The following is a 57,671-nucleotide window of genomic DNA, read 5'->3' on the forward strand; positions in this document are numbered from 1 at the left end:
TGGCAATTTTCTCTGCGATAATTCTGGTGGTTGCAACGAGCGTCTATTTATTTATCCAGACAGATCAAGGTCGACAATTTGCTGTCCGACAAATTGAGTCCCTGGTTCATGATCCAGCTGGTATATCCGTATCGCTTGGCGACCTTAGCGGAAATCTATTTTCTGATTTTGACATATCTTCAATTTCTTTTTCGGATTCAAAAGGTAATTGGGCAGCTGCAGAAAATCTAAAAATATCCTGGTCGCCATTGGGTTTATTGACAGGCAAGTTGGAAATACAAGATGTGTCACTGCAATCGTTTAAAGTAAATCGCCGACCGGCCTCTGGAACCGATGCACCTGAACAGGATACTTTCTCTTCTTTCTCCTTGCCTGTTTCAATCGAGCTTGATCAATTAAACATAGAAAAAATAACACTAGAAGAACCGGTTCTCGGGCGCGCAGCGCAACTAAATCTATCTCTAGAACTTAATACGCAAGTGAATGACGCTATTTATAGCGAAATAAAAATCTCACGTCTTGATGGCAACACAGGATCTGTGGAAGGGCTCTTTTCATACCACCCTGAATTTCGGACATTGGCTATCGATGTGCAAATGCGGGAACCACAAGGCGGATTGATTGCCCGTACATTGGATTTACCAGGGTATCCAGAATTGACGGCTTCGTTATTTGGCGATGGCGCGCTCAATGCTTGGCGCGGCCAATTTCGTATGAATGCCGATAAGGTGTTTGAAAGTGATCTGGCAATTAGTACGCGTGGTGAAACGCGAATAGAAATCGATGTGCAAGGGGGCGGCATTCTTGCGGAAGATATGACAACTTCCTTACCCATGGTAGATGGTTCTTACATTGGCGTAGAAGCTGCTATTGCCTGGGATACAACAGCAGACAAGATCCTGATTAATTCCTCTCGAATAGAAAACACTAACTTGTCTATTGCGGTTAATGGTGAGGTAGATTTTGCAAATGATACGCTCAAAGGAGACCTTAAATCCACGTTGAGAGATCCATCCGCGCTCAACAAGATCATCGCACCTGCATCTATGGAAAGCGCTGTTGTTGATTTGAAGATTGATGGTACTTTTAGGGAAGTAACACTGGATGCTATTGTTCAGGTTGGTAACGCGGCCTATAATGATGAAATAGCCGCGAATGAAGCAACGGGTACCTTTTCCTCTAATTTTAACATACTAGAATTGGAGGAAATTCCTGTAAGTGGATCTGCGGCTATTGCCGGGATTTCAATGCTGCCCCCTGAGATTGAAGCGCTTTTTGGGAATGCCGTGGATATTGATTTTTCTGGCGTTTTTGAGCGTACGAATCAAAAAGTTGATATGGCGGATTTAAAAATAGCCGGAGAAAATATTTCGGCTGCTGGACGTGGGCATTATTTTATGACCAACGGGACAGCTGACGCGACGGCAGATATTAAAATCCAAGACCTTTCCAAACTATTGCCTGTAACCGGTAATCTAGCGGCAACAATCGATCTCAAAGGGATGGTTCCGGAGCAGCGGTTTGCAGCAAAAGTCGGCCTACAGGCAACAGAACTAGATTTGCAGGATCAAACGCTGAATGATCTGATCGGTTCTTCGGCTTCCGCGACAGCGAAGATTGGGCTTAAAAATGATATCCTTAACGTCTCTGATATTGAGGCGCAGTTACCGGTTGGCGTAATTGCCGGAGAAGCCGAATTTCCCGTCACTTTTGAAACTGTTTTGGCAAAACTGGTGGTATCCGTGCCAGAGCTGTCCCGCCTTGATCCTCTTACAAACGCACACCTGTTGGGAGCCGGAACAATTACCGCCGATTTCAAGGGTGAAATAGATAACCCGAGGGTCACCGGAAACCTTGAAATTAAGAACCTTCAGGCCGAAGAAGTCGTGATAGGGGATACCAAGGCAAATTATACATTCAAGGACATTCTTTCAGCTCCTACAGGGGATATTGCAGGGGTGATTGATCCGGAAAACCTCAATATCAATTTCTCAAGCAATGTGCGTGTTACAAACTTTGAACACTTAAGCTTCGATCAAATTTCGATCGCTGATAACGACAATAAGATGTCGGGTGTCCTGAATATCCCCTTGAATGGCTCACCGCTCACCGGTCAACTTGAGATTTTACTTCCCGAATTGGCCACCGTTGCGGCCCTGATAGATGAAGAGATATCTGGTAGTCTGAAAATAGAGGCAGTACTGGAAAACCTAAATGGAGAGCAAGGCCTCGCATTTGATGCCACCTCGTCGACTTTGACTCTACCGCATTATTCCGTTTCAATTGACGGGGCACAGCTGAAAGGGAAGACTTCCGGAAATTTCGCCGATCCAGCTGTGAAAGCAACGTTGGAGATAAATCGTCTCTCTGTTGATAAATCTGAATTGGAAAACGCTGTTGTATCCATCGACGGTAAAGTCTCAGATATGATCTATGATTTTAAATTGGAAAACCGAATAGAGCCAAAATTGGAGTTGGAGGGCGGCGGGGCTTTCTCCCGTAAAAATAATATCGCTGAGTTTTCGCTAGCTCGTTTAGACGGCGAATTTGGCGATAAAAAAATTGCGCTTGTCGATCCTTTGCTGCTTAAACAGGACAAGTACAATATCGACATCGAAAGATTTGCCGTAGCAATAGGCGAGGGAACGCTAAATGGCGCCGCCGTCATCACGGACAGTTCGGCGACAGGCAAATTGAGTGTCGTCGCATTACCTTTAGATATACTAGAGCTGTTGAATCCGGAGGTGCAAATTGCAGGCCGTCTGGACGGCGACGCCCAGGTTTCCATTCAGGAAAAAGGTAGTACGGGCACATTTTCTTTTGCCGCAACAGAAATTCAAGTAGGAGCTGAGGAATATCCAGACACTCCTGTCTTTTCCAGCCATTTAAAAGGCACGATTGCGGAAGGTAAGATTGAATTTGTGAGCGATATTACAGGATTGGAAAAGACGGCGTTTGAAATATCTGGAATTCTTCCCATTACGGCAACATTTACGCCCTTTAAAACACACATAAATTACGATAAACCAGTTAATATTAAAATAACGGCAGACAGCAATATCAAAGCGTTATGGCCAATTCTTTCATTAGATACTCAACGTGCCACAGGAATATTTACCGCAGAAGCGGATTTGCGAGGTACGCTTTCAGACCCTGTATTGAACGGGGTCGCCACTTTGAAGAATGGCAGTTATGAGCATACGGAATACGGGACTGTTTTGAGCAATATAGTTCTCGAATTAGACGTGAAGGATACAAATACCATCGCCGTAGACCTGAAAGCTACGGATGGGCGAAAAGGAACGGTGGCGTCGACTGGGAGCATCAATATCTCTGCCGTTGATAATCCTGAGCTCGATTTGTCGCTTTTAGTAACTGATCTAAAAGCATTGAATTTGGAAGAACTTCAAGTGACGACTGATGCTGATATCGAAATAAAGGGCACATTGGCCGCTCTAAATGTGGTTGGAAAGATGACCACAAGCAATGTGGAGATTGATATCGGGGGCGAAGTTGCACCGACCGTCGTAAATTTAAAAGTGACCGAGGTAAACCGTAAGGGTGTTGCTGAGGAGTCCCTTTTGGACAAGACGGATTTAGACAGAAACATTCTACTCGCCATTGATTTGGATATGCCGCGGCGGGTTTTTATTCGGGGGCGCGGACTGGATTCTGAATGGGAAGGAAAATTCAAAATTACCGGAACGGCGGAAAAACCGGTGATAGAAGGTTATATCAGCCCCATCCGCGGTCAGTTTGTTTTCGCTGGAAAGAGCTTTGTTTTACAAGAAGGTGAAATCGCGCTCTTGGGAGGCAACAATCTCGATCCGGAGCTGTCGCTGTCTGGCAAATACGAGAACCCGAATATTACGGCAACGGTGACAATTGAAGGACCCGCATCGGATCCTGAAATTAGCTTTTCCTCAGATGAAGGGCTGCCAGAGGACGAAGTAATTTCTCAGATATTGTTTGGGAAAGCATCTGGCGGGCTTACGGCCCTTGAAGCGGTCCAACTTGCGGAGACTTTGGCGACACTTTCGGGTAGCTTCGGCTCTGGCGGTGGAATCACAGGATTTGTACGTAATACTTTGGGTGTAGATGTTCTCAGTGCTGGTACGAATGCTGATACAGGTGCTGCCGAAGTCAGCGTCGGAAAATACGTCAATGACAACGTGTATGTTGGTGTGGATCAAGGGGCAGAGGCCGGAAGCACTCGGGCAAAAGTTCAAATCGATCTCACTCCCAATCTGTCCCTCGAAACGGAGATGGGACAAACATCAGATAGTCGTGTGGGCATTTTCTGGAAATGGGATTACTGATCTTTCGACTGCAAGTCGCCTGAGTTTAGACTTAATTCATTACTAGTCTCGGATATGGCTAAGTAAATTTTGGGGGTTTTATGTATTGGTTTTTATGGGCGCGCAGATCTTTTTTAAACTCGAAAACGTATGTTCTCGCAGGTGTGGCAATGATGTATATGTTTGTCGGAATTGCACCTGCATTTGCCGATCCTCCGCCTTGGGCGCCAGCTTGGGGGTATCACGGAAAGCAAAAAGGCAAGAATAAACAAAAGCACAAAGGAAAGAAAACGCACTATGCCGTACCTCCCGCGGTGCCGTTTGGTATCGGCAGGGGAGATTGCAATAGGGAACTCCTTGGAAGCGTACTTGGTGCAACTATTGGCGGCGTCGCCGGTTCCCAAGTAGGTAAGGGGAGCGGTCAGCTGGTCGGCGTTGCTGGCGGTGCCATAATCGGTTATTTGATCGGCGGCAGTATCGGCCGATCCATGGATGAAATCGACCAAAACTGTATTGGCCAAGTGCTTGAGCACGGGGAAGATGGCCAGGATATCGTCTGGAATAATCCGCGAAATGGTGCAATATATGAGGTAAGCCCGAGTAAAACCTACCAGGAAGATAACGGTGAGTATTGCCGGGAATACACAGCTCAATCTGACGTTAATGGTCAGATACAAACCACATACGGTAGAGCTTGCCGTCAGGAAGACGGCACCTGGAAAATCAAAAACTGAGGGACTAAATAGAAATTCTTTAGTGCCTTTGTGCATTTGAGAATTATACTGGTCGAGGTCAAAAAATACATATGCAACGCATATGACAAAAAGGGGACCTTCGATGAGTTATGAGTTTATTTCCGTTTCGACAGCTGAGCATGTGACCCGGATCACCCTCGATCGGCCAGAGGTTATGAATGCCATCAACAAACCGATGCATGCTGAAATGCAAGCGGCGTTGGATGACTTTGCCGCGGACACAGATCAATATATATGCGTTATAACCGGCCGAGGTGATCGCGCTTTCTGCGCGGGCAGTGATTTGAAAGCAATCGCGGAAAGTGATGGGCTTAAACGGCATGTTTACCCGAAAAACGGTTATGCCGGATTGATCGAACGCTATGACCTCGACAAGCCGGTCATTGCTGCGGTCAATGGTGTCGCCCTCGGTGGTGGTTTTGAGATTGCCTTGGCATGTGACATTATAATTGCCACGGAAAATGCACGATTTGGTTTGCCCGAACCTTTAGTCGGTGCGGTTGCTATAGGCGGTGGTATGCATCGATTAGCCCGGCAAATTGGCCTTAAGCAGGCAATGGGTTTGATTCTCAGTGCAGATAGTGTTGACGCGGTAAAAGGTGAAAGCCTGGGGTTCGTAAATGAAGTCGTTGCCCAGGAAAATCTGGAAGATGCGATAGAGCGTTGGTGTAAGTCCATCCTTCGATCTGCCCCTTTAGCTATCCGGGCGTCGAAAGAAACTGTCATGCGAGGCTTGGACGAAACAAGTCTGGAAGCTGCGATGGCCGGACAAGCGAACTATCCTGCATTCAGTACCTGGCGTAATGCAGAGGACACGTTGGAAGGACCTAAAGCCTTTGCTGAAAAACGCAAGCCCAACTGGAAAGGAAGATAGTCAGCGTTCAGCTGGTGACCCGCCGCCAGAGCAGATGATGTTCGTAAATATTTCCGGACTTTGTCGTCTCCGGCTTGGTTTTAAGCAATAGGTCTTTCCCTTGCTTCTCCATAGTTCTGACCAGTGGATGACCAATCCAATGAGCAATTGTTGAGACAATAACGTCATGGCTGACGCGATCTCCTTCCAAATGGTAGGTGCCACCATAAGCAAGGCTGGTGTCTGCGGTTGCGGATGCGCCATGGGGCGCGCTCTCAAAATCCGCCCTCATAAGGAATCCGGACATGCGGCCATCTGCCGAGTAAATGATCTGGCCTTTGGCGTTCTCGCCCATGGGATACCCGTCAGGCTTGCCATTTTTGACTGAAGTCCAGGTTACTAAGGTCCAACTGCCTATTAACTCATCAACGGTCATCATGGTCGCATATACCCCTGTATTGTTTTTCATATTCTATCAGGTGTCGCGGAGCGGTGAAACCCGTTTGTATTGACGATCACTTGTTGTTCATTCCACGACCTAGTAGTCTTTTTTAGGCGAACCATTATTGGTCAAATATCATGATGAACTTGAAGGCTATGTGAACAAATGAAACGAATATGTTTTGTCGGCGCTTCAACAACCGAAGGACAGGGGGACGAAACAGGGCAAGGTTGGCCGGGCCGCCTGAGTGCACCTCTTCGGGATAAAATTGCTCCGTATAATTTGGGTGTAAGCGGACAATTGCTTGGCGAAATCCGTCGGCGCGCGGCTGCCGAGTGCGCGGCACGTATCTTGGATTCGGATCAGGGCGGTATCGTTTTTTGCAGCGGGATGAATGATATTGCGCGCCATCAAGGTCTCTCCCGGACTCCGATCCGTCGTGTTATTCAAACTTTTGAGACGTTATTAAATGATTTAGAAGCGATCGCGCCCCTAATTGTTATCGGACCCTTTCCAGTCTATACGCCAAAAATGCCTTACCATTCAGAAGTGTCCGGGCTTGAATTGGATTTTCGAAATGAAGATATAGAAGAAACGAATACAATTTACCAAGGCCTCTGTGAAATGCATTCGGTACCCTACTTATCGATTTTCCCCGACCTCATGGAAAGTGACCTCTATGGCCACTCTTTGAAGGAAGGGGACGGGCTGCATCCGGGCGGTGACGGATATCAATTGGTGGCCGAAAAAATTGCAGATTGGCCGGCTTGGAAAACACTTATCACTTAGAGTCAGAGACAAGGAAGAGGGCAATGTTTGCAATAAAACACCTAGACCATCTGGTATTGCGGGTCACCGATATTCAGCAAATGATGGATTTCTATATTGAGATACTTGGATGTAAGCTGGAAAAAACCAACGAACAGGCGGGACTGTATCAACTAAGAGCGGGCGGTAGCCTCATTGACCTTGTGCCAATCGACGGAAACATAGGACGTATGGGCGGGGCGGCACCCGGCAAAGAAGGCCGTAATCTGGATCATTTTTGCCTGTCTATCGAGCCTTTTGATGCGGAAGAGTTGAAATCTTTCCTGCGGGGGAAAGGCGTTGACCCCGGAGAAGTTCAACAAAGATACGGCGCGGAAGGAAACGGGCCGTCCCTTTACCTGACGGACCCGGAAGGAAATGTCGTCGAACTGAAAGGGCCATCGTCCGGAAATTAGCGCGTTTTCGTTTCGCCCAGACAATAGCAATAGAGGAAGATCAAGATGAACCGGCTTATAGGCGCGTTGATTGTGGGTGTTGGGATGGGAATAGCCGCGATGGCCGCCGCTGAGACCGCCGAACAAAAAGTCATGGAGCAAGCGCGTAAAGATTGCAGCAGCTTTGAAAATGGCGTGATGGCGATGACACGCAAGGCTATCCCAAGGATCGACTTAACAGGGGACGGCGTCCCAGACACAATCATTGACGCGCATGAATTTCGCTGTTCTACGGCCGCCTCAATGTATTGCGGAACGGGAGGCTGCAGTCTTTGGGTCATTGTTGGGGATAAAAGCTATGCTTATCTGGCAAAAGGCTGGAAGGTCGTAGAATGGGCCAATTTTAAGGTATTATTGTTGGACGTACATGGTTCCGAATGCGGCGGCACAAATCTTCGGAAATGCGTGCGCGCCGAAGTCTGGACTGAAGACGGATTTTACAGTGTTGACGCCCAGTGATTAATTGACAAATTCATCGCGGAAGGAAATTAATGGCCTGCCGATTTTTGGTAATCACGTTTGCGATCCTGTATGCCGTTGCGCTCGGCTTGTTTTTGATTGGTACCTATGGTTGGTTCGGACAGGATACGGGTCCGTTGGCAGGAATATTCCTCATACCTCTTGGTCTGCCATGGTCTTTAATTGAAGTTCCTGACGCGATGCTCTTGCCTGTGGCAGTAGGCTCCCCGTTCTTAAATCTGATTATTTTGTGGGTTATTTGCCGGCTAATCCGCAAAAGGCTCACATGAAACAACTAAGGATAAAGAGGGTTTCGTGTATCGGTAAGGAGTTTCCCTCCAATTCCGATAAAACAGATTCCGGCGGCGCGCTCAATCCAATGGCTGGTTTTTGCGAAGCGTTCGACAACAGGCTTCGACGACATGAACAAACTGACAATGGCATACCAACATAGCGCGGACGTAAATACCAATCCAATGATCAGCATCAATAACCAGACAGGTGTTTCCGATGTAACGGCCGTCGCGAAAACGCTGCTAAATATAACAATCGCTTTGGGGTTGGTGAGCGTAACGAGAAATCCAAAGAAAAAGGGGTTTGAAGCCGGTTTCTTCTCCGGCTCCGAAATATCAATCTGAACTGGTTTTGCAAATAACAGCCGCAAACCCAAATAGATCAGGTAGCTTGCGCCGAGAATACGAATGGACCAGGCGAGCCATTCATACTGCACCAGGATAGCTGACAATCCAAGCAGGCTTAATCCAGCGTAGGCCAACAGTCCCAAAGACACGCCTAACGTTGTCATCAGCCCGGCGCGCGTGCCGCCCTTAATCGACGAACGAACAACCGCAACGAAATCCGGACCGGGGAGCATCAAAGCCGGGAGGAAAATCCCGAAGATACTTAATAAGACAACGAAGGGATCCATAGACTATCCCCGTTTGTAAGTTATTTTACGAACCAGCTTGCCGTTTTCGAAATGTAAAAGATCAAGGCCCATCATGGTTTTTTCCTTGTCGGCCCCCTCGCCGTGAAACATATGTAAGGTCCAGCTGTCCATAACCTTTCCAGTTTCTTCATCGATAAACCGGTCGTCACCGGCAAAGAGGATTTTGCCGATACTGCCGTCAAGGACGGGTTCAAAAGCTTTGGAAATCGCTGTTTTCCCCTCATGGGATTTTCCGTAGGCATCTTTGTAAACAGCATGATCGGAAAAAAAACTCATGACGTCCGCCATGCTTTGCCGGTTAAACGCGTCGACAAAACGGTCTGCTAGATCTGAAAGTTCCGCACGGCTCTGTAAAGTTGTAGTGCTCATGGTTTTCTCCTCTGGTTGCTGTAGGCTACAATCCCATTTGGCGCAGAATTGCCAGGACCAGCGGGTCGTCTGGATCATGTAGCCTGTTTGTTATGTCAAAATGGTTATCCGTGCGCAGCGCCATATACTCACAAGAGAGCTCGGCCTTTCTGCATTTTTCCGTGAAATCCTGCGACTGGCGCAAAAAAGAGCCCGATTCCCCGCCGCCGACCGCGCAAATAACCGGACAGGCGCAGTGCAGTTCCAGGTTTTGCGGGCTGTTGGCCAATGCCTCTTCTTTCGTTAAATGAATATCGTCCTGCAAATCAGTATATCTGTGCGGCATAATATCGAACAGGCCACTTAACGGAGAGGCACCCTTTAATAAATTGGCGGGCATTCCGTACTGTTCCGCCCAGTCCGTTGCCATCATCATGCCGGTCAAATGGCCGCCAGCGGAGTGGCCGGACAGAAACAGTAAGTCAGGATCTCCGTTATAGTCGGAAATATTCTCGTAGATCCATTTCAGTGCCTGCCGCATCTGGTCGACAATATCCGGTATCGTGACGGCGGGACATAAGTCATAATTTGGTAGAACAACCGTCGCGCCGGCGTTGTTAAATACGGGCGCAATCTCACTGTACAATGCCTTGTCCCAGCCGCGCCAATAACCACCATGGATAAAAATGAAAACCGGGGCCCCGGTGGCTGCGGCTGGAAAAATGTCGACAGTTTGCAGACTTGAGGATCCATAGACGACATCAATATGGCCGAGGCCTTCCTCGCGTGCCCGCGCACTCCGGATACCGGCATTCTCCTTATAATCTGCCATGTTGGAAACCGTACGGCTCGGTAGGTACTGCACGTTTAGGGCTTCTATTTCGTCCTTATTGAGATTATCATATCCCATTATATTCTCTTTATTGGTTTGAGGATTAATTATAGTATTGCATATTTATTGGAGCGGAGGCAATTTCGCAAATCTACCATTTTGACATTATTTTCAGGATTTAAATCTTGTTGTTTACGCTACGTTTTATTGTCGGCGATTAAGGCCTCATTAACTCAAACCCACTATCTTTGGTTGCGAATAAGAGATCACCTGAAAAATCAAAGGCAGTTCGGACTTCAGAGCTCGTCAAAGTTGGGAAAGTAATATGCGTTCAAAATCAGTCATCGGTGCGGGAATTTTTCTTGCAGTAACGTTTATGATGACAGGAGCTTTGGCTGTTGAAAGCAATATCTTTCGAATTGGAACAGGCGGGATCAGTGGGACATATTATCCAGTCGGTCAGGCGATAGCGACGATGATTTCAAATCCTCTCGACAAAAAAGAATGTGGCGATATACCCTGTGGTGTCTCTGGTTTACTGGCTGTAGGGCAGGCCTCTAATGGATCTGTTGCAAATATCGCAGGTATCCAATCAGGCCAAATCGAAAGTGGTTTTTCGCAATCAGATATAGCTCATTGGGCACGGACTGGAACCGGTTTCTATAACGGAGAAGTGCCAAACACAAACATTATGGCTTTTGCCAGTCTGTATACAGAAAGTATCCATCTGGCCGTGCGTCAAGATTCAGGTATTAAATCGATTTATGACTTGGTCGGAAAACGTGTGTCACTTGACGATCCAGGATCTGGAACCCTTGTCGATACGCGCATTATTTTGAATGCATACGGTGTTTCCGAGGCGGATATGGATGTTCAATATGTCAAGGCATCGGAAGCCATAAAGAAAATGAAGGCTGATCAACTGGATGCGTTTTTTGTGATCGCAGGGTTTCCGTCGAAAGCCATTACCGATTTGAGCAATGACACTCAAATCTCCTTGATAGATATTGACGGTGATGCTGCTTCGAGAATTACACGTGACAATGAGTTCTTTTCTGAGCAAATCATACCGGCCGGGACATATCAAAATATCGATGATGTGCAAACGCTAGGTGTTGGCGCCTTGTGGGTTGTAAATAAAAATGTTAGCACGGAACGGGCCTACAAAATCACCAGAAAATTCTGGGAGAGTTTACCGGATTTCAAAAAATTTGGGGGACATCCTAAATTATCAAAAATTTCTCTTGAGACCGCGTTTCAGTCAATGAGCGTGCCGTTGCACCCGGGAGCTCGAAAATATTATGAGGAAACTGGGCTTTTGAACGAAAAAATATTGCGGAATTAGGGCCAGATTAATGATTAAAGCCTGGCTTTCAAAGCTCAACGAAAAAATCGAATCTAAAAATATTCCTGAATGGAACAATGCCTATGTTGCGGGTATTTTTTGCCTGTCATTGTTTGTGATAGCGACGATTACTTACGTACAAGTTACGTTGTCGAAAATCGAGGAATCCGTTCCGTTACAGATTGTGGCTCAGGAGCAAGCGGTCGACGACATAATTGATCAGTTCGCCGTCGCCAATAATGCCCTGGTCTTGGCCCAGCTTGCTGAAGGTCAAAAGCGGATGGAATATATCGATCTTGCACGGAAAAAAATCCAACAGGTACACGCTGCTTTGGAAAAAGAACGTATCCAGTTCGGTTTTGATAACCTTATCGGCACGGCGGCAATCTATGCGGTCATACAGCCGGCAACATTTGATGTTCAAAACTGGCTTGAAAAGGGGATCAGTGGCTTGCCGCCTGAAGCATTGGTCGTGCTTGAAACGGCTTCAGTCCGATCGCGCGCCGCAATTGATGAAGCTGAAAATTTACACAATCAAGTAACGGAAACAGCCTCAAATCTATTGGCGATGCAAGCGGAAAAGATCAATGCGTTTCGCGGCATTATGATCCTTGTTCTATTCCTTCTAGCCGGACTTGCAACAGTCCTGACTTACTATATCTACAATAGGTGGTTGGCCAGCCGCGAGCTGGAAAGAAGTGAGCTAAAACATCGACGTATTTACGAGAATGCGACCGAAGGTATTTTTCAGGTAAATATGAATGGCACGTTTATCGATACTAATCCCGCTATGGCCACTATGCTTGGCTATAGTTCATCGTCGGAGATGGTGGAGAATGTTAAATCTTTCATCGACGAAATTTATCTGGATGTCGAGGTCGCTGAAAAACACCTGATGCTGCTGACCAAGGGTCAATATCTAATTGACGAAATCTATCAGTGGCGGCGTAAAGATGGATCGTTTATTTGGGGGGCGCTTAACGCCCATGCCGTTTATGATAAAAAAGGCGCCTTGTTGCATGTCGAAGGAACCTTGACGGATATGAATGCGCGGGTGCGCGCAGAACTGAATTTACGCAAAGCCAAAGAATTGGCCGAACTGGCTAATCGTGCCAAGTCCGAATTTCTGGCAAACATGAGTCATGAACTTCGAACACCGCTGAATGCCGTAATTGGGTTTTCGGAAATTTTGCAGTCTGAAGCTTTCGGGCCTTTGGGACATGCAAACTATAAAGACTACTCAAATGATATTCATGCAGCCGGTAAGCATTTGTTGGATGTGATCAACGATGTTCTCGATGTTGCCAAGATTGAGGCGGGGCAACTCAATCTGTCCGAAAGAAATATGGATCTGTCGGCAACGGTTACCTCTTGTATTCGCATGCTCTCCGTGCGGGCCTTCGACGCCGGCGTCAAATTGAGCTCCGATATTCCGTCAGATATGCCAGGCTTCCTGGGAGATGAAACACGCATAAAGCAGATCCTTGTAAATATAGCCTCGAACGCAATCAAATTCACCGACAAGGGTGGATCCGTCACGGTTGCCGCAGAGATCGGGGACGGCGGCGGAATAACCTTGCGCGTGACCGACACAGGTATCGGCATCGCGAAGAAAGACATTCCCCGGGTTCTTGATCGTTTCGGGCAGGTTCAAACCACCTATGCCCGCAACAACGATGGAACGGGTCTCGGGTTGACGTTAGTTCAGATGTTGGTCGAAGTGCATGGTGGCAAGTTCACCTTGGAAAGCGAAGTCGATGTCGGAACGGAATGCAGTATTCACTTTCCACCCGAGCGCACGGTCCGCTTGGCAGCGGCTGTCTAACCCACACGCCAAAAATCTTTTAGAATGTCCGCTTGCAGCAAAGCCAATCCGACCGCAACAACCATCAAGATAGCCAAGGTTACGTTGATGATGCGTAAGGCTTTCGTCGATTTGACCAATCGCCGTAAGACATTCCCGCCATAACACCAAATTGAATTAAGCGGAAAACTGACCGCCGCAAAAATGATCATGATCGTTGCGATTTGCCCCACGTAACTCGCGGAGGGGGAGACGAACTGGGAATAAGCCGCGATGATGGTGACCCAGGCCTTCGGATTGAGAGGGTGTAAAATGACACCCGCCAAATAGCCCGGATGACTGGATCTGTCTTCCACGTGCGGGTTGGCAGTTGCCACTTTATAGGCCAAGTAAATGATATATAAAACCGACGCGAACAAGAAGACAATCTGTAGGGTGGGGAAGGTTATAAAAAGCGATCCTAGTCCAAGCGCGACGGCAAGGCAGACCAACAGAAACCCTGAAATACTTCCCACCAGAAAGGGTAGAGAACGACGGTAGCCAAAACTGGCCCCGGACGCCATCAAGGCCATATTGACCGGTCCTGGCGAGCCGACCATGGAGACTGCGAACATGGCAATCAGAGCAATTTTTCCGAGTTCCATCGGGCTTCTTTCTGAAATAGGACAATTTACATTGTCTCAATATTGTCATAAAATTGTCCCAGTCAATTCCAATATTGTCACAGTGACAATTTTAAGGCTGTTATGCGAAAATTTGAAGAGATTGCCGAAACCCTTGTCGACCTTATTAAGCAGGGAAAATTGAAGGCAGGAGACCGGCTGCCCAGTCATCGCGATCTGGCCTATGACTATAAGTGTAGCGTTGGCACTGCCAGCCGGGCGTATGGGGAATTGGAGCGGCGCGGATATACCTATGGCAAAGTCGGGCAGGGTACTTTTATTTATGGTACAGAGGCCGATGAAGCGGCTATTGGCAAAGGCGTGTTTTTTCCGCGAGAAAGCTGGGTCGATGGCCAACGCGGTATCGTCAATCTGTCCAAGAACAGTTACTATCACAAAGATACGGATGCCCGTATGCGCGACGCCTTTCTGCGGCTGTCCATGGGCAATGAACCAACCCAGTATCTGGAGTATTTCGACAGCCGCGGTCGCCCCCGTGATCGGGTCATTGCCGCGAGCTGGATAGGCAAACAAATCGAGAAGGTCGATCCGGAGAATATCATTATTACACAGGGCGCTCAGCCGGGTCTATACACGGCCATGGCCACATTGGCTAATCCGGGTGACGTGGTGGCGACAGAAGCCTTTGGATATCCAGGCATCCGGGCGGCGGCTTACGAACTTGATTTACGGCTGACGCCCATTGCCATGGATAATTTTGGCCTTATCCCCGAAGAATTCGAGGCAATCTGCAAACGCGGATCGGTCAAGTTGCTGGTGACGATGCCGACCGGCCATAATCCAACCGGCACAACGCAACCGCTGGAACGTCGGTTAGAAATCCTTGAGATTGCCCGGGCTCACAATGTCCTGATTGTCGAGGATGCGGTTTATGCGCCGCTGCAGGATGTCTTTCCGCCAGCTTACATAGACCTCGATCCGGAACGGGCCTTGTATATTACGAGCTTGTCCAAGGTGTTCAGCCCCGGCTTGCGGGTTGGGTACATCGTTGCCCCGCCTAATCTTGTGCCGCGATTGGCAACAAAAGTCACAGCCATCAACTGGATGACGTCGGCCATTACTCTGGACATGTCGAATTTCTTCCTGCAAGGCGGGATCGTTGACGCGCAAGCGGTGGACTTGGTGAAAACATGTTGGCGCCGGGAACGTCGGGCGATAGATATTCTCGCACCCTGGATCGCACATGTGCATCATGCAAAACGGTCGCCGTTGCCGCATTTGTGGGTTGAACTCCCTGCAGATCAGAATATGGCCGAGTTTGTTGCTTCGGCGCGGCGAGAAAATATCGTTATTATTGCCGGCGATAGCTTTGCCATGTCCAAAACCGTCTCCGTCAATCATATCCGGGTCTGCCTGATGTCGGAACCCGACGAGCAGCGTCTTGAAAAAGCGTTGAAACGTCTGGCGACCTTGTTGGCCGAACAAACATCTCCGGTTATGGTCATTTAAATCAAGATTTTGTACCAATGACGAGTTGGATCTTTATTGAAATTGGGTTCTCGTGATTTTGCTGGTTCCCAGCGTTCTTTATTACTGGCCGAAGTTCAGAAAATAACACGCCCTAAACATGTTTCTATGAGTTTTGATCTTCCGACGGCAACATGTCGGGGCGAGGCTTGCTGGGGCGGGTTAGTACAAATCCAGCTCCAAATCCCATAAGGGCGAGCATGGCGACAAGTCCATACCAAGGCGTGCTGGAAAAAGCGATGACCAATATTGCACTAACTGTCATGGTTCCGACGGCGACAATTTTTGCGCGAAGTGGGATGACGCCGTATTTAGACCAATCTTGAAGCGGCGGACCAAAAACCTTGTGGTTATAAAGCCAATCATGGAACCGTTCAGAACTTTGCGAGAATGCCCAAAGAGAAATGAGTAAAAACGGCGTTGTTGGCAGGACAGGCAGAAAAATTCCGATGGCTCCGACGGCAACGAAAAACCAGCCGACTAGAAGTAGGAGTATCCTCTTGCTTGGTTGCATCATTAAATTTATTGCCATTAATTCGAGAATCGGGATTGTCAATGTCCGGGGTAAAATCCAGCTTGTGAAGGATATACCTTAAACAATGAAGACATGTTGAAAAAAACCGCTTTTTTTGTCTTTCAAAGGTATTTTTGAGAAATAGCGACCGGTTTGACAGCTTTCAATTTAGTCAAAAGCCTTCGTTTACCCTACTGTGCGGACCTAAACCGTTATAATATTTGACTATTTTGCCTATTTTTTAAGCAGGGTGGGACAGGTTAGTATTTTTGGCATTTTGCGAGACCAAAATACGGAAATTTGACTCAAAATCGCAATTTTTTGTTTGATCTCACCTGTGTTCTGGGCTTTCATGAAGACTGCAAGAATGCATTTAAGCGCCTTCACTGCAACATTGTCGGGATCTAATAAAGTAAAAACAAAGAACCGGACATACATTGGGACGTCTTTAATTTCCTTAAGGGAGGAAAAATTGAAAATTAAATCCATTATTTTGGCCAGTGCCGTCGTATCGGCAATCTCGGCTTTCAGCGCGCAAGCGGCTGATACAATCAAGATCGCCTTTATTGATCCGCTTTCCGGACCGTTTGCCGCAACAGGAACAAATGGCCTGAGAGAATTCGAATTTGCTGCTGATACACTTGTAAATGCCAAAGGCGGCGTTTTGGGCGGACAACAATTCGTTATCGTGCCTTTTGATAATAAAATTAGCCCCAAAGAAAGCCTCATTCAGCTGAAACGGGCAATCGGTGAAGGCATCCAGTATATTGCGCAAGGAAACAGCTCCGGTGTTGCAAATGCACTGACGGATGCGATTAAAAAGCACAATAAACGGAATCCAGATAAGCCGGTTCTTTTCCTGAACTATTCCGCGGTTGATCCTGCATTGACCAATGCAAAATGCAACTTCTGGCATTTCCGTTTCGACGCCAATGCCGATATCAAGATGAATGCATTGACGGACGTTATTGCGCAAGAAGACGGGATCAAGAAAATCTACTTGATTGGACAGGATTACTCCTTCGGTAAAGCGGTTGCTGCAGCGGCGGTTAAATTCCTCGGAGAGAAACGCCCTGACATCGAAATCGTCGGGAACGAACTTCACCCAATCGGTAAAGTGAAAGACTTTACACCCTATGCAACGAAAATTCGGGCCTCTGGCGCGGATGCGGTTATTACAGGTAACTGGGGTGCGGACATGGTTGGTCTGGGTAAAGCCATTGGCGACACCGGACTTGATGTGCCAATTTACACTTATTATGCGGCTAAAAATGGTATTACAAAAACCATTGGTGCCTCTGGTAAAAACAAAATCCGTCTTGTTCACGAAGGAAATGACAATCCTCCTTTGAATGAAGAGATCACGGCATATTACACTGGCTTTAAAGCTAAGTATCCTGACATGGACATCACACAGTACCGGATTGCCAACACAATTGGCATGCTGGCAGGTGCGATGGAAACAGCAGGGACAACTGATCCAGTAGCCGTTGCCAGAGCTCTTGAAGGTATGGAATTCACAACGTTGAATGGTGATAAAATGACCATGCGGGCTGAAGACCATCAGGCAATCCAGCCAATTCGGATTTCTGTTCATACGGACGAAAACGTTACGTTTGATGCAGATAACTCAGGATATGGTTTGGTAACAGAATCAACAATTACAGCTGCTGATTCATCTTTGCCATCAACTTGTAAAATGGAACGTCCTAGCTAAACGGGACGCTGTTGCAAGTCTAATAGTGCTGGTCGGATGTTTCCGGCCAGCATTTCTCAGCCGGGCGTAAGATCTGGTTTCCAAGAATGTGTGTAATTAAGAGATTCAACCAATGTTTGAATTGATCTTCTTTTCCCTGTTAAATGGGATTGTCACGGGACTACTGCTGTTCATGCTCGCAAGTGGTCTAACCCTTATTTTCTCGATGATGGGCGTCTTGAATTTCGCGCATGCCAGCTTCTATATGCTTGGCGCGTATCTGGCGTATACTATCAGTATATATTTGGGGTTCTGGGTGGGCCTCATTGTCGCTCCGATATTGGTCGGCCTTATTGGCGCCGTCGTTGAGCGATACGGCCTTCGCTATGTCCATCGGTGGGGGCATGTGGCGGAGCTTATTTTCACCTTTGGTCTTGCCTTCCTTATTGAAGAAGTGGTGCAATTCATTTGGGGTAAAGATACAAAAGCGTATCTCGAGCCAGAAGTCCTGCAATTTCCGCTCTTTACGTTCTTCGGGCAAAACTTTCCGGCGTACAAAGCATTTATGCTGCTAATTTCCATCTCTATCTTTATCATGCTGTTGTTGATCCTGACTAAGTCACGTGTCGGTTTGATCATCCAGGCCGCAATTCATAAGCCGAATATGACGGCGATGCTCGGCCATAATGTGCCGCTGGTCTTCATGGGCGTGTTTGGAGTTGGCTGTGCGCTTGCAGGTGTTGCCGGCGTGATTGCCGGGCCAGCGCTGGGAACTTTCCCTGGTATGGCCGTTGTACTTGGCAGCATTGTTTTTGTGATCGTGGTAATTGGCGGTCTTGGGTCCCTGACCGGTGCTTTCGTTGCCTCCTTGATAATTGGCTTGTTGCAAACATTTGCCATTGCCCTTGATTATTCAGTGAATGACCTTTTGACCGCCTTGAACATATCGTTTGATGCAGACAGTGCATTGCGCGATTTATGGTCACTCTCATTGCCGCAGATTGCACCAATCCTGCCGTATCTCCTTCTGGTTCTGGTCCTGATATTCCGACCGACCGGCTTGTTTGGGAACCGTGAGACATGAGTGAAATAGCAAAAACAGCGACTGCTGAAAAATCAGTGCCGTTCGTAAAACGTTACGCTGTCTGGATCGGGTTTTTCGTCATGCTTATGGTGATGCCGTATGTTTTCTCTTCAAACATCGGCTTATACACCATGAATTTGATGGGTATTTTTATCATTTTTGCCTTGTCCTATAATATGTTGCTTGGGCAAGGTGGTATGCTCTCTTTTGGTCATGCAGTGTATTTTGGACTAGGTGGTTTTATGTCCGTGCATTTCATGAACTACATAGAAGATGGTACTTTCTTCTTTCCCATGTGGTTGCTCCCAATATTTGGTGGTCTGATCGGATTGGTTTTTGCCATCATCATCGGCAGCTTCTCGACCCGGAAAGCCGGAACCGTTTTCGCCATGATATCTCTAGGAGTTGGTGAGCTAATGGCAGCCAGTTCGCTCATCTTCGTTGCCTTCTTTGGTGGCGAGGAGGGCGTAAGCGGCGACCGGACAATGGGCCCGCCGCTGTTTGGCTTTGATTTCGCCCAGGATGTTCAAGTATATTACCTGATAGCCGCCTGGGTCTTCGTCTCGGTTTTCCTGATGTATCTGTTTTCGCGAACACCGGCCGGACGCATGGCCAATGCCGTCCGTGACAATGCGGAGCGGGCCGAGTTTGTCGGTTATAGCCAACGAAAAGTCAGATTTGTCTCCTTCTGCATTTCCGGGTTCTTCGCGGGTATCGCGGGTGGGTTATTTGCTATTAACTTTGAAATCGTCACAGAAGAAAACTTGAACGCCTTGACATCCGGCGTTGTTCTGTTGATGGCTTTCATCGGCGGTGTTGGCTTCTTTATCGGACCGATTATCGGGGCCGTGGTTTTCACCTTGCTGCAAAGTATCTTGAGCAACTATACGGATATCTGGCAGCTCTATGTGGGCGTCTTGTTCCTGCTGACGGTGATGTACGCGCCGCATGGACTAACCGGTATCATGATGATGCATACGCCGGCGTTCAAGATGAACCGCTTGGGAACTTTGTTAGTGCCATATCTTCGCATTGGTATTCCGACAATTTCCTTTATGGCCGGGGTCGCCGGTTTCCTGGAGATGATCCATCACGTACGAAGTGCACCTGTGGATGAGACCATGATGAGCCTGATGGGCATTGAGTTTGATACCCATTCGATCATGCCGTGGGTGGTTATTTTCCTGTTGGCAGTAGTTGGCGGATATCTGGTGAAAACACAAGTGAGTCAGTTTAGAGATGCCTGGGATACGGCAAACGATCCAAATGCTGATACGGGAGGAGCCTCGTCATGAGTACGGCAATCGAGCTTCGAAACCTGCGCAAGAGTTTTGGTCCTACCGAAATTATCCGCGGTGTGGATTTGCAAATCGAAAAAGGCGAGCGTCATGCGATTATTGGACCAAACGGTGCTGGAAAATCGACCCTTTTTCACCTGATTAGCGGCCGGTATAATCTGAGTGGTGGTTCGGTACATCTGCATGGTGAGGATATCAGCAATCTGCCACCTTACGAGATTTATCGTAAAGGGCTTTCGCGCAGCTTCCAGGTCACCAATATATTTCCAAACATGAGTGTGTTTGAGAATGTCCGCTGTGGATTGATGTGGTCGAAGAATTATAAATATTCTTTCTGGCATCTGGTGGATCGGGAACATGACCTCAACAATAAAACCTTGCAGGTAATCGAGGAAATCGGCCTCACGTCCCGCCAACATATTCCGGCCGGTGTTCTGACTTATGCGGAGCAACGGGCGCTGGAAATTGGTATTTCCGCGGCGGGTGGTGCCGACGTCATTATGCTCGATGAACCAACGGCCGGTATGAGCCACTCAGAAACTGATCAAGCCATTGAATTAATCCGCAAAATTACCGAGGGCAAGACGCTGGTGATGGTGGAGCATGACATGGGGGTTGTGTTTGACGTGGCCGACCGGATCTCCGTATTGGTGTATGGCGAAATTATCGCCTGTGACACACCAGAAAACATAAGAAATAGTAAAGCTGTGCAAGAAGCCTATCTTGGCGCGGAGGCAGAGGACTGATGCTAGAAGTACTTGATTTACATGCCTATTATGGAAAAAGCCACATTCTGCAAGGCGTGAATTTTACGGTGGGTGAGGGTGAGATTGTTTCTTTGTTGGGCCGTAACGGTGTGGGCCGGTCAACGACAATCAAATCGATCATGGGCGAAGTGCCGCCGCATGGTTCCATTAAATATAAAGGCGAAGAAATCGCCGGCCTGAAGGAGCATGAGATTGCTCATCGCGGCCTCGGATATGTACCGGAGAACCGAGATGTGTTTCCAGGGATGACGGTCCGCCAGAATCTTCTCATGGGCGTCAAAGACATGAAAAAACAAGGCCGGTGGGCCATGGAAGACATGTTCAAGATGTTTCCTAACCTTCGCGAGAGGGCCGATGTCGATGCCGGTGTTCTTTCGGGCGGGGAGCAGCAGATGTTGACCATGTGCCGCACCTTGATGGGCGATCCGGATCTGGTGATGATTGATGAGCCGACTGAAGGTCTCGCGCCGAAAATTGTTGCCCAGGTCGGTGACCTGTTGGCTGAAATCGCCAATCGGGGTGTCTCAATTCTTCTCGTCGAGCAGAAACTTGCAATTGCCATGCGAATATCTCATCGTTTGTATGTGATGGGGCATGGCCATATGGTATATGAAGGAACGCCCGACGAGTTGAAAGCCAACGACCAGATCCGCAAGGAGTGGCTGGAAGTATAAAGAAGTCATTCTTTGGTTATCGCTTTATCCCGGGGCGCGGGAGTTCAAAATGCAGAATACGAACGTAAGTCTAGACGACAAGTACGAATTGGAAACTGGGCAGGTGTTTATCACCGGCACCCAGGCGCTTGTGCGCATTCCAATAATGCAACGTCAAAGAGACGCGGCGGCGGGTCTGAAAACCGGCGGATTTATCTCGGGATATCGCGGATCGCCGCTCGGTTTGTATGATCAAAGTCTTTGGAAGGCGAAGCCATTTCTGAAGAATAACGATATTCATTTTCAGCCGGGCGTAAATGAAGATCTGGCGGCAACCAGTGTCTGGGGATCTCAGCAGCTTCCGATGTTTGGCCAGTCGGATTTTGACGGTGTATTCGGGATCTGGTACGGAAAAGGTCCAGGGATTGACCGCTCTGGTGATGTTTTCAAACATGGAAATATGGCGGGTAGCTCAGAACATGGTGGCGTGCTCGTCCTCATGGGCGACGATCATATGGCCAAGTCCTCGACAGTTGCACATCAAAGCGAACAGGCGCTTGTCGCCGCGATGATGCCAATCCTCAATCCCGCGACGGTTCAAGAATATCTTGATTACGGCCTTTTTGGTATTGCCATGTCCCGCCATAGCGGCGCCTGGGTCGGGATGAAATGCCTGACGGATACCGTGGAGAGTTCAGCAACGGCCTATGTCGGTCCGGACCGCGTAGAGATAAAAATTCCGGAAGATATCGAGCCGCCGCTTGATGGCGTGCATATTCGCTGGCCCGATAGCTCCAAAGGCCAGGAAACGCGTCTTCTGCGACACAAATTGCCGATGATCAAGGCCTTCGTTCGGGCCAATAAGCTGGATCGGATTACCCAAGATAGCCAGAACCGCAAATTTGGGATCGTAACGACCGGTAAATCCTGGCTGGATGTGGAACAAGCGCTGGGCGATCTTGGTATCGGCCCGTCTGAGGCGGAAGAAATTGGCCTGTCCGTGTATAAAGTCGCCTGTCCCTGGCCATTAGAACCCGAAGGTATTCGGAAGTTTGCCGAAGGTCTGGACGAAATCTTGTTCGTTGAAGAAAAACGAAGCCTTATCGAGGAACAAGCGGCCCGTATTCTGTATGATCTTGATAACCGTCCCGTCCTCGTCGGCAAAGAAGACGAAAATGGCGATATGTTATTGGCCTCTGACGGTGAATTGACCCCGGCATCGGTTGCACGGGCAATTGCATCGCGGTTGAAACGCCGCTCAATATCCGATGCTATTGCGGAAGGCATTAGTTTGGCCGAAGCCCGGGAAGACGGAAACGCCATGCCGGCGGCTCCTGTTACCCGCTCTCCGTGGTTCTGTTCCGGGTGCCCACATAATTCGTCAACAAATGTCCCCGAAGGCAGCCGTGCGATGGCGGGTATCGGGTGCCATACCATGGCAATTTATATGCCCAATCGTCGGACCGAGACATATACTCATATGGGGGCGGAAGGGGCGAACTGGATTGGTCAGTCGCCGTTCACCAATGAAAAGCATATTTTTCAGAATTTAGGCGATGGGACCTATTATCACTCCGGCCTATTGGCTATTCGCGCGGCAGCGGCAGCCAATGTAAATATTACCTACAAGATTCTGTTTAATGATGCTGTTGCCATGACCGGTGGGCAGCCATTCGATGGCCCGCTCTCCCCGTGGCAGATCAGTCAGCAAGTCCATGCGGAAGGTGCGAAGAAAGTTGTCGTCGTCACGGATGAGCCAGATAAATATGAAGCTGGGATGAAATGGGCGCCCGGGGTCAAGATTTATCACCGGGATGATCTGGACAAGGTTCAACGCGAGTTGCGTGAGATCGAGGGTGTTACGGCTTTGATCTATGACCAGACCTGCGCAGCTGAAAAGCGCCGTCGGCGTAAGCGCGGAACCTTTCCGGATCCAGCGAAACGCGTATTTATCAATGACGAGGTATGTGAAGGTTGTGGTGACTGCGGCGTCGCGTCCAACTGTGTTTCCGTCAAGCCGCTGGAAACCGAATTTGGCCGCAAGCGGGTTATTGATCAATCAAGCTGCAACAAAGACTTTTCTTGTGTTAAAGGTTTCTGCCCAAGCTTTGTGACCATTGAAGGCGGTGACCTCAAGAAGCCACAGACGCAGAATGTAACATCTTCTAATATTGATATTATGAACCCCGCGGTGGGGCTTCCGGAACCCACCGGGCCGGTAATAAATGGGACGTATAACATACTGGTCACAGGAATTGGCGGCACGGGTGTAATTACAGTTGGTGCGTTGCTGGGTATGGCCGCACATATTGAAAATAAAGGCGCCTCCATTCTCGATCAGACCGGATTGGCGCAAAAAAATGGCGCGGTAATGAGCCATGTTCGTATTGCCAATAACGCCGATGAATTGAGCGGAACACGCATTCCAAACCGGCAAACGGATCTTGTGGTGGGGTGTGATCTGGTGGTTGCCGCAGGCCAGGACGCCGTTCAGACGTATGACCTGGGAAGGACGCGGGCGATCATTAATGACCATGTGGTTCCGGTTGCGGCCTTTACACTTTCACCAGATCTGGCTATGGACAGAGATACATTGACTGGTCTCGTGGCCGACAGCATTGGCCGTGAACAGTCCGAGTTTATTAACAGCACCAAACTGGCAACCGCCTTGATGGGGGATTCTATTGCCGCCAATCTGTTCTTGCTCGGTGTTGCATTCCAGCGGGGAACAATTCCGTTGTCCTTGAATTCAATTGAGGCAGCAATCGAATTAAACGGCATAGCCGTTGACGCCAATAAGCGTAGTTTTGCCTGGGGGCGTAAAGCTGCCGCTGATCAGAAAGCTGTTGAGGAAATCGCCTTGCCGGCCATGCCAAAAGAAGACGTGGCCCTCGATACGTTGGATCAAATCGTCGCCAAGCGTATGGATCGTTTGAAAGACTATCAAAGCGGCCGTTACGCCAAACGCTATGGCAAGCTCGTTGCGTCTGTGCTGGCAGCCGAAGAAAAAGCCAGCCCCGGCTCAACAGCGATTAGCGGCGCCGTCGCCCGCTATTTCTATAAATTAATGGCCTATAAAGATGAATATGAAGTCGCGCGGCTTTATACGGATGGCGCTTTTGCAGCAAAAGTAAATGACCAATTCGAAGGTGACTTTAAAGTTAAATTTCATTTGGCGCCGCCAATTTTTGCAAAACGCCATGAAGAAACAGGTCATTTGATCAAGAAGGAATTCGGCCCCTGGATGATGAAAGCTTTCGGCGTCCTCGCCAAGCTGCGGTTCTTGCGTGGCTCGGCCCTTGATCCTTTCGGTAAATCCGAAGAGCGCAAATCAGAGCGGGCATTGATCGGCGAGTATGAAAAGACAATGCAGGAAGTGTGTGAAACACTTACCGCGGAAAATCTATTGCTAGCAGCCGAAATTGCTGAGGTACCGGAACAAATTCGCGGTTACGGCCATGTTAAGGAACAACATCTCGCTGTTGCCCGGGCCATGCGTGAAGATCTGTTAAGTCGTTATCATCTAGGCGAAGCGCAACCGATGGCGGCGGAATAGGGGCCCCATGTCTCACCAATATACGGGAGAGCTGCTGCGTGAAGCATTGCTTTCTCACAGCGGCGTCACCGAAAAGAAGATGTTCGGCGGTATTTGCTTTCTACTGAATGGCAATATGCTGTGCGGAACAGGCATCGACCGGGTGATGTTTCGCGTTGGAAAAGAACTGGAAGCTGAGGCTGTCGCGCGCGCCGGTGCGCAAGCCATGGAGATGGGAGGACGGAAAATGGGCGGTCTTGTCTGGGTCGAGCTTGATGCCGCCCTTGAAACCGGTCTTGACAACTGGATCTCTCTCGCCAATAAATTCGTTGGTAGTCTGCCACCGAAATAGAAAAATCTCCAAGCTCAGGGAAGTCCTATAAATGATGGAAATTGCGGGACTTGTCTTCCCTCTCTTCGGGTTGATCTTGCTGGGCTATATTGCGGCACGTATCACCAAGCAGCCGGAAGCCGCCATGGGCTGGCTCAGTACTTTTATCATATACGTTTCGCTGCCCTGCCTGTTCTTCAAGCTACTCTCTCAAACGCCGGTGGAAAAGCTTGCATCGTGGGATTTTATTGGCATTAACCTGCTGGCGACCTTCTCGGTTTTTGTCATGGTCTTTGGTATTTCAAGACTGACCACAAAATCAACGACACCCGAGGCGACAATTCAAGGATTGGCTGGTGCGTATGGAAATATCGGTTTTATGGGACCGGGAATTGCCCTGCTGTCCTTCGGAGAGTTGGCCGCCGTCCCACTTGCCTTGATTTTCTGTTTCGAAAATATCATGCATTTTACACTTGCCCCAACCCTGATGGCCTTTGCCAGCGGTAAGGCGAGCAATATTGGTGGCCTGATTTTTGAGATCGGCAAGAAAGTCCTTCTGCATCCCTTTATCCTCGCCACAATTGTTGGTGTTTCAGCGGCGATTATCGGCTTTACACCGCCAACGCCTGTTGAGCGTCTTATCGATTACCTGGCGCAGGCCGCGGCCCCTTGCGCATTGTTTGCCATGGGCGTGACGTTGGCGCTCCGGCCGTTGCGGCGTATTCCGGGAGAGCTGTCCTTTATCATTCCATTCAATCTCGCGATCCATCCGATACTGATGTATCTGGCGCTAAGTTGGTTTGGCAATTTCGATCCTATCTGGGTTTATACGGCGGTCTTGCTGGCAGCTTTGCCGACGGCGACCAATGTCTTTATCATCGCCCAGCAATATGGTGTCTGGATCGAGCGCGCCTCTGCCACTATCCTGTTGTCAACGATGATCTCCGTTGTCACCGTCTCGGTTCTGCTTTACGCCATGACCACGGGATTGATGCCGGTCGATTTGTTTCCTTGACTGAATAATACCCATTCGCCTTTCATAAGTGGTATTAAGCTCGTAATATATTCTTCTTTTGCGGGTAGTTAACTGGAGCTTAGAATTTGAATATGCGGAGCGTAGACAACATCGTGATCGATATTGATCTCACAACAGTTCAAGCGCTGGTGGAGAAGGCACGTGATTTGCTCATCGCATTGCGCAACGAATATGACTTATCCGCATGGGAATATACAAAAAATGTGCGGATCGCGCCGTATGAATTTCCCCATAGTCATCCCATATTGACGATCAACGCCCAACTTGTCGACGGCCCGGCAAAAGACGTGGAGGCGTTTCTGTCCACCTATATTCATGAGCAGATACATTGGGCGCTGGATGACCATCGCCTTTCAGAAACCAAAGAGGCAATGCAAGTTTTTAAGGAAACATATCCGAACTTTCATAAAGATTTTCCGACGACAGCAAAAGATGAATGTTCCAGTTATCTCCATTTGATAGTTAATTGGCTGGAGTTGAAAGCAATGACAGAGTTAGTTGGAGCAGAGCGAGCTCGAAATTTGATGGGGCGATTTCACCATTACACGAAAATCTATGAGACCGTTCTATGTGACTTTGACGAAATTCAAACCGTCTTAGAAGAAACGAGCATCCTACCGTTGCCTCGGCCTCAATAAAACTGCCAATTTGGTACGACAACAATTGCGTCGCCCGCTTTGTTTCGTTAAAACAAGCCCAACAGAAAATTTGATTTATCGGAGCGACGATCCCCATGGCATCTTACCAGTATATTTATGTGATGAATGGTCTGTCGAAGACCTATCCCGGCGGCAAGCAGGTATTGAAAGATATCCGGCTGAGTTTCTTTCCTGGCGCTAAAATTGGTGTCCTGGGTCTGAACGGTTCGGGTAAGTCGACACTGCTGAAAATCATGGCCGGGATCGAGACGGAATTTAACGGGGAAGCCTGGTCTGCCGATGGCGTGAAAGTTGGGTACCTTGCACAGGAACCGGAGCTGGATCCGGCTAAGGATGTGCTTGGCAATGTGATGGACGGGGTGCATGAAAAGAAAGCTCTGCTCGATCAGTTCAACGAAATTTCCGCTCGTTTTGCCGAAGACCTGACCGATGATCAGATGAATGATCTGATAGCCGAGCAAGGGGAGTTGCAAGAACAGATTGATGCCCAGAATCTGTGGGATCTGGAGCGTGAAGTCGACATCGCCATGGATGCATTGCGTTGCCCTCCCGGCGATGCGGATGTCACTAAGCTTTCTGGTGGGGAGCGCCGCCGTGTGGCCCTCTGCCGCTTGCTGCTGTCACAACCTGATATGCTGTTGCTCGATGAGCCGACAAACCATCTGGATGCGGAAAGCGTGGCCTGGTTGGAACGGTTCCTTCATGATTATCCGGGCACCGTCGTCGCCGTTACCCATGATCGCTATTTCCTTGATAACGTGGCTGGGTGGATACTGGAGCTGGACCGCGGCCATGGTATTCCGTGGGAAGGTAATTATTCCAGTTGGCTGGAACAAAAAGAAAAACGTCTGGCGCAAGAAGGCAAGTCTGAAGACGCTCGGCGCAAGTCACTGGATCGGGAACTGGAATGGATCCGTCAAGGCCCGAAAGGCAGACAGTCAAAATCTAAGGCTCGGATCAGCGCCTACGAAGATCTGCTTAGCCAGGAAAACGCCAGCCGCGCTGACAATATGCAGATTTATATCCCGGCTGGACAACGGCTCGGTGATCTGGTTGTCGAGGCTGATAATGTCTCCAAGGCTTTCGGTGACAAATTGTTGATTGAGGGATTGAATTTCAAACTTCCCGCCGGAGCGATTGTCGGCGTTATCGGGCCGAACGGCGCCGGTAAGACGACTTTATTCAAGCTACTGACCGGTCAGGAAGCGCCTGATGCGGGGGATTTCAAGGTGGGTCCGACGGTTCAGCTGGGCTATGTGGATCAGGATCGTGATACGCTGGATGGCACCAAGACGGTCTGGGAGGAAATCTCCGAAGGCAATGAAATTATCGAACTTGGCAAGAAAGAGATCAATAGCCGGGCGTATGTTTCCGGCTTTAACTTCAAAGGTTCGGACCAGCAAAAGAAGGTTGGCCAGCTTTCCGGCGGCGAACGCAACCGCGTCAATCTTGCCAAGATGCTGAAAACCGGCAGTAACTTCCTGCTTCTCGATGAGCCGACCAATGATCTGGATGTGGATACCCTTCGGGCACTGGAAGAGGCGTTATTACAATTCGCCGGCTGTGCCGTGGTCATCAGCCATGATCGCTGGTTCCTTGATCGCATCGCTACCCATATTCTGGCCTATGAAGGCGATAGTCATGTGGAGTGGTTCGAAGGAAACTTTGAGGCTTACGAGGAAGACAAGCGCCGCCGTCTGGGTAAAGACTCAACCGAGCCGCACCGGATCAAATACAAACCGATCAGTCGCTGATAATATTTGAGTACGCGGAGGTTACTCCGCGTGCTTATCGACAATGTATTTGACGGCGGGGCGGGCGAGCATGGCGCCGCGATGTTTTTTCATAACCGGGAAGTCGTTGATGTCGACGCTATCGCTTTCCATCCATTGCGTGATGGCGAACAGATAGATATCAGCGATGCTATAGTCATCTCCCATGACCCAGGGTCCTTTGAATAGTTCGGCCTCGATCAAGGCGAATATTTCCTCCATGTTGCTGGTCACTTTGGCCTGCATGGCTTTGATGGAATGGCTGTCATTTTCGTCGACCCAGCGTTTTCCGCGCATGCGGTGAGCATGATTGATATGGGCTGTTGAACAAAGATAGCTATTGAATGACTGCAGCTGTGCGAATTCATAGAGGTCAGCAGGCGGGGGAAAGACATCGTTGCCAAAACGCTGGGCAATATACAGCAAAATTGCCGGAGTTTCAGTCAGAATGCCGTGCTCGGTCACCAGCGAAGGCACTCGACCCTTCGGGTTGATCGCCAGATATTCAGGTAGGGTATGTTCCAAAATCGCGGGATTAAGCTTTATTCCTTCATAATTTACACCACTTTCTTCAAGTGCAATATGAGAGGCGAGGGCGATAGAGCCCGCATTATAAAAGAGTTTCAGCATTTTCTTTCTTTCCACTGTTCAGTTCGATCATGATATGGGTCTATAACAACCATTATGGTCCGAGATTTTACGGCTGTCGCGTCAATAAATTGCCATAGAGACTTGTTAAAAGAATATGTTAAGTATTTGCCAGTATTTTTAGGCAAAATTACGAGGAAAGATTGCCCTAATGGAAATTGAAGAAACTGCCATCCCTGAGATAAAAATTCTGACACCGAAGAAATTCGGCGATCATCGTGGGTTTTTCTCCGAAGTTTGGAATGAACGGACACTCACGGATGCGGGGCTTAATCTTCAGTTTGTCCAGGATAATCATGCGTTAAGTGCGGAAGTTGGAACGTTGCGGGGACTGCACTATCAGCTGGACCCGGCAGCACAGGGCAAGCTAGTCCGCGTCATCCGCGGGGCTGTCCTGGATGTGGCCGTGGATATCCGTGTCGGCTCTCCGACTTTTGGCCAGCATGTGGCAGTCGAACTCTCGGCAGAAAACTGGCGACAGCTTTGGGTGCCGCGGGGCTTTGCCCATGGGTATTGTACTTTGCAGCCGAATACCGAACTGGTCTATAAAGTCACGGATTATTACAGCCCGGACCATGACTGCGGAATTTTCTGGAATGATCCGGCAATCGGGATTGACTGGCCCGTGGCGCCGGAAAAAGTAATCTTGTCCGAAAAAGATACGGTTTTACCGGTGCTGCAAGATCAAACAAGACTATTTGATTTCGAGGAAAAAACATGACGGTTTTTGTAACAGGTGGCGCGGGATTTATTGGCTCCGCATTGGCCCGCGATCTGATTGGGCAGAACAAGCAGGATGTAGTGATTATCGACAAGCTGACTTACGCCGGCAGCGTCGAGAGCCTTAAACCGGTCAGCAACAGTCCGCACTATCATTTTTCCCAGACAGATATTTGTGATCGAGATGCAATCGGCGCGCTTTTTGCGAAATATCAGCCGACAGCGGTTTATCATCTGGCAGCTGAATCCCATGTGGACCGCTCCATCGATGGCCCAGCTGATTTTGTTCAGACCAATCTGGTGGGAACTTTTACCATGCTGGATGCCGCGTATCATTATTGGCGCGAACTGCCAAAAGAAAGCCAGCAAGCCTTCCGCTTCTTGCATGTATCGACTGATGAAGTTTACGGTGAACTGGGGGCGACAGGTGAGTTTTCAGAAACCAGTGCCTATGACCCCAACTCCCCGTATTCCGCCAGTAAAGCAGGGTCGGATCATTTGGCGCGGGCCTGGCATAGAACTTATGGCCTGCCGGTGCTGGTGACCAATTGCTCCAATAATTATGGACCTTACCAGTTTCCTGAAAAGCTTTTGCCCGTTGTCATCTTGAACGCGTTGCAGGGCAAGGAACTGCCGGTGTATGGCAAAGGTGAGAATATTCGCGACTGGCTCTATGTGGAAGATCATGCAACTGCCTTGCAGCAGGTCGTGGCCGACGGAGTTGTCGGCGAGACTTATATGATTGGCGGCCGGGCCGAGCAAACCAACATTTATATGGTCCGGGCTATCTGCCAGATCATGGACAAGAAATTCCCGGAAAAAGCACCGCACGAAGACCTGATCCGCTATGTGACGGATCGTCCGGGTCATGACGCTCGCTACGCCGTTGATTGCACCAAGATCGAAACCGAATTGGGGTGGGCGCAATCACTTAATCTGGAGACGGGCCTTGAGAAAACAGTAGACTGGTATCTGGATAATCTGGACTGGGTGCGGGCCGTATCTGAAGATTATTCTCAGGAACGATTGGGATTGGGTACCGAAAAAACATGAAACTGGTTGTAACAGGCGCTGGCGGCCAGGTTGGTGCGGCCCTTGGTCTTATGGGGCCGCTCGCAGGCCATGAGATTATCCCCCTCGATCGGCAAACGCTGGATATTGCGGACAAGGCACAAGTCATCGCCGCGATTTCTAATTATCGGCCGGACGCCGTTATAAATGCGGCGGCCTATACCGCAGTTGATAAAGCGGAAAGTGAGCCGGATGCCGCCTTGGCGATTAATGCGGCGGGCGCTGAAAATCTTGCCATAGCCTGCGCGCAATTGGATATCCCGTTCCTGCATATTTCAACAGACTTTGTCTTTGATGGCACGAAAGAGGGACCTTACACGGAAACCGATCCCATTGGTCCGCTGAGTGTTTATGGCAGCAGCAAAGCGGAGGGTGAAGCGCGGGTTAAAGCCATTGGCGGAAAATTCCTGATCCTCAGAACAGCCTGGGTTTTTGGCGGCGAGCAGAATTTCGTTGCGACCATGTTGCGTCTCGGCGAGACCCTGGACGAGTTGCAAATAGTCGACGATCAGCACGGCGGCCCGACAGCTTGTACAGATATTGCGGCGACGCTGCTGCGTATGGCAGAACAGGCTCTATCACCGGCGTTTAGTGACTGGGGCTTTTATCATTACAGCGGCGCACCGTCCCTGACCTGGTACGGATTTGCCCAAGCTATCTTTTCCGGACGCGACAAACCGGTCCTGCATCCCATTCCAACGGAAGACTATCCGACACCGGCGGCGCGGCCGAAAAACTCCGTGCTTGATTGTTCAAAGATAAAACAGGTGTTTGATATTGACCAGCCGGACTGGCGCACGGCATTATCACAGCTCCTGACATAATTTTTCATTTCCACAGGCAGACATATGGCGCGTAGTGATTTTTCGTTTTTTTTCGATTTTCGAGTGCGGTATTCAGAGATTGATGGGCAGGGCGTTGTCTTTAATGCGCATTATCTCACCTATTTCGATACAGCCATCACCGAGTATTTTCGTCATCTAGGCTTTGACTACCGGGACTATGTGGCCCAGACCGGGCAGGATTTTCATTTGGTCAAGTCGCTGGTGAATTATGAAAAACCGATCCTGTTTGATGCAGATATCGAGGTTGGCTGTCGTGTGTCAAATGTTGGCCGCACCTCCATCACCTTCCTGCTCGAGATATTTGGCAAAGGAAATGACACCCGATATAGCAACGGTGAAATTATCTGGGTGAACACAGATCAAGCAACCCATAAAACGGCGCCGGTTAATGATGAAATTCGGGCGCTATTTGGCCATACTGCGCTTGCCGCTACCTGATCACGACAAGATAGGATCCTGAAATGACGTTCGCCGGACCAGTTTTATCAACCCCCATTCATATCTCAACGCTGCTGCAAACCGGCATGACAGCGACACCTGATGAGACCGCCATCGTCTCCGCAGAAATGAGCTGGACCTGGCGTGAATTGCAGTCTGTAGTGGATAACGTGGCGGCAAATTTAATGCTGAAAGGGCTTAAAACTGGCGATCGACTGGCCTGCCTGATGCCAAATCGGACCCATTTGCTGATCCTGTATCTTGCAAGTTTCAAGGCTGGGTTTGTATTGGTTCCGCTCAATTACCGTTATACACCGAGAGAGATTGATTACGCGCTGGACGTCAGCGGGGCTTCTTTACTGGTTTATCATTCGGAACGTGCGGATGATATTGCCGCGTCGACGTCGACCCAGAACCTTTCGCTGGGCATGATCCCTTACCGCCCTGCCGATGCAAGCGAAGCCGGTTTTGAAGATTTATATTCCGAGCCCGCAAGAGCGGTTGAATTCGGCTCGCTTGACGTAACTGGCCCCGCCGCCATCTTTTTTACATCCGGCAGTACAGGTAAACCAAAGGGCGTTACCCATAGCCATGAAAGCCTGGGCTGGATGTTTGCCGCCATTGTGGGCGCCTGCGGGCTGACCGCAAAGGATGTCATGCTTCCGGGCTCGTCCATGTCGCATCTGGGCGGCTTTATGTTTTCTTTTGCGGCCTTGTCTGTGGGCGGACGGGTGGTTATCGCTCGGGTTTATGACGCCACTGAAATACTGCCCCTCATGCGTCAGGAAAGGCCGACCGTGCTGTGTATGCTCCCGGCGACCTTAATGGGATTGGTTCGGGATCAAAGTGCAAAAGAAGATGATTTCAAATCTATCCGTCTTTGCCGATGTGGCAGTGACAAGGTACCGGCCGAGCTGGAAGTCGAGTTCGAAGCCCTGACAGGCTATAAAATTGATGAAGGTTACGGCATGTCCGAAGTCGGTCTGGCGGCCCTTAACCCGCCTGAAGGACTGATTAAAATGGGCTCCATTGGCACCGCCACTCCCGGTTTCGAAATGTCGATCCGTGATGATCAAGGCGTTGAGGTCATGAACGGGACCATCGGCAATCTCTGGATGAAAACACCGAGCCTGATGACCGGGTATTGGAATAACCCCGAAGAAACGGAAAAAACCGTCCATGAAGGATGGATTGACAGCGGCGATATCATGCGGGCAGATGAGCAGAATTATTTGTGGTTTTGCGGCCGTAAAAAGCAGATTATCGTCCATGACGGATCGAATATCTTTCCGCAAGAAGTGGAAGAAGCCCTGATGGAACATGAGGCTGTCTCCAGTGTTGGCGTGGTTGGGCTACATGATCTGGTGCATGGTGAAAATGTCCGGGCCTATGTGGTTCTGCGCCCGGATCATGAGTTTCCAAGCGCGCTGGAGCTGATCGAGTTTACCCGCGGGCGTATCGGATATAAAGCACCGGAAGAGATCATCTTTTTACAGGAAATGCCGTTCAATCCCACCGGGAAAATTGACCGCGTCCGGTTGAAAAACATGGCGGCGGCCAATCACTAAAGGTAATAAGGGTCCGTATCGTCGACTTTAATTTTGTTTGTTCATGACAACGTCTATCACGCCAATACAACTGGATGAGTGGGGGCCGGATGTGGAGCCGGATGAGGCGCTGGATTTAGGTTCAGCTGTTAGCCTGACTTGCGGACTATTCAGCTTCAGAGTTTGGATCAAATACCAGTTGTTGCCACCGTCGGGAACCGAGAAAGCCAGTTCCGAAGTCTCCTCAGAGTGCTTCCCGGTGACAATCAGCTGAACGCCATCGCTCCAGTAAGTTTCCGATATGCCGCCGCGCTTTCGGTAATCCAGCTGGAAATCCCAGTTGCGCTGCTTCGGGCAAACGGAATTGTTCATGGCCGTCGGGCTATAGGTTGCCTGGACATTCCAGTAACCGGCTGGATCGAAAATTTCTGTTACAGTCGGAGCTGGTACCGCGGATTCCAACGACGAGTTAACTGGTGCGTTGCGGGCAACCTGCTGCTGAGACGACAGGTAACTCAGGTTAGAGCTGATACTGATTTCTAGCTGCCGCACCCAGGTATTGTAGCTGCGATGGATGCGGGCACCCTGGCTTAACAAATTGCGGCTCGATATGTAATCAATGTCAAAGGATTGATTGGTATAAACCACGTCAACCACAGCCTGATGTTTATTCTGGACATCCAGAGTGCCGCGGATCACGCCGGGCTCCAATTCTTTCATTACCCAGTTCCGTTCCACACCGGCAGCGAGAATTCCATCCCGGATAACCGAAAGCGGCGCCGTCTCCAATCCCGGTGACACGGCGACCGAAGAGGGGACATAAATAGGTTGAATGCGCGGCTGGCAGGCGCCGACGAAGATGACAAATAATACAAGTGCTGAAAAACGGAAAAGAGAATTCACAAGACAGTTCCTACTATACAAAAATGTTGATTTCTAACTACTACGGAAATATTGAAAGCCACTTGTTGCGTTATCAATTATCCTGTTTTGCTAATCTTTGTCATGCTGAAGACAATTTTCCCGGTACACCCAGCATGACCACCACTAGTTTCCTGCGCTTCAGAATGAAAGGTTTTCTGGTCCTGATCCAGCCTAAATCTTTCGCTCCATTGCCAGTTACTGCCGCCACCCGGGTAGTTGACTGCGAGCACGATTTTACCGTTTATGGTTTCGCTATTGACATACAAGCCCTCGCGTCCGGCCCAGAAAGTAAAAGACTGCTGCGGTGCGGTGAAGCTTAAATCAAAATTCCACAAATGAGATCGGGAGCAATAAGCTGAATTACCGACCGAGGCTTCATATTTAGCCGTAACGCGCCACGTTCCCCTCGTTTTATAGCCCGCCGGATTTTGCGCCGTTGCCGTAACTTCTGACGAACGGGCCAGGGCTTCATTGAGGTTTAGAATGGCGACAGAAGCGTATTTGCTATCCAGATGCTCCTTTAAAAACTGGCCGAGTGCGGTTGGATCCTGCTTGTCTTCAAGGTTGCGCCAGGCAATATCCGCGCTAGAGATCGATGCGCTGCTTTGCTTTTTCATGGTGAAGACAATTTTCCCGATGCATCCAGCATGACCGCCACCAGCTTCACGAGCTTCAGAGAAGAAGTTTTTTTGATCCTGATCCAGCCTAAATCTTTCGCTCCATTGCCAGTTACTACCGCCTTTTGGATAGTTCAATGCGAGAACGAGCCGGCCGTTCTCTATAGTACTATTGACATACAGGCCTTCTGATCCGGTCCAGAACGTATAGGATTGCGGTGTGTTGGATAGGGTGAGATCGAAATCCCAAACATGTGGTTTGGCACAGTAGGCCGATTTCCCCGAAACCGCTTCATATTGTGCAGCTACGCGCCATCTTCCTGTCGTATCATAGTCATTACCCGTGGAATTTCTTGCGGCAGCGCTAGACGAAAACGCCAACCCAGGCCTGTCCTGTTTCGTCATGAGAATATCTACCACACCGACACAATTTGACGCCGACATGGATCCCGAGCTGAATTTAGGTTCAGACGTTAACCTGACTTGCGGTTTGTCCAGTTTTAGTCGTTGGGTCAGTTGCCAGTCGCCGCCAGCATCGGGAACCGAGAAAACCAGTTCCGAGTAATCCGCGGAATGTTCCCCAGTGACATTTAATTGAACGCTATTACTCCAGTAAGTTTCCGATATGCGGCCGCGCCTACTGTAGTCGAGCTGGAAATTCCAGCTGCGTTGTTTCGGGCAAATGGAGGCGTTCGTGGCTGTGGCCGAATACGTCGCGGAGACATTCCAGATGCCGGCCGGATCAAAGGCTGCGGCTTCGGCTTTGGGAACAGCTGCAAGTGGCACCGCCGCTGTTGGATTTGCTTTTTGTTCCGCGGCGACATAACCCAGGTTATTCCCGATGCTGATTTCCAATTCGCGGACCCAGGTATTGTAGCCGCGGTGAATTCGAGCACCCTGGCTCGCCAAATTGCGGCTCGACACGTAATTTATGTCAAAGGATTGGTTGGTATAAACCACGTCAACCACCGCCTCATGCTTACCTCTAACACCGAGTGTAGCGCGGATTACACCCGGGCTCCGTTTTTCCATTACCCAGCCTTTCTCAGCACCCGCGGCGAGAATTCCGTCGCCGATCGCCGACAATGGTGCCGTCTCTAATCCCGGCGGTACCGCGACCGAAGAGGGGATATAGATAGGTTGGATGCGCGGCTGACAGGCGCCGATGAAGATGACAAATGTAATCAAGGAGATAAGACGGAACGGGATTTTCACAATACGGATCCTACGAAGAAATCACAGAGTTTAACCAACTACCTGAGAAGGATTAACAAACTGTTTTTACGCGCCAAAAAAACAATCTGGAGTTTAGTATCATGGTAGAGGGAAGGGCAATGGATTTTTTATTTATATGATTTTTCTATTAATAGAGCCGATTACGCGAATATTTCTATGAATAAAGCAGGACCCTGTCACAGGGTAACGTCTGTCGGTGTATTGGTGAGAATATAAACCCCGACACCCATGAGCAGGAAGGGAAGGATCTTTGGCGCGATTTTGACCAGAATGTTGCGCAGCTTCGAAAAGGAAACAGCGGATTGACCGGCAAAAATAATGAACGCTGCGGTGACCACGACACTGATATACATCCACGGAATGAGGGCGGATCTGGTATCCACAAATAACGGCGCCAACACACCGATGGAATCCCAGCTATGGGTCAGCATGATGACAACTATCGCCCAAATCGATCCGCTTCCCCGTATCAGATCGGTTTTGATTTCGTCCGCAGGCGATGTTTTCCGGGTGACCAGTTGATATAATTCATAAGCGCCAATGGCGAGCGGCACGAGGCCAATATAATGGATGTATTCTGTCGGGATCAGCCGCGCACTCTGCGCCAGAATATGGGCGATGACCAACATCAGGATAACGGCAATCATGTAACCCGCACGGACCTTTGCCGCCCCATATTTGGGATGCAAAGAAAGCGTCACCAGCAGGAACAGATTATCGATGCTGGTCGAGAGAAAAGCCATAAAGCTGACGGAAATCGCCAGAATGATTTCATCCAATTTTTACAATTCCCGTCGTTACTCAGTGACTATTTGTCGACGTCCAGACATTAATCCTGCCGTTCGCCCTGACCAATATGAAACAAGCAGTCACCGCGGACGACCCGCGCTGGTACCCGCTTCGCCAAAATCACACCATCGGCCTCAAAAAATAACTCGACAGGCGGCCGGCCGGGGGTCTCGGTTTGATGGATCAGGGCCGCCGGTTGCCCGGGTTTGACGTCCTCACCCGGATCAGCCAGCGGCTCGAACACACCGGGTTCCGTGGCAAATATAGAGCCTTCTTCAAGAAAGGCCCGGGAGCGCCCGGGGGCGGCCTCGGGGGCGGAGGATATGGCGCCAATGGACTTCAGCGACCGCTTCAAGCCATCACCTGCTTCGCGGGCCAGTCCTTTTGTCACGGCACCGCCGCCAGCCAATTCCGTAAGAATACTACAGACACCTTTGCGGAACGCTGCTGCTGAGGAGAACCCGCCAATTTCGTCACGCTCGAAATACAAAGTCAGGGGCAATCCGAAGGCTTTTTCAACGGCCTGCTTCTCGGCCAAATGCGGATCATCGCCATACAGGGATATCAACAAGGTTGGCTTGTATAACAAGGAACTACCGCCAGAATGTAGGTCAAACAGATAGTCCGCCCGCTCGAGCAATGTATTTTCGATGTAATGGGCGATTTGTTGTGTCGGGGTGCCTGCCGGGTTTCCGGGAAACGATCGGTTAAGATTGCCCTGATCAAGCGGGGAGGTGCGAAGGCCGGCTTCCGCCGCTGGGAAGTTGGACATGGGCAGGAAGATCAATTGCCCCGTGACCTCTTCCAGTGGAAGGGTCCGGATCATCTCGGACAGGATCACCTGACCTTCATACTCGTCCCCATGATTGCCCGCCATCAACAGCACTGTCGGGCCTTCGCCATTCTTAATGCTGGCAATGGGAATGGGAATAAACCCATAAGCCGAACGATGAACTGAATGCAGCAGTTGAAGATAACCGTGCTGAACACCATTGGCATCGAAATCGATTGTACTGGTAATAAGAGAGGACATGTCACCCCGTCATAATCTGGATTGGGAACCCCAAAGATGGATTCTATAAGTCAATATTTGCCACGGGCCGTCCGGAAATACCAGTGAAGAAGTAACCGATGCAGAAATAAGGCAAGGTTGGCGGTTATTGATCCTTGGTATCTCGTTTGAACAAGGCCCATTCTTCCATGACAGTGCCATCGGGTAAGTGGCAATAGCCAACCTGGCCCGCAGCCTCTGACACGATTTTCACAGTGCCGCCTTTTTCAGCACAATGCACCGATGCGGGGTTGGCTAAGGTAGATTTCGGTTTCTGTTCCTCTGAGAGGCAGGCCATCAGGGGCAACACTAAAATTAGGGATAGATATCTCATAATCTTGACCTCAATACACGCATGTTTAGAAATAAATTATTTACCACAACCTATGGAGTGTCTATATAGTTTGTTTGCACTTCTACGGTTATTGTTTTTGACAGACACGTCAATAGGGGAAAAAAGTAGCATGCCGATTACCGGATCCAAACTGGAAAAACCTTCAAATCTCCTGAACATTTTTAAGACTAGCCTGGAAACCAAACCCGATGAGATCGCGTTGGTGTCCCGGCGGGTTCGCCTGACCTGGCGCGAATTGGAAACCATGAGCAGTACTTTGGCGAGCAGTTTGCTCGCTTTTGGTTTGGTGCCGGGTGATCGCGTAGCTTCCTTGATGCCCAATCGATGGGAACTGTTAATCCTTTATCTCGCTTGCCTTAAAGCCGGGCTGGTCGCCACGCCGCTTAACTATCGATATATGGCGCCGGAGATTGATCATGCGCTGGGCGTAAGTGACGCGAAAGTTTTAATTGCCCATGCGGAACGAGATGCAGACCTGGCCGAGACCAGCCTTGTGAAATCACTTCCATTTGGTGTCATCGGCTATGCCGCCGATGACAAGCGGGAGTCAAACCTGGAACAGATGATTGAAAGCTGTCCCGATAATATTGAAATTCCGGAAAACGATTTTTCCGCGCCGATGGCGATCTTTTTTACGTCCGGCAGTACGGGTAAGCCGAAGGGAGTGACCCATACGGTGGAAACTTTCAGCTGGATGTGTTCGGCAATTATGCAAGCCCTGGAAATTCGCGGCGATGATGTACTGCTACCGGGCTCCTCTATTTCGCATGTGGGAGGTTTTCTCTGGACATTTGCCTGTTTGTCCTCCGGTACGCAGGTTATTATTGCTCGGTCCTTTGACGGCGATGAAATGTTGCCAATCCTGCGTGATTTCAAGCCAACAGTTTTGAGCATGATTCCTGCGGCATTGTTCGAGCTGGTCCGCGACCGCCATGGTACCCATGATGATTTTGCGTCTCTGCGCCTTTGTGTTTCCGGTGGCGACAAGATCTCCAGTGTGCTCGAGCATGAATTTATGGAAAAAGCAGGTATCGTCGCCTCGGAAATATACGGCATGACCGAAATCGGTTGCTCGCATTTCAATCACGATAAGTCGCAGCATCATTTGGGATCCGTTGGGACAGTTGCCGACGGGTTTGAGGCAGTCCTGCGGGATGATAATGGTGGAGAAGTTGCGCTGGAGGAGCCGGGACGGTTATGGGTGCGATCAAAAAGCACAACAATCGGTTACTGGAATAATGAAGACGCCACGAGCGAAGCCTATGATGAGGGTTGGTTTGATACAGGTGACATCATGAAGCTTGATAAGGACGGGTTTTATTGGTTTTGTGGTCGCAAGAAACAGATCATTATACATAACGGATCAAATATTTGCCCGCAGGAAGTCGAGGAGGCATTGCAGGGCCATGCTGCCGTTGAACATGCCGGCGTTGTCGGCGTGCATGATCTGGTTCATGGTGAGAATGTTATTGCCTATATAACCTTGCAGGCTGATGCCGTTTTGCCGTCTTTGGGTGAAATTATTGCGTTTAGTAAAAAACTGGTGGGATACAAGGCGCCGGAAGAAATTGTCATCCTCGATGAAATGCCGTTTAACGCGACGGGAAAAGTTGACCGTGTCACCCTGAAGAAGCTCGCTGAAGAGGCTCACCGCATTGACGCCGTAGTAACCGCGTGACGGCGCCATCCTTTTATCAAGGCTTGGTTTACGGGTTTATTGCGGCTTTCTTTTGGGGAACCCACAGTGTCATCGTGCGGTTTCTGACCGCTGACCTGGGGGGTTTGGCTGTTGCTTGCATTCGGTTATATATCGCCGCGCTATGCCTTGGTGTATTTTTGAAATTTCGCGGCTATCCAATCCGCATTGATTTTCGAAACCCCGTCTTTTGGTGGACCACACTGGCCGCCACGGTGAATTTCGTATTTTTCCATGTAGGGCTTGAATATACCGATGCCCCTAGCGCGATTTTACTAGAGAATACAGCGCCAATCTTCGTCATTATTGGCATGTTCCTGATTTGGCGGTGGAAAATAAGATGGGCCGAGATGTGTTCCGTGGCGCTGGTGGTTTTTGGTGCCTATTACACGGTCCGGGACAGTTTTTCCTTAGGCGGGGATGTCGTCACCGGGGATATCATGGAAATAGTCGCCGGCTTGGTTTGGGCCGTCTTTATTGTCGGTAGCAGCCGGGCACTGAGCACCAGCTCAAGTACTAATGAGCGCGTTAATTTTCTGTTCGGCGTGTTTATTATCTCGGCTGTTCTGATGACACCGTTTCTGTTTTTCTCAACTTATCACGTGACCCTGCTTGACGGCACGTTGCTCATACTACTGGGTGTTTTCCCGACAGCCTTTGCCTTTATTTTTTGGTATGAGGCGGCGGCGCGGGTGTCAACGGTGACGGCGGCGCTGCTCTTTAGTCTGTCGATCATCTTTACGTTTATTTTCGCCTCAATATTTCTGGGAGAAGAAATTCGTCCGGATATGATGATCGGCGGGGGCCTTATAATTCTAGGGGTTGGAATATCAAAATTCTCGTCGCCGGAATTGGCCGCGAAAAAAATCTAGCCTCTCCATCCGGAAAGGCTAGGTCCGTATTGGCAGCCGTTAAGCTGCTTTACTTTCAATCAACTTGCTTGACGCAATTTCAATTGTTCGTGGTTTCAGGGCTTCCGGAATTTCGCGGACCAGATCAATATGAAGTAGTCCGTTTTCCATATCGGCGCCAACCACTTTAATGGTTTCTGCCAATTCGAAATTCTGGTTGAAAGAACGGGCGGCGAGGCCACGATGCAGATATTCTGCGTCGTCTTTTTCCTTGGCCGATTTCCCGGTCACTTTCAGCGAACTCTGGTTTGCCGTAATCTCGATTTCATCTTCCGCAAATCCCGCGACCGCCATGGTGATCCGGTAGTTATCCGCATCCTTCTTGACGATATTGTAGGGGGGGAAGCTGGTGTCGGTTGAGGCGCGCTCTAGGCCGCGAAACAGATGTTCGATACGGTCAAAACCAACGGAAGAACGCAAAAGGGGTGAAAAATCATATGCACGCATTGTCATATTCTCCTAAAGAAGCAATATAATTTGTTTCGCCATTATTGGCCAAAACAGTTGTCATCAGACCCGATAACGGCGCCTGACAGACCATATATGTGGTCAATAAAAAGGGAATCAAGCCTTATGAATATGGAAAATTAACTTTTTTGGCTTATTTATTTGTGAAGCAACCAAGTGAGTTTTCTGCGGGAATTTATTAATGAGTACAGGTCACGAAGAGGAAACGGTGCCAGCCATCGGTACAATATTTTTCTCCTCCACCTATGATGAGGCGCTGGCCCTGACCCACGAAGCACGATCCTATCTTGCTGGTCCCGGCCAGGAAGCGGTCCAGGAACTATCATCGGATCAAAGCTTTGGGTACGCGACGGAATCCTTGCGAATGACAACTCGATTGACCGAAGCCATGTCCTGGTTGTTTTTTCAGCGGGCCGTGCAAGCCGGCGAAATCACCGCCGAAGAAGCGCAGGCGAATGATTGCCATCTGCAGCATGCGGATGTGTGTCTGCCCGAATCCGAGAGGGATATTTCCAATCTGCCAGAAGGGTTCGTGTCGTTGCTGACCCGCAGTGAACATCTCTATCGGCGGATTTCCCGGCTCGATAAGATGGCGATCCACGCGTATGAGCGGGCACGTTCATAACCTGAAAAAATCCAAGAAAAAGGCGCTTTAAACAAAGCGCCTGTCTCAATCACCGGGTAACAACCCGCCGCAAATATAGGTTACTTGATGCCGAAGCTTGCGAAACGTTTGTTAAACTTGGCAACCTGTCCGTCGTCACGAAGCATCTGAGTGCCTCCTGTCCAAGCCGGATGTGTCTTGATATCAATATCAAGCTTCAAAACATCGCCTTCTTTACCGTATGTAGAACGGGTTTCGAAAGTCGTACCATCTGTCATTTCGACTGTGATGGCGTGGTAATCTGGATGTATTTCTTTTTTCATGTCGGCTCACCCTTTGGGGGACGCTAAAATTCTCTCAGCGCGCCTTATATTAAAGCTTGCCAAGGATAGCAAGTAAAGAAGTGCATTAAGGGGATTTTTCTTGCAATCTTGGCTCTGCCGTATACATCCTTTCATCGTAAACACTAACAAAAATGGACATTATCGCGTGACAGATACCAGGGAAGCCGAGATCCGGGCGAAAAACGCCGGAAAGCCGAAGCAGGGGATCAGCCGACTCTGGGAATTGTCACGATTCGTCAGCCCATATAAATGGGCCATGACGGGCGCGCTCATTGCTTTGGTCTTTGCGGCGGGTAGTACGCTCGGGATCGGGGAGGCAATCCGCCTGTTGCTGGATAAAGGGTTTTCCGCAAGCTCCGGCGCGTTGGAGCCCTATTTTATCTGGCTGATGGGCGTGGTTGCAGTGCTCGCGTTTGCCACCTTCGGGCGGTTCTATCTAGTATCTTGGATAGGGGAGCGGGTCATTGCCGATATTCGTAAAGCGGTTTTTGATCATGTGCTTACCCTGAATCCAGCTTTTTTCGAAATTACCCGGACCGGGGAAGTGCTGTCGCGGCTGACAACAGATACGACTTTGATTCAGACCGTCATCGGTTCGTCAATTTCTGTCGCCCTTCGAAATTTACTGTTGTTTGTGGGCGGACTTGTGATGTTGATTATCACCAGTCCTTCGCTGGCTGGAATTATCCTTTTGGTGGTCCCAGTTGTTATCATCCCGATTATCGTGTTTGGCCGCCAGGTCCGAAAACTCAGCCGGGCCAGCCAGGATAGCGTCGCCGCCGTCAGCGCCCGGGCTGATGAGACCCTGCGATCAATTCAGACCTCACAGGCGTATACCCATGAACAGCATGACCAGAGGCATTTCGCCGAAGAAGTCGAAACTAGCTTTCGCATTGCCATCAAGCGCATTCGCGCCCGTGCCTGGCTGACGGCGTTAGTGATTCTGTTGATTTTCGGCGCCATCGACTTTGTCTTATGGAGCGGGGCAACAGCGGTGGTCGGCGGGACGATGACAGCTGGTACTCTGGGTGCTTTTCTATTCTATGCGGTTGTGGTCGCTGGCTCCACTGGGTCGCTCAGTGAAGTTTGGGGCGATTTGCAGCGGGCGGCTGGCGCCTCGGAACGGTTGTTGGAAATATTAGCGGAAGAGCCGACGGTGAAGGTTGTCGATAATCCATTAACGCTGGACGATCGGCTGCAGGATAAAATCAGTTTCGATGAGGTCTTGTTCCATTATCCCTCACGCCCGGACATGCCGGCAATGGAGAAGGTGTCGCTTGAGATAAAAAAAGGCGAGACGGTTGCTTTGGTTGGCCCCAGCGGCGCGGGTAAAACGACGGTATTTCAATTGCTCCTTCGGTTTTATGACCCGCAAAGCGGAGCGATTTCCATAGATGGTACGGATATCGCGAAAACCGATCCAACCCGCTTACGTTCACTGATGGGACTGGTTCCGCAGGAACCGGTAATCTTCGCTGATACGGCTTATAACAATATCCGGTATGGTCGGCCGGACGCTAGCGATGAAGAGGTACGTGCCGCTGCGGACGCTGCCGTGGCGACAGAATTTATCGATGCCATGCCGGAAGGCTTTCATACGGAGTTCGGTGAGCGCGGCATTAAATTGTCAGGCGGGCAAAAGCAACGCATCGCCATTGCCCGGGCGATTTTGCGCGATCCGGAGATTCTGCTCCTGGATGAGGCGACGTCGGCGCTGGATGCGGAAAGTGAGCGATTGGTGCAAGTCGCTTTGGAACATTTGATGAAAAACCGGACAACCCTGGTCATCGCTCACAGATTGGCAACAGTCCTGAATGCCGATCGGATCGTGGTGCTTGAGAATGGCGGCGTTGTCGCGGAAGGGACCCATGATGACCTGATGCGCGAAGATGGCCTCTATGCCCGGCTTGCCAAGCTGCAGTTCGATACCGGACGTGCTGCACTTACTGCTTGAAGAAAATTCGTTAGTTAATTGATCTTAAAGGTGTTCGATGATGCGCTTAAGCTGTGAATCAATGGTTCGAGCGCCGAAATTTGCGTCATAATATGCACGGGCATCGGTTCCAAGGCTTGGAAGCTGGTCTCGATTTTCATATAGCTGTGCGACTTGTGTCGCGAGCGAATCGGCGTCTCCCGCTGCAATTTGCATCAATCCCTTTTCATCTGAGACCGGATAAGCGCTGGAACGCCGCGTGACAACAGGTTTGCCGCAGGCCAGGGATTGATACACTTTGTTTGGAATGACCCGAGCCGCTTTGTCGCTTTCTCCAAATATTCCCAGCAATACGTCAGCTTTATGAATTCGAGCCGGTATTTCTAAATAGGGAAGAGGGGGTGTAAAAACGATATTATCCTGTCCGGCGGCCAATTCTTCACAACGCGGCCGCTCAGGGCCTTCACCGATCAATGTCCATAGCACAGGGGCGGTACAACGTTTAGCGGCCTCCACGATGATGTGAGGCGCCTGTAGGCCAATAAAACTGCCATAGAACAGCGCTTCAAAGGGTTCTGCTCGAGATGGCGCCGGAGACTCTGCTGGTTTGAAGAGGGCTTCTTCCGCGCCGACCGCGACGACGCCAATTTTTTCTTTGGGAACAGCAAACGTGTCGGTGAAAAATTCTGCATGTCCGTTGGTATCGGCAATGACCCTGTCTGCGGCCTTCAAGATGTGCGTTTCCCAAGCAAGAAGCTTTCGGCCTTTGACTGATGTCGAGCTAAATTTTGACCGCTCAAATACCTGTTTGTCATAAGCGGATATCAAGGGATCGAATATCAGGGGAATGTTTCGAGAAGCGGCCCAGCGAGCAGCTGCCGCGACATCGCGTTGACGAAAGGCCGGCACCCACACCAGCTCCGGTGTTTCAACATGTGTAAGTTTTGCCTGAATATCGGCAATGGAGCTGATCTGTGGCCTAAAATCGATGACGCGCCACCCGAGATTTGAGAAGGCTTGTCGCAGGATGCGGTTCCGCGAATAATCTGGGTCAAACCGTCCCCACCATAATACGCTGCGCGGTGCGTCGCGGGCCATCAGCTTTTCAGTTCCAGTTGTTCGATAACGGTCTGTAATGGTAAATCCGCAAGATTGTCTTCTCGCAGAACCCGCACATCTGGGCCACGGGGGCGCGACATATCCGGGTTGGAAGCTTTTGAGAAAAGCACGACCGTCGGACATCCAACCGCTGCGATAAGATGCAAGGGCCCTGTATCATTGCCTATCGCCAGCCGGGCCTGCGCGCCAAGACTGGCAATATCTCCAAAGCTGGTTTGTGAAGAGAGATCCAGAGCGCTTGGGCAGAGATGCCGGATTTCCGCGATGACTTCTGCTTCCGCTGGCCCACCTAATAAGACCGGGGTCAACTCGTTACTGTGAAGGTGACCGGCCAGTTCACCAAATCGCGCCGCAGGCCATCTTTTCTCTGGACGGTGAGCTGATCCACCCGGTACTAACAAAGCGAGCTCAGGTGGTAGGTGGAATTTAGATATGTCAGTCATCGCCCAGGCAAAGTCGGCCGCCGGAATATCTGTGAGGCCGATGACAGATAATTGATCAATATGTCGCTCAATGGTGTGAATTTTGGTTCGCAAAGGACTTAAATGAGGGTGAGAACCTGCTTTAGCGTACCCACACCATTCAGGCTTCTGGCCCGCGGGGAATAGCTTGAAATAACTGTTTGTACGTTCTGAGGTCTGTAAGTCATACACCCGATCAAACTCTGCTGAGCGTAGTTTTTTCCGGAATGTTGCGAGATGTTTGAAATTCCATGGCTTTGGCTTGTCGTCTACCCACACGTCATCAAACAAACCAGATTTTTCCAGAAACTCGGCAAAGGGTTTAGTCGTCAGCAGCGTAATCTTGGCATCGGGATGATGTTGTCGGATGGCCTGGAAAGGAGATTGCGCCAATATGACGTCACCAAGGGCACCGTGCTTGATGACCAGAATATTCTTCATTCTGCCGATCCCTATCGTTCTGTGAGCTTTAATTCAATCCGGCGATTACGCAGATACCCGATTTCATCTTCCCGATCATCAATGGGTTGAAATTCTCCAAAACCCGTTGGTGCCAGTCTGTTCGCCGGAATGCCCTGACTGATCAGGAATTTCGTGACGGATAAGGCACGGGCCATTGAAAGTTCCCAATTGGAGGGGAAGCGGGCGGTATTGATAGGCTGACTGTCCGTATGGCCGTCTACTCTAAGGATCCAGTCGATATCTTTGGGTATGTCTTTTGAGATGCCAAGAAGGGTTGCTGCAAATTTTGCCATATCCTGCCTGCCTTGTGGACCGAGCTGGGCCTGACCCTCACCAAACAACACTTCGGATTGAAAAACAAACCGGTCACCAACGATACTGATACCGGGGCGATTTTTGAGCACTTCTCTTAGTTTTCCGAAAAATTCAGATCGATACTGTTGTAGCTCCTGTACCTTTTGCGCGAGGGCCTGATTGAGACGGCTACCCAAATCGGCTATTTGCGCTTGCTGTTCGACGTCTTTCACTTCGCTGGCTTCCAAAGCCTGGTTCAATTTTGCCAGTTCAGTTCTCAGGGAATTTATCTGCACGTTCAGTAACGCAACCTGTGAGGCGGCAGCCGCGGATAGAGCTTCTTCTTCCGTTAATTTATCCTGCGTTTGCAGATAGAGGGTCTGCAATTCAGCCAACCGGATCTCGCGCTCTTCGATATCTTTTTGAGCCAACACCGTTCGATCTGTTTCTTCTGCAAGACGCGCTTCGAGCTCTTTGCTGCGATCTCGCAGGCTCCCGACTTCGGTTTCGCTTGAAGCCAATTTTGATGTCAGTTCTTTGAGTTGTTCATCACTCAGTTGCAGTTTGGCTGCCATATCGCTGACATCTGTTTCCAGTTTTGTACGCAGAATCTCCAACGCCACGATATCACGTTTCAGACTTTCAAGTTCAGCCAGGTTGGCTCTGACAACATCTTCACTTACCACTAATTTTTCGGTGCTTTCGGCAAGTGCGGTTTCGGCTGCCGTCGCTTTTTCTGTTTGCTCTTTAAGTAAAATAGTCAGCCGATCACGATCTTCCTCAGCGGAGAGGGCGCGGCTGTTGAGTGTATCCAATTGGATAATAACGTTATCCCGCTCTTCTTGCGTGCGGGCGAGATCGATCGTTATTTGGCTGATCTCATTTTCAAGTTGGGCACTGGTGCCGCGCTCAAGAGCGAGTAAGTCGGAAAGCTCGTTTACCTGTTGGTTTAGTTTTTCAAGGGCGGCGTCTCGGCCAGAGAGAGCCTGCGATAAGAAAAATTGCGCCAGGACGAACACCACAAGCAGGAAAATAATGACCAACAACAGTGTGGTAAGGGCGTCGACAAAGCCGGGCCATATTTCATAATTGGCGCGTTGTCCGCTGCGTCTACGGGCCATTACTCACTCCGTCATCCGCTGCTTGCACAATATTATCCACGACGGCTTTCTTCTGCGATCGCGGCAATTGTTCGGGTTAAAAGCTTGATATCACTGCGAATTTCCTGAACCATCAACTCACGTCCATCGGCGCTTTCTTCCAGCATTCGCACCATATGAACATCCATGTTACGCAAATGATTTCGGCTGGCCTGATCCAATCCGGCCTGTTCTCCAGATTTGGCAAGTCGTTCAAGGACGGGCTTCAGGTCCGTTTGGCCTTCAGCCAACTTGATCAGTAAATCCTGCTCAGTCCGCATCTGGTCGGTCAGTGCCGCAAGACGTTCGCTGAGCCCAATAAAGGAGTTCTCGGCAGAACCACGTTTGTCCTCATTTCGGACAAGTGTGCGTTGCAAGTTATTCAGGCTTTCAGCCGTCTGCTCCAGCAACGCCTGAACATAAGCTGGGACGCTTTGCTCCCCTTCAGCAACAACGCCGGGAGTTGAGGCGGAGAACCGGGTGATGGACGTCAGCCATTCTTCCAGATCCGTGTAAAACCTGTTTTGGGCCTGACCAGCCTGCATATCCAGAAATCCAAGGACCAAAGATCCGGACAAACCAAACAAGGAAGATGAAAACGCGATCGCCATGCCAGCCAGTGGCTTTTCCAATCCAACTTTGAGCTCATCGAAAACTTTGGAAAAATCGCCGCCGCCAACATTGAGTGTTGAAATAGCGGCACCAACGGAATCGACTGTTTCAAGCAAACCCCAAAACGTACCGAGCAGGCCTAGAAAAACAAGGACATTGATCATGTAACGCGAAATATCACGGCCTTCGTCTAGTCGCGTTCCAATGCTGTCGAGGATCGTGTTCATGGTAATGGCCGTAAGCCGCACGGGACCTTTAGAATCCCCAATAATCGTGGCGAGCGGAGCGAGAAGTTTGGGGCCGCGTAAGGGAGGCGCGCCGGCGTCGAGCCGTCGCAACCCCTGTATCCAATTAACTTCGCCCGAAAGTATGAATACTTGGCGCAGAATGAAGCCAATACCAAATAGCAATACCAAGAGTATCAATCCGTTCAATGCCGGGTTTGCTAAAAAGGCTGTTTGTATCGGTTGGTATAAAAAGGCGGCAATGGCAGCCACAATTACCAAAAATATGGCCATCCGGATATAGTATCTCCGGGGCTTCTTGATATTGGGGGCCCCGATAAGGCTGGGTGCTTCTAATCCGGATAGGCTTGTCATTGTCACCGCGCAATCATTACTAGGTCAACACGATCTACAGGACCATCACCGGTTGGCTGGCCAAGAGCCCGTACTTCGATCTTATTATTCTTTACACCCAAGTCTATCAGTTTCGATCGGACGGAAAGCGCCCGACCCAAAGATAGGCGGCGGGCCGCACTATTGCTGTCTCCAGTCGCGTAGGCGATCAGTTGGACATTTTGCCCCTCGGTCTGAAGTTGGTCGGCAATGGCTTGGATTTCAGTTTCTGCAGATCCCGGAAGCGCTGCTTCGCCCGCCGGAAACAGAATGCGTGTCATGTCGCCGGTCGCCCGTTTCATAGGCAACGCACCGGGCTTCTTTTCTGGCGTTAAAGCGGCAACAACGATTTCTTTTTCTTCCGGTTGCTCTTCTTTAACGTCAGCTTGTTGAGATGTCGGAGCGGTTTCGTTCGGTTCGGATTGCTTTTCAACTACTTCTGCTTGCGGCGGCAAAGGGGCAATTTCTTCTGGCTTGCTGATCGCGTCGACGGTTGCCATTTTTGTCTCTGCATCGGAAGCCACATCCTGCTTTACAGTAGCGGCTTCTGCTGCCGTCGGCAAAGGTGTGGTCGCAGCCAGAGCGGTTTTCTCCGGAACAGTTTCAAATTTTTCGGGGGCTTCGGGGCTTGATGCAAGCTCTGCTGTTTCTTTGGGTGGAAGTTTTGCCGGATTAATTGGTGGCACAGGTGTCGTTGTTATTTCAACAGGTGTTGGCGCGGCGTCGACAGCCGCAGTTTCCGGCAAGGAAATCTCCGGCTTCATCCGCGGAGTGACAATCTTCGCCGCAGGCACCTTTTTCTGCAAACTTGGCGGAATCAGTATAATGACATCGCTGCCATCAATTATTCGCTGTGGTGCCGTATATTTCGTATCGGACCTCGGCGTCGGCAAATTGACGCTAACGCCCGAGTTATCTGTACCTGATATGACAATTGGCTGCGCGGCAAAGGCAGTTGTATGGCTTACACTGGCCAGAGATACTGTCAGGGCACAAGCACCAAGGAGGAGGCGCGCATTTACTGCTTTATTTGTCAAAACCATTACTTACCTCCCTCTTGTTTGATGCTGGATATCTGAATCCGTAGCATCGATACCGCGTTCGTCATGAAACTTGCCAACTGAAAATGGCAACTTTGCGGCATGATGAACATTCGCGATGTACAATAACTTAGCAAGGGCTCCCTCACAATCCCTTAGTTTTGAGTCAAATTTGACGCATTAGAAGCGTGAGGTATACGAGGAAGAGTTTGTTTCCAGTTATTTAGCGACCCAGACGGATCTTTCGGAAAATATCGAGCATGGATTTATTGATACCGCCAGCCGTGGCTAATATATCGCCTTTTTCAAGCATTTTATCTCCGCCATCTAGCTGACTGACCATCGCGCCAGCTTCTCGGGCGATAACAATACCGGCAGCCATATCCCATTCTTTCAAATTGCGTTCCCAGAAGCCGTCAAAGCGACCGGCGGCAACATAAGCAAGGTCGAGAGAGGCGACGCCAAATCGGCGAATGCCTGCAGAAACTTCCATAACCGCTTCGGCCTCTTTAAGGAATTTGTCGTGATCGGCAATTCCGGCAAACGGAATTCCTGTCGCCAGAATACAATCAGCCATGTTTTTCCGGTTTGAAACTCGAAGGCGGCGGCTGTTCATATAAGCACCAACGCCTTTTTCTGCCCAGAAAAGTTCATCGCGGATCGGATCAAGCACAATACCTGCTATAACTTCTTTACCGGCCTTGACCCCGATGGAAATGGCAAAATGCGGTAAGCCATGTAAGAAATTGGTGGTACCATCTAACGGGTCAATAACCCAATTATGGATACCATCTTTGGACGGAACGACGCCGCCTTCTTCAAGGATAAATCCGAATTCTGGCCGTAACCGACTTAGTTCCTCACGCAGCGTTGCTTCCGCGGTCAGGTCCGCCTGGCTTACAAAATCGGCGGGTCCTTTTCGCGATACCTGTAAATGCTCAACTTCGTTAAAGTCGCGATTAAGTTTCCGAGCGGCTTTGCGCGCGGATAATTCCATTGCGTTGATAAGGGCGGATTTTTTCGCCATAGTATTTTACCTGATTAAATTCCGGGAAAAGGACGGCCCGATTATTCCGTGCGTTTAAGATATTCCGATGTTTCTGTATTCACGATGACTTTTTCGCCAGTTCCGCAGAACGGCGGAACCATGATCCGGACACCATTTTCCATAATAGCGGGCTTATAAGAAGAAGCCGCCGTCTGGCCTTTCACGGTTGGTTCGGTTTCAGTGATTTCCAAAGTGACGTATTCCGGCAGAATTACGGTGAGGGGACTGTCTTCATGAAATTCGATTTCTACTGCCATACCATCCTGAAGATAAACGGCTCGCTCACCAATCATATCGCTTGCAATAGAAACCTGATCATAGGTGTTCGTGTCCATGAACGTCAGCATATCGCCATCAGCAAACAGATATTGATGCGGCTTCTGTTCAAGCCGTACCTTTTCAACAGACTCGGAGGCCCGAAACCGTTCATTTAGTTTCGTCCCATCGCGTAGATTTTTAAGCTCTACCTGAAGATAGGCTCCGCCTTTTCCAGGCTGTGTATGTTGAATTTTAACAGCGACCCAAAGGCCACCTTTATGTTCAACCACGTTTCCGGGGCGAACTGCGTTTCCATTTATTTTCATGACTGAACTCTATTTGCTCGACGTTAATTTTTATGGCCGGGACCCTATCAGGTTGCTATTACCTTATCAATCATACGATTGAAATCACTCACCGCCTGTTTCGGGCCCGTCTTGTAGTTCCAAACGCCAGCTGACACGGAAAGAAAGTCCGCACCACTTTCAATCAGCGCCGGTGCATTTTCTACAGTAATGCCGCCGATGGCAACGCAAGGCGTTTCGATAAGGTCGGAGCACCAACTGAGAATGTCAACATCAGCGCGGGTCGTCTCATCTTTAGTCGTCGAGGGGAAGAAAGCCCCGAAGGCCACATAGTCAGCGCCATTTTCGGCTGCCTGCATTGCCAAATGTTTGGAATTTTTACATGTGACGCCGATAATAGCGTCCGTACCAACGATTGCCCGTGCGTCCTTAATCGGCATGTCGTCTTGCCCAATATGAACCCCGTCGGCATTTAACTCGTGAGCGAGTTCCGGATCATCATTCAGTAAGAATGCGACATTGGCAGCTTGGGCGATGGGCATCAAACGCTTCGCAGCGGCAGAGATTTCTTCTCGAGGACGATCTTTCAGCCGAAGCTGAAAACAGGCTACATCGCCACCTTGTAAAGCCTCTTTAAAAGCGACTTCGAAACTGTCCAGATCTATCTCTGCTGGAGAGATTAAATAAAGCCGAGTGGGTATTCTGTCGAGTAAATTTTGGTCTTGCATTTACGTCGACCTATTCCATTCCAACGTTATATTCGCCGTCACGGGCGGCGCTCGTTAGCTTTGCCCGATGCAGAAAAGCGGTTTGTGCTGCGCTAACATTTTCTGACTTTCCTTGCCACGCTGCCAACGCTGAACTTTGCAAAGCACGGCCATAAGAATAACTGATTTCCCAAGGTTGTTTACCTTGCTGGTTCATGAAATTCAGATTTTCCGTTGCCCGTTGCTCAGTCTGTCCGCCAGATAGAAAAACAATTCCGGGAACTGCGGAGGGAACCGTTTGTGCAAAACAATATAGAGTTTTGTCTGAAATTTCTTCAGCGGCCGCTTGCTCCGGGCAGTCAATACCTGAAATCACCATATTTGGTTTAAGCAGCATTTGTTCCAATACAACGCGCTGCTTGTACAGCTCATCGAAAACGGATTTCAAAGTTGTTTCAGTTACGGCATAGCATTCGTCAATAGTATGATCGCCATCCATCAGAACTTCAGGCTCTACGATTGGAACAATATTTGCTTCCTGGCACAGCGCAGCGTAGCGGGCAAGAGCATGTGCATTCGTGTCTATGCAATACTGACTTGGCGCGCCATCCTTAATGGTGATTACGGCGCGCCATTTCGCAAATCTAGCGCCGAGTGAATAATATTCCGAAAGGCGTTCCCGCAGACCATCCAGTCCTTCAGTGACCAATTCACCATTTGAAAAAGCGAGCGGCTTGGCGCCCATATCTACTTTAATTCCGGGAATAATATCATTTGATTTCAGTAGTTCTGGAAACGGCGTTCCTGCGTTGGAAGATTGACGCAGCGTTTCATCATACAAAATGACGCCACTGATAAGGTCTGACGCTCCGTTCGCCGTGAAAAGCAATTCACGGTAATCGCGTCGATTATCTTCGGTGCTTGTCGTGCCAATGCCATCAAGCCGTTTTGTGATGGTGCCTGTGCTTTCATCGGCCGCAAGGATACCTTTGCTCGGGGCAACCAATGCCAAGGCAACATCTTCCATATCAAGATCACTCATGATCTTTTCCTTTTTCAGTTTGTTTAAGTTGCGTCGCTATTAAGCGCGAGGACACCCGGCAAATCTTTGCCTTCCATCCATTCGAGGAAGGCGCCGCCCGCCGTCGATATATACGTAAATCCGCCAGTTACTCCGGCTTTTGCCAAAGCTGATACGGTATCGCCACCGCCGGCAACAGAGATAAGTGTTCCATTTCGAGTTAATGCTTCTGCAGCTTTAGCAACGGCCACCGTCCCATCTCCAAAAGGGTCAATTTCGAAAGCGCCCAGCGGACCATTCCAGATTAACGTTTTTATGGTCTTTAGGCGTTCTTCCAACAATGCGACACTTTCCGGTGCGACATCCAGTATCATTTCATCTGACTTAACATCCTCAACGGACGCTGTTCTGTTCGCAGCACCCGCTCTAAATTCCTTGGCGAGTACGGCGAAAGAAGGCAGTAGGATTTCACAACCAATTTTTTCTGCTTTTGAGAGAATCTCGTTGGCGGTATTCGCCAAGTCGTGCTCGCAAAGGGAAGCTCCTACATTAATTCCTTTGGCATTGAGGAAGGTATTGGCCATACCACCGCCGATGACCAGACAATCGACTTTTTCAATTAAGTTAAAGAGCAGATCGAGTTTCGTTGAAATTTTTGCGCCACCGACAATTGCCATGACCGGCCGCAATGGATTTTCGAGCGCTGAAGAAAGCGCAGTTAACTCCGCCTCAAGGTTCCGGCCGGCGTAGGCCGGCATGATATGTGCAATGGCCTCCGTCGAGGCATGGGCACGATGGGAGCAGGAAAAAGCGTCATTCACATAGATCTCACCAACTTTTGCCAGCTCCTCAGCGAACGCAACATCATTTGCTTCTTCACCCGCGTAATACCGCACATTTTCAAGCAGTATGACGCTTCCATCCGGAAAATCTTGGACTTTCTTTTCTGCGTCGGCCCCAACGCAATCATGGACGAATTCAACGGGACATGAGAGATATTGTGCAAGGCTGGCGGCAATAGGTCGAAGCGACATTTCCGGTACAGGCTGACCTTTAGGGCGACCAAAATGGCTTAATAATACAATTTTGGCGCCTTTGGTTCTTAATTCCTGAAGGGTCGGTACAATTCTTTCGATGCGAGTAAAATCGGAAATTTTTCCGTCCGCCATAGGAACATTCAGATCTACACGAACAAGAACAGTTTTACCGTTCGCGTCCAGATCATCGAATGTCTTGAAACCGACCATTCTATCTAACTCCGTTTTCTAACTGTATCTAGTTAGCGTTTGACATGGCAATTGCTGTATCGCCCATGCGGTTGGAGAAGCCCCATTCATTGTCATACCAGCTAAGGACTCGAACGAAAGTTCCATCGATGACTTGCGTTTGTGTGAGATCAAAAGATGAGCTTGCGGGATGATGATTGAAGTCCATGGAAACCAAAGGTTCACTATTGGCATCCAAAACGCCTTTGAGACGACCATTTGCAGCTTCAACAATGGCGGCATTGACTTCTTCAACAGAAGTTGCACGACCCGCTACGAAGGTTAAATCGATCATCGATACGTTGGGCGTCGGAACCCGAACAGAGGTACCATCAAGTTTTCCAGCCAGTTCAGGAAGAACCAAACCAACGGCTTTTGCGGCGCCAGTAGATGTTGGAATTATTGACATACCGGCTGCGCGAGCACGGCGCATGTCGGAATGCAGGGTATCAAGGACAGGCTGGTCGCCGGTGAAGGCGTGAACAGTCGTCATAAAACCGTGAACCAGACCAACGGAATCGTTTAGAACCTGTGCAACGGGGGCCAGGCAATTTGTTGTGCACGAAGCATTTGAAACAACTGTATGCTCAGCTTTCAACTGGTCATGATTGACACCAAATACCACTGTCAGATCTGCGTCTGCGCCAGGAGCGGATATAAGGACTTTTTTCGCGCCAGCAGCAAGATGAGCCGCTGCTTTGTCACGTTGCGTGAAAATTCCGGTGCATTCAAACGCGATATCCACGCCGAGCTCACCCCAGGGCAAATCTGCTGGATTGCGTTCTGCACTTACCTTGATTGGGCCGCGACCCAGATCAATACTATCGCCGGAAACAGTAACAGTCCCCGGAAACCGGCCGTGAACACTATCATAGCGAAGAAGATGGGCATTAGCTTCTACTGAGCCGAGATCATTAATACCAACGACATCGATATCGGTGCGTCCACTTTCATAGATCGCCCGAAGAATGTTCCGTCCAATACGTCCAAAACCATTGATTGCTACACGAACAGTCATCTTATTCTTACTCCTTATATCAACAGGCAGTCCCGTGACCGCCCATCACTGATTTAAAGTCTTTCTTTCGCAGCAGCGACGATCGCCTCTGCAGTAATACCGAAATGTTTGTACAAATCTTCTGCCGGCGCACTTGCACCAAAACTATCAATGCCGATGAAACCACCATCAAGGCCCGTATATTTTTGCCATCCCATGGAGCAGGCTGCCTCGACCGCGATCTTGACGGTTCCAGGTCCGAGAGTTTCCGTTTTATATGACATATCTTGGGCGTCGAAAAGTTCCCAACATGGCATTGATACAACGCGTGTTCCAATGCCTTCGGATTCAAGTTTTTTCCGTGCTTCCATGGCAATTGTGACTTCAGAGCCTGTCGCAATGAGTGTCACTTTCGCGTCGATATTTGCCGGTGAGAGCTCGTAGCCGCCTTTTGCAGATAGATTTTCATCCGTATGAGTGAGGCGCAGAAGCGGCAGGCCCTGCCGGCTGAGCGACAAAATAGAAGGCGTAGATTTCGCTTCCAGTGACAGCTGCCAGCATTCCGCTGTTTCCACAGCGTCGGCTGGACGGAAAACGTTAAGATTAGGAATGGCGCGCAAAGAAGCCATATGTTCTATGGGTTGATGGGTTGGGCCATCTTCTCCCAATCCAATCGAATCATGTGTCATAACATAGATGACGCGAAGACCCATCAGCGCCGAAAGGCGAATGGCGGGACGTGCGTAATCCGTAAACACCATGAACGTGCCGCCGTAAGGAATAAATCCGCCGTGCAGGGCAATACCGTTCATGAAGGCTGCCATCCCGAACTCCCGCACACCGTAATAGATATAGCGACCGGAGAAATCGTCCGGTGTTACCGGCAACATATGCGAGGTCTTCGTCAGATTGGATCCAGTTAAATCCGCCGACCCACCGACCGTTTGAACGATATGTTCATTAATAACATTCAGCGCTTCTTGACTGGCTTTTCGCGATGCCCAACCGGGGGCCGTATCGCTCAGCGTTTGCTTATACGTCGCAATTGTCTCGTGGAAATCGGCAGGCAATTCGCCGGACTGACCGGTTGCAAATGCCTGTCGCACTTCTTCGCTTTGCGCATTAAGGCTTTCTTCCCAAGCAGCCGACAGGCGCGCACCTTTCGTACCAACTGTCCTCCAGCAATCCAGTATTTTCACCGGAATATCAAAAGCTGCGTGAGGCCACTTCAACTGCGTGCGCGTGAGCTCAATTTCCTCATTGCCGAGCGGCGCACCGTGGGCTGAA

Annotated in this window: 55 protein-coding genes (1 of these 55 running past the window's edge); 29 read left to right on the forward strand and 26 right to left on the reverse strand. The window is 49.7% G+C overall.

What is annotated here, in order from left to right:
* From V7723_RS10870 to V7723_RS10880, 3 genes are all read left to right on the forward strand, one after another.
* Positions 1–4,319: translocation/assembly module TamB domain-containing protein (locus tag V7723_RS10870; RefSeq protein ID WP_335684491.1), on the forward strand; the 4,319-nt coding region annotated here is incomplete at its 5' end.
* Between the two features lie 149 nt (positions 4,320–4,468).
* Positions 4,469–5,032 (forward strand): RT0821/Lpp0805 family surface protein, encoded by a 564-nt coding sequence (locus tag V7723_RS10875; RefSeq protein ID WP_335684492.1) that lies wholly within the window; start codon positions 4,469–4,471, stop codon positions 5,030–5,032.
* Positions 5,033–5,135: 103 nt separating this feature from the next.
* Positions 5,136–5,927, forward strand: coding sequence for an enoyl-CoA hydratase-related protein (locus V7723_RS10880; RefSeq protein WP_335684493.1), 792 nt, complete (start codon positions 5,136–5,138; stop codon positions 5,925–5,927).
* Positions 5,928–5,934: 7 nt separating this feature from the next.
* Here V7723_RS10880 and V7723_RS10885 read toward each other — a convergent pair whose 3' ends face one another.
* On the reverse strand, positions 5,935–6,375 hold the full coding sequence (locus V7723_RS10885) for a lipocalin-like domain-containing protein (RefSeq protein ID WP_335684494.1): 441 nt from the start codon (positions 6,373–6,375) through the stop codon (positions 5,935–5,937).
* Positions 6,376–6,513: 138 nt separating this feature from the next.
* Here V7723_RS10885 and V7723_RS10890 point away from each other — a divergent pair, with 138 nt between their 5' ends.
* From V7723_RS10890 to V7723_RS10905, 4 genes are read left to right on the forward strand one after another with little or no spacing between them, the layout of a single operon-like run.
* Entirely contained in the window at positions 6,514–7,137 is a 624-nt protein-coding gene (locus V7723_RS10890; RefSeq protein WP_335684495.1) for a GDSL-type esterase/lipase family protein, read from the forward strand.
* 23 nt (positions 7,138–7,160) lie between these two features.
* A complete protein-coding gene (locus tag V7723_RS10895; protein ID WP_335684496.1) occupies positions 7,161–7,571 on the forward strand; it encodes a VOC family protein in 411 nt (136 codons plus the stop codon).
* Between the two features lie 45 nt (positions 7,572–7,616).
* Positions 7,617–8,069 (forward strand): hypothetical protein, encoded by a 453-nt coding sequence (locus V7723_RS10900; RefSeq protein WP_335684497.1) that lies wholly within the window; start codon positions 7,617–7,619, stop codon positions 8,067–8,069.
* Positions 8,070–8,101: 32 nt separating this feature from the next.
* Positions 8,102–8,359 carry a hypothetical protein gene (locus tag V7723_RS10905; protein WP_335684498.1) on the forward strand — a complete coding sequence of 86 codons (258 nt, stop codon included), beginning with the start codon at positions 8,102–8,104 and terminating at the stop codon, positions 8,357–8,359.
* Positions 8,360–8,364: 5 nt separating this feature from the next.
* On the opposite strand, the gene V7723_RS10910 is transcribed toward V7723_RS10905, so the two are convergent.
* The 3 genes from V7723_RS10910 to V7723_RS10920 are packed head-to-tail and all read right to left on the reverse strand — an operon-like array spanning position 8,365 to position 10,276.
* Positions 8,365–8,997, reverse strand: coding sequence for a LysE family translocator (locus V7723_RS10910; protein WP_335684499.1), 633 nt, complete (start codon positions 8,995–8,997; stop codon positions 8,365–8,367).
* Positions 8,998–9,000: 3 nt separating this feature from the next.
* Positions 9,001–9,387 (reverse strand): nuclear transport factor 2 family protein, encoded by a 387-nt coding sequence (locus V7723_RS10915; RefSeq protein ID WP_335684500.1) that lies wholly within the window; start codon positions 9,385–9,387, stop codon positions 9,001–9,003.
* A gap of 25 nt (positions 9,388–9,412) precedes the next feature.
* The gene (locus V7723_RS10920) at positions 9,413–10,276 is read right to left on the reverse strand and encodes an alpha/beta hydrolase (protein ID WP_335684501.1); all 864 of its coding nucleotides are present in this window, start codon (positions 10,274–10,276) and stop codon (positions 9,413–9,415) included.
* Between the two features lie 247 nt (positions 10,277–10,523).
* Here V7723_RS10920 and V7723_RS10925 point away from each other — a divergent pair, with 247 nt between their 5' ends.
* Together V7723_RS10925 and V7723_RS10930 are read left to right on the forward strand one after the other, a co-directional pair.
* Positions 10,524–11,543 (forward strand): TAXI family TRAP transporter solute-binding subunit, encoded by a 1,020-nt coding sequence (locus tag V7723_RS10925; protein WP_335684502.1) that lies wholly within the window; start codon positions 10,524–10,526, stop codon positions 11,541–11,543.
* A gap of 10 nt (positions 11,544–11,553) precedes the next feature.
* A complete protein-coding gene (locus V7723_RS10930; RefSeq protein WP_335684503.1) occupies positions 11,554–13,368 on the forward strand; it encodes a sensor histidine kinase in 1,815 nt (604 codons plus the stop codon).
* Here V7723_RS10930 and V7723_RS10935 read toward each other — a convergent pair.
* On the reverse strand, positions 13,365–13,991 hold the full coding sequence (locus tag V7723_RS10935; protein ID WP_335684504.1) for a LysE family translocator: 627 nt from the start codon (positions 13,989–13,991) through the stop codon (positions 13,365–13,367). The two genes, V7723_RS10930 and V7723_RS10935, sit on opposite strands and share 4 nt — an antisense overlap.
* A gap of 102 nt (positions 13,992–14,093) precedes the next feature.
* On the opposite strand from V7723_RS10935, the gene V7723_RS10940 reads away from it, so the two are divergent.
* A complete protein-coding gene (locus V7723_RS10940; RefSeq protein ID WP_335684505.1) occupies positions 14,094–15,479 on the forward strand; it encodes an aminotransferase-like domain-containing protein in 1,386 nt (461 codons plus the stop codon).
* 124 nt (positions 15,480–15,603) lie between these two features.
* On the opposite strand, the gene V7723_RS10945 is transcribed toward V7723_RS10940, so the two are convergent.
* Positions 15,604–16,014, reverse strand: a complete 411-nt coding sequence (locus tag V7723_RS10945) for a YbaN family protein (RefSeq protein WP_335684506.1) — start codon at positions 16,012–16,014, stop codon at positions 15,604–15,606.
* 475 nt (positions 16,015–16,489) lie between these two features.
* Here V7723_RS10945 and V7723_RS10950 point away from each other — a divergent pair, with 475 nt between their 5' ends.
* The 10 genes from V7723_RS10950 to ettA all read left to right on the forward strand — a co-directional run bounded on the left by V7723_RS10950 (position 16,490) and on the right by ettA (position 28,824).
* Positions 16,490–17,728 (forward strand): branched-chain amino acid ABC transporter substrate-binding protein, encoded by a 1,239-nt coding sequence (locus V7723_RS10950; RefSeq protein ID WP_443024217.1) that lies wholly within the window; start codon positions 16,490–16,492, stop codon positions 17,726–17,728.
* Between the two features lie 112 nt (positions 17,729–17,840).
* Positions 17,841–18,791: a branched-chain amino acid ABC transporter permease gene (locus V7723_RS10955; RefSeq protein WP_335684508.1), complete on the forward strand. Its 951-nt coding sequence runs from the start codon at positions 17,841–17,843 to the stop codon at positions 18,789–18,791.
* Positions 18,788–20,086 carry a branched-chain amino acid ABC transporter permease gene (locus tag V7723_RS10960; protein ID WP_335684509.1) on the forward strand — a complete coding sequence of 433 codons (1,299 nt, stop codon included), beginning with the start codon at positions 18,788–18,790 and terminating at the stop codon, positions 20,084–20,086. Before V7723_RS10955 ends, V7723_RS10960 begins: the two co-directional genes overlap by 4 nt.
* Positions 20,083–20,835, forward strand: coding sequence for an ABC transporter ATP-binding protein (locus tag V7723_RS10965; protein WP_335684510.1), 753 nt, complete (start codon positions 20,083–20,085; stop codon positions 20,833–20,835). The genes V7723_RS10960 and V7723_RS10965 overlap by 4 nt, the downstream gene beginning before the upstream one ends.
* Positions 20,835–21,530, forward strand: coding sequence for an ABC transporter ATP-binding protein (locus tag V7723_RS10970; protein ID WP_335684511.1), 696 nt, complete (start codon positions 20,835–20,837; stop codon positions 21,528–21,530). The genes V7723_RS10965 and V7723_RS10970 overlap by 1 nt, the downstream gene beginning before the upstream one ends.
* Positions 21,531–21,579: 49 nt before the next feature.
* Positions 21,580–25,065, forward strand: a complete 3,486-nt coding sequence (locus V7723_RS10975) for an indolepyruvate ferredoxin oxidoreductase family protein (protein WP_335684512.1) — start codon at positions 21,580–21,582, stop codon at positions 25,063–25,065.
* 7 nt (positions 25,066–25,072) lie between these two features.
* Positions 25,073–25,396, forward strand: a complete 324-nt coding sequence (locus tag V7723_RS10980) for a TfoX/Sxy family protein (protein WP_335684513.1) — start codon at positions 25,073–25,075, stop codon at positions 25,394–25,396.
* A 31-nt stretch (positions 25,397–25,427) separates the two neighbouring features.
* Positions 25,428–26,390: an AEC family transporter gene (locus V7723_RS10985; protein WP_335684514.1), complete on the forward strand. Its 963-nt coding sequence runs from the start codon at positions 25,428–25,430 to the stop codon at positions 26,388–26,390.
* Positions 26,391–26,476: 86 nt separating this feature from the next.
* The gene (locus V7723_RS10990) at positions 26,477–27,049 is read left to right on the forward strand and encodes a hypothetical protein (protein ID WP_335684515.1); all 573 of its coding nucleotides are present in this window, start codon (positions 26,477–26,479) and stop codon (positions 27,047–27,049) included.
* Between the two features lie 95 nt (positions 27,050–27,144).
* The gene (ettA, locus tag V7723_RS10995; RefSeq protein WP_335684516.1) at positions 27,145–28,824 is read left to right on the forward strand and encodes an energy-dependent translational throttle protein EttA; all 1,680 of its coding nucleotides are present in this window, start codon (positions 27,145–27,147) and stop codon (positions 28,822–28,824) included.
* A gap of 21 nt (positions 28,825–28,845) precedes the next feature.
* Here the strand turns inward: ettA and V7723_RS11000 are convergent, their stop codons facing one another.
* The gene (locus tag V7723_RS11000) at positions 28,846–29,472 is read right to left on the reverse strand and encodes a glutathione S-transferase family protein (RefSeq protein ID WP_335684517.1); all 627 of its coding nucleotides are present in this window, start codon (positions 29,470–29,472) and stop codon (positions 28,846–28,848) included.
* Positions 29,473–29,641: 169 nt separating this feature from the next.
* Between V7723_RS11000 and rfbC the strand changes: the two genes are divergently transcribed.
* Genes rfbC through V7723_RS11025 form a run of 5 tightly spaced genes read left to right on the forward strand, consistent with a single transcriptional unit; the run spans position 29,642 to position 34,132 of the window.
* Positions 29,642–30,211, forward strand: a complete 570-nt coding sequence (gene rfbC / locus V7723_RS11005) for a dTDP-4-dehydrorhamnose 3,5-epimerase (protein WP_335684518.1) — start codon at positions 29,642–29,644, stop codon at positions 30,209–30,211.
* Positions 30,208–31,263, forward strand: coding sequence for a dTDP-glucose 4,6-dehydratase (gene rfbB / locus V7723_RS11010; protein WP_335684519.1), 1,056 nt, complete (start codon positions 30,208–30,210; stop codon positions 31,261–31,263). The genes rfbC and rfbB overlap by 4 nt, the downstream gene beginning before the upstream one ends.
* Positions 31,260–32,105, forward strand: coding sequence for a dTDP-4-dehydrorhamnose reductase (gene rfbD, locus V7723_RS11015; protein ID WP_335684520.1), 846 nt, complete (start codon positions 31,260–31,262; stop codon positions 32,103–32,105). The genes rfbB and rfbD overlap by 4 nt, the downstream gene beginning before the upstream one ends.
* Before the next feature lie 24 nt (positions 32,106–32,129).
* Positions 32,130–32,564 (forward strand): acyl-CoA thioesterase, encoded by a 435-nt coding sequence (locus V7723_RS11020; protein ID WP_335684521.1) that lies wholly within the window; start codon positions 32,130–32,132, stop codon positions 32,562–32,564.
* A gap of 23 nt (positions 32,565–32,587) precedes the next feature.
* Entirely contained in the window at positions 32,588–34,132 is a 1,545-nt protein-coding gene (locus V7723_RS11025; RefSeq protein WP_335684522.1) for a class I adenylate-forming enzyme family protein, read from the forward strand.
* Between the two features lie 27 nt (positions 34,133–34,159).
* On the opposite strand, the gene V7723_RS11030 is transcribed toward V7723_RS11025, so the two are convergent.
* From V7723_RS11030 to V7723_RS11050, 5 genes are all read right to left on the reverse strand, one after another.
* Positions 34,160–35,014, reverse strand: a complete 855-nt coding sequence (locus V7723_RS11030) for a hypothetical protein (protein WP_335684523.1) — start codon at positions 35,012–35,014, stop codon at positions 34,160–34,162.
* Between the two features lie 77 nt (positions 35,015–35,091).
* Positions 35,092–36,867 (reverse strand): hypothetical protein, encoded by a 1,776-nt coding sequence (locus V7723_RS11035; RefSeq protein ID WP_335684524.1) that lies wholly within the window; start codon positions 36,865–36,867, stop codon positions 35,092–35,094.
* Between the two features lie 197 nt (positions 36,868–37,064).
* Complete coding sequence (locus V7723_RS11040) at positions 37,065–37,667, reverse strand: cadmium resistance transporter (RefSeq protein ID WP_335684525.1); 603 nt, start codon at positions 37,665–37,667, stop codon at positions 37,065–37,067.
* A 50-nt stretch (positions 37,668–37,717) separates the two neighbouring features.
* On the reverse strand, positions 37,718–38,710 hold the full coding sequence (locus V7723_RS11045; protein ID WP_335684526.1) for a succinylglutamate desuccinylase/aspartoacylase family protein: 993 nt from the start codon (positions 38,708–38,710) through the stop codon (positions 37,718–37,720).
* Positions 38,711–38,834: 124 nt separating this feature from the next.
* Positions 38,835–39,062, reverse strand: coding sequence for a putative hemolysin (locus tag V7723_RS11050; protein ID WP_335684527.1), 228 nt, complete (start codon positions 39,060–39,062; stop codon positions 38,835–38,837).
* Positions 39,063–39,192: 130 nt separating this feature from the next.
* On the opposite strand from V7723_RS11050, the gene V7723_RS11055 reads away from it, so the two are divergent.
* On the forward strand, positions 39,193–40,761 hold the full coding sequence (locus V7723_RS11055) for a class I adenylate-forming enzyme family protein (protein ID WP_335684528.1): 1,569 nt from the start codon (positions 39,193–39,195) through the stop codon (positions 40,759–40,761).
* Positions 40,758–41,651 (forward strand): DMT family transporter, encoded by an 894-nt coding sequence (locus V7723_RS11060; protein WP_335684529.1) that lies wholly within the window; start codon positions 40,758–40,760, stop codon positions 41,649–41,651. Before V7723_RS11055 ends, V7723_RS11060 begins: the two co-directional genes overlap by 4 nt.
* 39 nt (positions 41,652–41,690) lie before the next feature.
* Here the strand turns inward: V7723_RS11060 and V7723_RS11065 are convergent, their stop codons facing one another.
* Entirely contained in the window at positions 41,691–42,137 is a 447-nt protein-coding gene (locus V7723_RS11065; protein ID WP_335684530.1) for an Hsp20 family protein, read from the reverse strand.
* A 202-nt stretch (positions 42,138–42,339) separates the two neighbouring features.
* Between V7723_RS11065 and V7723_RS11070 the strand changes: the two genes are divergently transcribed.
* Positions 42,340–42,783 carry a DUF1465 family protein gene (locus tag V7723_RS11070; protein ID WP_335684531.1) on the forward strand — a complete coding sequence of 148 codons (444 nt, stop codon included), beginning with the start codon at positions 42,340–42,342 and terminating at the stop codon, positions 42,781–42,783.
* Between the two features lie 80 nt (positions 42,784–42,863).
* Here V7723_RS11070 and rpmE read toward each other — a convergent pair whose 3' ends face one another.
* Positions 42,864–43,085: a 50S ribosomal protein L31 gene (gene rpmE / locus V7723_RS11075; protein WP_335684532.1), complete on the reverse strand. Its 222-nt coding sequence runs from the start codon at positions 43,083–43,085 to the stop codon at positions 42,864–42,866.
* A gap of 166 nt (positions 43,086–43,251) precedes the next feature.
* Between rpmE and V7723_RS11080 the strand changes: the two genes are divergently transcribed.
* Positions 43,252–45,060, forward strand: a complete 1,809-nt coding sequence (locus tag V7723_RS11080) for an ABC transporter transmembrane domain-containing protein (protein ID WP_335684533.1) — start codon at positions 43,252–43,254, stop codon at positions 45,058–45,060.
* Between the two features lie 24 nt (positions 45,061–45,084).
* Here the strand turns inward: V7723_RS11080 and V7723_RS11085 are convergent, their stop codons facing one another.
* The 12 genes from V7723_RS11085 to tkt all read right to left on the reverse strand — a co-directional run.
* Positions 45,085–46,137 carry a glycosyltransferase gene (locus V7723_RS11085; RefSeq protein ID WP_335684534.1) on the reverse strand — a complete coding sequence of 351 codons (1,053 nt, stop codon included), beginning with the start codon at positions 46,135–46,137 and terminating at the stop codon, positions 45,085–45,087.
* Positions 46,137–47,060, reverse strand: coding sequence for a glycosyltransferase family 9 protein (locus V7723_RS11090; RefSeq protein ID WP_335684535.1), 924 nt, complete (start codon positions 47,058–47,060; stop codon positions 46,137–46,139). The genes V7723_RS11085 and V7723_RS11090 overlap by 1 nt, the downstream gene beginning before the upstream one ends.
* An 11-nt stretch (positions 47,061–47,071) precedes the next feature.
* A complete protein-coding gene (locus V7723_RS11095; RefSeq protein WP_335684536.1) occupies positions 47,072–48,496 on the reverse strand; it encodes a peptidoglycan -binding protein in 1,425 nt (474 codons plus the stop codon).
* A gap of 32 nt (positions 48,497–48,528) precedes the next feature.
* Entirely contained in the window at positions 48,529–49,725 is a 1,197-nt protein-coding gene (locus V7723_RS11100; protein ID WP_335684537.1) for a hypothetical protein, read from the reverse strand.
* A gap of 2 nt (positions 49,726–49,727) precedes the next feature.
* Positions 49,728–50,786, reverse strand: coding sequence for an OmpA family protein (locus V7723_RS11105; RefSeq protein WP_335684538.1), 1,059 nt, complete (start codon positions 50,784–50,786; stop codon positions 49,728–49,730).
* 220 nt (positions 50,787–51,006) lie between these two features.
* A complete protein-coding gene (locus V7723_RS11110) occupies positions 51,007–51,810 on the reverse strand; it encodes an inositol monophosphatase family protein (RefSeq protein ID WP_335684539.1) in 804 nt (267 codons plus the stop codon).
* A gap of 41 nt (positions 51,811–51,851) precedes the next feature.
* The gene (efp, locus tag V7723_RS11115; RefSeq protein WP_335684540.1) at positions 51,852–52,415 is read right to left on the reverse strand and encodes an elongation factor P; all 564 of its coding nucleotides are present in this window, start codon (positions 52,413–52,415) and stop codon (positions 51,852–51,854) included.
* 47 nt (positions 52,416–52,462) lie between these two features.
* Positions 52,463–53,122: a thiamine phosphate synthase gene (gene thiE / locus V7723_RS11120; RefSeq protein ID WP_335684541.1), complete on the reverse strand. Its 660-nt coding sequence runs from the start codon at positions 53,120–53,122 to the stop codon at positions 52,463–52,465.
* A gap of 10 nt (positions 53,123–53,132) precedes the next feature.
* Positions 53,133–54,143 (reverse strand): class I fructose-bisphosphate aldolase, encoded by a 1,011-nt coding sequence (locus V7723_RS11125; RefSeq protein WP_335684542.1) that lies wholly within the window; start codon positions 54,141–54,143, stop codon positions 53,133–53,135.
* 23 nt (positions 54,144–54,166) lie between these two features.
* Entirely contained in the window at positions 54,167–55,369 is a 1,203-nt protein-coding gene (locus V7723_RS11130) for a phosphoglycerate kinase (RefSeq protein WP_335684543.1), read from the reverse strand.
* 28 nt (positions 55,370–55,397) lie between these two features.
* Positions 55,398–56,405 (reverse strand): type I glyceraldehyde-3-phosphate dehydrogenase, encoded by a 1,008-nt coding sequence (gap, locus tag V7723_RS11135; RefSeq protein WP_335684544.1) that lies wholly within the window; start codon positions 56,403–56,405, stop codon positions 55,398–55,400.
* Positions 56,406–56,458: 53 nt separating this feature from the next.
* A protein-coding gene (gene tkt, locus V7723_RS11140) for a transketolase (RefSeq protein WP_335684545.1) crosses the window boundary here: on the reverse strand, positions 56,459–57,671 show its 3' portion. Its footprint extends 791 nt past the window's final position; 1,213 of the gene's 2,004 nt are visible here — the last part of the coding sequence; its start codon lies off the right edge, out of view — the gene reads right to left on this strand; it ends in the stop codon at positions 56,459–56,461.

Source organism: Sneathiella sp. (assembly GCF_036960985.1).
Lineage (GTDB): Bacteria > Pseudomonadota > Alphaproteobacteria > Sneathiellales > Sneathiellaceae > Sneathiella.

Bases quoted from the DNA above. Each gene is read 5' to 3' on its own strand.
- V7723_RS10875 (WP_335684492.1), top strand. From the start codon at position 4,469: ATGATGTATATGTTTGTCGGAATTGCACCTGCATTTGCCGATCCTCCG.
- V7723_RS10880 (WP_335684493.1), top strand. From the start codon at position 5,136: ATGAGTTATGAGTTTATTTCCGTTTCGACAGCTGAGCATGTGACCCGG.
- V7723_RS10885 (WP_335684494.1), bottom strand. From the start codon at position 6,375: ATGAAAAACAATACAGGGGTATATGCGACCATGATGACCGTTGATGAG.
- V7723_RS10890 (WP_335684495.1), top strand. From the start codon at position 6,514: ATGAAACGAATATGTTTTGTCGGCGCTTCAACAACCGAAGGACAGGGG.
- V7723_RS10895 (WP_335684496.1), top strand. From the start codon at position 7,161: ATGTTTGCAATAAAACACCTAGACCATCTGGTATTGCGGGTCACCGAT.
- V7723_RS10900 (WP_335684497.1), top strand. From the start codon at position 7,617: ATGAACCGGCTTATAGGCGCGTTGATTGTGGGTGTTGGGATGGGAATA.
- V7723_RS10905 (WP_335684498.1), top strand. From the start codon at position 8,102: ATGGCCTGCCGATTTTTGGTAATCACGTTTGCGATCCTGTATGCCGTT.
- V7723_RS10910 (WP_335684499.1), bottom strand. From the start codon at position 8,997: ATGGATCCCTTCGTTGTCTTATTAAGTATCTTCGGGATTTTCCTCCCG.
- V7723_RS10915 (WP_335684500.1), bottom strand. From the start codon at position 9,387: ATGAGCACTACAACTTTACAGAGCCGTGCGGAACTTTCAGATCTAGCA.
- V7723_RS10920 (WP_335684501.1), bottom strand. From the start codon at position 10,276: ATGGGATATGATAATCTCAATAAGGACGAAATAGAAGCCCTAAACGTG.
- V7723_RS10925 (WP_335684502.1), top strand. From the start codon at position 10,524: ATGCGTTCAAAATCAGTCATCGGTGCGGGAATTTTTCTTGCAGTAACG.
- V7723_RS10930 (WP_335684503.1), top strand. From the start codon at position 11,554: ATGATTAAAGCCTGGCTTTCAAAGCTCAACGAAAAAATCGAATCTAAA.
- V7723_RS10935 (WP_335684504.1), bottom strand. From the start codon at position 13,991: ATGGAACTCGGAAAAATTGCTCTGATTGCCATGTTCGCAGTCTCCATG.
- V7723_RS10940 (WP_335684505.1), top strand. From the start codon at position 14,094: ATGCGAAAATTTGAAGAGATTGCCGAAACCCTTGTCGACCTTATTAAG.
- V7723_RS10945 (WP_335684506.1), bottom strand. From the start codon at position 16,014: ATGATGCAACCAAGCAAGAGGATACTCCTACTTCTAGTCGGCTGGTTT.
- V7723_RS10955 (WP_335684508.1), top strand. From the start codon at position 17,841: ATGTTTGAATTGATCTTCTTTTCCCTGTTAAATGGGATTGTCACGGGA.
- V7723_RS10960 (WP_335684509.1), top strand. From the start codon at position 18,788: ATGAGTGAAATAGCAAAAACAGCGACTGCTGAAAAATCAGTGCCGTTC.
- V7723_RS10965 (WP_335684510.1), top strand. From the start codon at position 20,083: ATGAGTACGGCAATCGAGCTTCGAAACCTGCGCAAGAGTTTTGGTCCT.
- V7723_RS10970 (WP_335684511.1), top strand. From the start codon at position 20,835: ATGCTAGAAGTACTTGATTTACATGCCTATTATGGAAAAAGCCACATT.
- V7723_RS10975 (WP_335684512.1), top strand. From the start codon at position 21,580: ATGCAGAATACGAACGTAAGTCTAGACGACAAGTACGAATTGGAAACT.
- V7723_RS10980 (WP_335684513.1), top strand. From the start codon at position 25,073: ATGTCTCACCAATATACGGGAGAGCTGCTGCGTGAAGCATTGCTTTCT.
- V7723_RS10985 (WP_335684514.1), top strand. From the start codon at position 25,428: ATGATGGAAATTGCGGGACTTGTCTTCCCTCTCTTCGGGTTGATCTTG.
- ettA (WP_335684516.1), top strand. From the start codon at position 27,145: ATGGCATCTTACCAGTATATTTATGTGATGAATGGTCTGTCGAAGACC.
- V7723_RS11000 (WP_335684517.1), bottom strand. From the start codon at position 29,472: ATGCTGAAACTCTTTTATAATGCGGGCTCTATCGCCCTCGCCTCTCAT.
- rfbC (WP_335684518.1), top strand. From the start codon at position 29,642: ATGGAAATTGAAGAAACTGCCATCCCTGAGATAAAAATTCTGACACCG.
- rfbB (WP_335684519.1), top strand. From the start codon at position 30,208: ATGACGGTTTTTGTAACAGGTGGCGCGGGATTTATTGGCTCCGCATTG.
- rfbD (WP_335684520.1), top strand. From the start codon at position 31,260: ATGAAACTGGTTGTAACAGGCGCTGGCGGCCAGGTTGGTGCGGCCCTT.
- V7723_RS11020 (WP_335684521.1), top strand. From the start codon at position 32,130: ATGGCGCGTAGTGATTTTTCGTTTTTTTTCGATTTTCGAGTGCGGTAT.
- V7723_RS11025 (WP_335684522.1), top strand. From the start codon at position 32,588: ATGACGTTCGCCGGACCAGTTTTATCAACCCCCATTCATATCTCAACG.
- V7723_RS11045 (WP_335684526.1), bottom strand. From the start codon at position 38,710: ATGTCCTCTCTTATTACCAGTACAATCGATTTCGATGCCAATGGTGTT.
- V7723_RS11050 (WP_335684527.1), bottom strand. From the start codon at position 39,062: ATGAGATATCTATCCCTAATTTTAGTGTTGCCCCTGATGGCCTGCCTC.
- V7723_RS11055 (WP_335684528.1), top strand. From the start codon at position 39,193: ATGCCGATTACCGGATCCAAACTGGAAAAACCTTCAAATCTCCTGAAC.
- V7723_RS11065 (WP_335684530.1), bottom strand. From the start codon at position 42,137: ATGCGTGCATATGATTTTTCACCCCTTTTGCGTTCTTCCGTTGGTTTT.
- V7723_RS11070 (WP_335684531.1), top strand. From the start codon at position 42,340: ATGAGTACAGGTCACGAAGAGGAAACGGTGCCAGCCATCGGTACAATA.
- rpmE (WP_335684532.1), bottom strand. From the start codon at position 43,085: ATGAAAAAAGAAATACATCCAGATTACCACGCCATCACAGTCGAAATG.
- V7723_RS11085 (WP_335684534.1), bottom strand. From the start codon at position 46,137: ATGGCCCGCGACGCACCGCGCAGCGTATTATGGTGGGGACGGTTTGAC.
- V7723_RS11090 (WP_335684535.1), bottom strand. From the start codon at position 47,060: ATGAAGAATATTCTGGTCATCAAGCACGGTGCCCTTGGTGACGTCATA.
- V7723_RS11095 (WP_335684536.1), bottom strand. From the start codon at position 48,496: ATGGCCCGTAGACGCAGCGGACAACGCGCCAATTATGAAATATGGCCC.
- V7723_RS11100 (WP_335684537.1), bottom strand. From the start codon at position 49,725: ATGACAAGCCTATCCGGATTAGAAGCACCCAGCCTTATCGGGGCCCCC.
- V7723_RS11105 (WP_335684538.1), bottom strand. From the start codon at position 50,786: ATGGTTTTGACAAATAAAGCAGTAAATGCGCGCCTCCTCCTTGGTGCT.
- V7723_RS11110 (WP_335684539.1), bottom strand. From the start codon at position 51,810: ATGGCGAAAAAATCCGCCCTTATCAACGCAATGGAATTATCCGCGCGC.
- efp (WP_335684540.1), bottom strand. From the start codon at position 52,415: ATGAAAATAAATGGAAACGCAGTTCGCCCCGGAAACGTGGTTGAACAT.
- thiE (WP_335684541.1), bottom strand. From the start codon at position 53,122: ATGCAAGACCAAAATTTACTCGACAGAATACCCACTCGGCTTTATTTA.
- V7723_RS11125 (WP_335684542.1), bottom strand. From the start codon at position 54,143: ATGAGTGATCTTGATATGGAAGATGTTGCCTTGGCATTGGTTGCCCCG.
- V7723_RS11130 (WP_335684543.1), bottom strand. From the start codon at position 55,369: ATGGTCGGTTTCAAGACATTCGATGATCTGGACGCGAACGGTAAAACT.
- gap (WP_335684544.1), bottom strand. From the start codon at position 56,405: ATGACTGTTCGTGTAGCAATCAATGGTTTTGGACGTATTGGACGGAAC.